We start from the raw sequence: 53,953 nt of genomic DNA on the forward strand, positions 1-53,953 counted from the left end.
CCCGGGCCCACGCCCACCCCCACTTAGTCCTCCCCCGTGGCCCCCGCGGCCCGGCCCGCCACTCCGGCCGCCCCGGTTACCGACGTGGCGGCCGCCGCGGCGCCCCCGCCGGTGGCACTGCCCGGGCCACTGGTGCCGGCACGTCCCACGGCGGCGGATGCGCCCGCACCGGCGCGATCCGAGGCGCCCGCGCCGGCCGCCCGGACCCGGGGCGCCACGCCGGCACCGGCGGCCGCCGCGCCGGCGCCGGACCGCGTGCCCATGCTGTCGGAATTGCCTGCGGCCACGCGCCAGCAGCTGCCTGCCCTGAGCGTCGGCGGCTCGGTGTACTCGGACGACCCGGCCGCGCGCTTCATCCTGCTCAACGGCGAAGTCGCCAGGGAAGGCGCCCAGCCCGCGCCCGGGCTGGTGGTCGAGCGCATCGGGCCGCGCAGCGCCGTGCTGCGCTACCGCGACCAGCGCTTCCGCCTGCCCTACTGAGGCGCCTTCGCGCCCGGCGGCGCCGCCAGCCGGTCGGCCAGGTAGCGCAGCGCGGCCAGGTAGCCCTGCACGCCCAGTCCGGCGATGACCGCGTCGGCCACGCCCGACACATACGAGTGGTGGCGGAACGGCTCCCGGCGGTGCACGTTGCTGATGTGCACCTCCACCACCGGCAGCGCCACCGCGGCCAGCGCGTCACGCAGGCTCACGCTGGTGTGCGTGAGTCCGCCGGGGTTGATGACGATGGCCTGCGTGCCGTCCAGCCGGGCGGCGTGGATGCGGTCGATGAGCGCACCTTCATGGTTGCTCTGGAAGCACTGCGCCACCCGCCCGACGGCGGCGGCCTCCTCGATGAAGCGCCGCTCCACGTCGGCCAGCGTGTCGCTGCCGTACACATGGGGCTCGCGGGTGCCCAACAGGTTCAGGTTCGGGCCATTCAACAGCAGGATGCTCATGGCCGGCATGCTACGCGCAGTGACGCATCTCCGGACGGCGGCGAGTGTTTCGATCAAAGCTGCCGATCAGGCCAGTAAACCCAGCGTGTTAGGCGGTTTTTGTGATCACAAAAAGCAGGTTCGTTACACTCGAACCCATGCACACCCCGCTCGCCGAGTTCCTCGCCACGCACCGCATCCATGAAGTGGAGTGCGTCATCCCCGATATGACGGGCATCGCCCGCGGAAAGATCCTGCCCCGGGACCTGTTCCTGTCGGCCGGCGAAATGCGCATTCCCAAGAGCGTGCTGCTCAACACCGTGAACGGCCAGCAGCCGGACAACGGGCCGTTCGTGGGCGACACCGACCCGGACATGGTGTGCCTGCCCGATCCGGCCACCGTGCGCGTGGTGCCCTGGGCCGCCGAGCCGGTGGCGGTGGTGATCCACGATTGCCAGGAGTGGGACGGCCGCGCGGTGCAGCTGTCGCCGCGCGCGGTCCTGCGCAGGGTGCTGGCGCTGTACGAGCGCCAGGGCTGGAAGCCGGTGGTGGCGCCGGAGATGGAGTTCTACCTCGTGGCCCGGCAGCAGAACCCGCACGAGCCGCTGCAGCCGCCTCTGGGGCGCACCGGCAAGCCCGAGGTGGGGCGCCAGAGCTACTCCATCGACGCGGTGAACGACTTCGACCCGTTCTTCATGGAGCTGTCGCAGTTCTGCGAGCAGCACCAGCTGGGCGTCGAGACGCTCATCCACGAGGCCGGGCCGGGGCAGATGGAGATCAACTTCACCCACGGCGACCCGCTCGACCTGGCCGACCGGGTGTTCCTGTTCAAGCGCACGGTGCGCGAGACCGCGCTGCGCCACGGCGTGTTCGCCACCTTCATGGCCAAGCCCATGGAGCAGGAGCCGGGCAGCGCCATGCACATCCACCAGAGCCTGGTGGACGCCACCACCGGACGCAACCTGTTCAGCCGCGAGGACGGCACGGCCAGCGACCTGTTCATGCAGTACCTGGCCGGCCTGCAGACCTACATCCCGCAGCTGATGCCGATGTTCGCGCCCTACGTGAACTCCTATCGCCGCCTGGCCCCGTACATGTCGGCCCCCATCAACGTGCGCTGGGGCTACGACAACCGCACCTGCGGCCTGCGCATCCCCAAGTCCGGCCCCGAGTCGCGGCGCATCGAGAACCGCGTGCCGGGCGTGGACGTGAACCCCTACCTCGCCATGGCCGCCACGCTGGCGGGCGGCTGGCTGGGCATGCGCGACCAGCTGCAGCCCAGCGAACCCACGTCCGACAGCGCCTGGAACGTCAGCCACGAGCTGCCCCGTCACCTGGAGGACGCCATCGCGGCGATGCGCGCCTGCGAGCCGCTGAAGGAGGTGCTGGGCGAGCTGTTCGTCGACGCCTTTTGCGCCGTGAAGGAGCTCGAGTACGCCACCTACAACCGCGTCATCAGCTCGTGGGAACGCGAGCACCTGCTGCTGCTGGTCTGAAAGGAGACGCCGAGGATGTCCCCCCTGCCCCCCACCGGCGTGGCCCCGGAGCGCATCCGGCGCGTGGCCGAGGCCGAACGCAGCCGCTACGCCAGCGACAACCCGCGCTCGCTGGCCCTGGCCGCCCAGGCGGCCGAGCACCTGATGTTCGGCGTGCCGCTGCACTGGATGAACGACTGGGCCACGCCGTTCCCGCTGCACGTGGCCCAGGCGCGCGGCGCGCGGCTGACCGACGTGGACGGCCATGAGCGGCTGGACTTCTGCCTGGGTGACACGGGCGCGATGTTCGGCCACTCGCCGCCCGCCGTGGCGGCCGCGCTGGCCGCCCAGGCCGGCCGCGGGCTGACGACCATGCTCGCCAGCGAGGACGCGGGCACCGTGGCCGGGCTGCTGGCGGAGCGCTTCGGACTGCCCTTCTGGCAGTTCGCCATGACGGCCACCGACGCCAACCGCTTCGTGCTGCGCTGGTTGCGCGCCGCCACGGGGCGCCGCGTGCTCCTGGTGTTCAATGGCTGCTACCACGGCACCGTCGACGATGTGTTCGTGGACCTGGTCGACGGCCGACCGCAGCAGCGCGACAGCCTGCTGGGCCAGGTGCACGACCTGACCGCCACCACGCGTGTCGTCGAGTTCAACGACCTCCCCGCTTTGGAGGCGGCGCTGGCCCCCGGCGACGTGGCCTGCGTGTTGGCCGAGCCGGTGATGACCAACATCGGCATGGTGCTGCCCGACCCCGGATTCTGGGAGGCGGCCATCCCGCTGATCCACCGCCACGGCGCCCGCCTCGTGATGGACGAGACGCACACCATCAGCAGCGGGCCCGGGGGCTATGCCCGCGCCCACGGCCTGCAGCCCGACGCGGTGGTGCTGGGCAAGCCACTGGGCGGCGGCATGCCGTGCGCAGCCTACGGGTTCAGCGCCGAGCTGGCGCAGGCGGCCCAGGCCGCGAAACGCGCCGCGCCGCCGGGGCATTCCGGCATCGGCACCACGCTCACCGCCAACCTGCTGGCCATGGCCGCGATGCGCGCCACGCTCACCGGGCTGATGACGCCCGAGGTCTACGCGGGGCTGCACGCCCGCTGCACGCGCCTGGCCGGCGGCCTGCGCACGGCCATCGCCCGCCATCGCCTGCCCTGGTGCGTGACGCAGGTGGGTGCGCGCTGCGAGTTCCAGTTCTGCGCCAGCCCGCCGCGCAACGGCACCGAGGCCGGCGCCGCCATGGACGCGGGGCTGGAACACGCCTTGCACCTGGCGATGCTGAACCGCGGCGTGATGATCACGCCGTTCCACAACATGATGCTCGTGTGCCCCGACACCACCGACGCGGACGTCGACCGGCTGCTGGCCACGTTCGACGAGGTGCTCGGCCTCCTGGTGAGCCCGTGAAGCCCACGGATCGACCCGACGACCATGCCGCGCCCACGCAGCAGGACGCCATCTACGCGCGGCTGCGCCAGTGGATCACGGTCGGTCGGTTCCTGCCCGGCGAACGCCTGAAGATCCGGACGGTGGCGGCCGAGATGGGCGTCGGGCAGATGCCGGTGCGGGCCGCCCTGCAGCGCCTGGCGGCCGAAGGCGCGCTGGTCAACGTGCCCAACGCCGGGGTCGCCGTGCCGCGCCTGTCGCTGCCGGAGTTCGACGACCTGCTGCAGATGCGCATGCTGCTGGAGGGAGAGGCGGCCGAACGGGGCGCGGCCCGGCTGGACGCCGCGGGCCTGCAGGCGCTGGCCGCCATGAGCGAGCGCATGGGCCAGGCGCTGGCCGCGGGGGACGCGGACGCCTACCTGGGCGACAACGAGGACTTCCACGTGATGCTGTACCGCGCGGCCGGCTCGCCGCTGCTCTTCCAGCTGATCGACACGCTGTGGCTGAAGGCGGGGCCGGTGTCCAACCAGCTGTTCGAGACCCCGGAGGCGACCGGCGTGCTGAACGACGCGCACACGGACGTGGTCAAGGCGCTGCAACGTCGCGACCCCGCCGGCGTGCGCCGGGCGGTGGAGAAGGACATCTTCGTGGCCGGCCAGTTCCTGCGCCGACGCCTGCAGGCCGCCAGCCGCTGATCAGCGCTCGATGCGCGCCCAGGCCGAGTGGTTGTGGATGGACTCGAAGTTCTCCACGTCCACCACGTAGCGGCCGATGCGATCGTCGGCGTTGAGGGCCAACGCCACGTCGCGGACCAGGTCCTCCACGAACTTCGGGTTCTCGTAGGCCCGCTCGGTCACCCACTTCTCGTCCGCCCGCTTGAGCATGGGCCAGATCTCGCTGGACGCGGCGTCCTCGGCGAAGCGCACCAGCTCGTGCCACTCGATGGGCTGCTGCTCGGGCGACTTCAGCTCCACGCGCAGCGTGACCAGCGAACGCTGGTTGTGGGCGCCGTAGTCCGAGATCTCCTTGGAGCACGGGCACAGGCTCTTCACCGGCACGCCCACCTCCATCCACAGCGACGAACGGCCCGCGCGGCGCTCGGCCACCAGGGCGCCGGCGTAGTCGAGCAGGCTCTGCAGGCCGGACACCGGCGCGCGCTTGCGGATGAAGAAGTGGAAGCGCGCCTCGATGCGGCCCTCGTCGGCGTGCAGCTTGTCCAGCATGCCGCCCAGGCCGGTGGCCAGCGCACCCGGGGTCAGGGCGCCCTCCTGGGCATCCAGCCAGGCCACGAAGCGTGACATGTGGGTGCCCTTCTGCTCGGCGGGCAGCGCCACGTCCAGCGCCCACAGGGCCGAGGTGGCCTGCGCCGCGCCCGCCACCTGCAGCGTGAGCGGGTAGCGCACGTCCTTCACGCCCACGCGCTGGATGGCCAGCCGGCGCCCGTCGCGTTCGCTCTGGGTGTCGGGGATGTGCAGCGCGTCGGTGAGGTTGGTCATGGTCGGGCGGGCAAACAGGGGGGCGGCCGGGTCAGCGGCGGGGCCGGGCCGCGTAGCTTCTCAGTTTTCAGGGGGCGGCGCTGGCGCGCGGTCTTCCCGATCCATGCTAGCCGGCCGGCGCGCTCAGGCCGCCGCCGGCTTCACGAGGGCGAGCGCCGGCCCGAAGCGCTTGCGAATGGCCTGCTCGATGCCGGCGGCATCCAGGCCGCACAACGCCAGCAGGCGCGCCGGGTCGCCATGCTCGATCACCTCGTCGGGCAGGCCCAGCTGCAGGACCGGCACGGTGACGCCGGCGGCCGACAGGGCCTCGAGCACGGCGCTGCCGGCGCCGCCGGCCACACAGCCTTCCTCCAGCGTCACCAGCGCCTCGTGGCGGCGCGCCAGGTCCAGCACCAGCTCAGTGTCCAGCGGCTTGACGAAGCGCATGTTGGCCACCGTGGCGTCCAGCGCCTCCGCCGCGGCGAGCGCGGGGTACAGCAGCGTGCCGAAGGCCAGGATCGCCACGCGCCGGCCTTCACGACGGATCTCGCCCTTGCCCCAGGGCAGGGCCTCGTCCAGGGAGGCCGTGGCGGCGACGCCCACGCCGGCGCCCCGCGGGTAGCGCACGGCAGCCGGGCCGTCGTGGCGGTAGGCGGTGGTCAGCGCCTGCCGGCACTCGTTCTCGTCGGCCGGCGTCAGCAGGGCCAGGTTGGGCACGCAGCGCACGTAGGCGATGTCGTAGGCGCCGATGTGGGTGGCGCCATCCGCCCCCACGATGCCCGCCCGGTCGAGCGCGAACATCACCGGCAGGTTCTGGATGGCGACGTCGTGGATGAGCTGGTCGTAGCCCCGCTGCAGGAAAGTGGAGTAGATGGCCACCACCGGCTTCAGCCCCTCGCAGGCCAGGCCGGCGCCGAAGGTGACGGCGTGCTGCTCGGCGATGCCCACGTCGTGGTAGCGCCGCGGGAAGCGGCGCTCGAACTCCACCATGCCCGAGCCCTCGCGCATGGCGGGCGTGATGCCCACCAGACGCTCGTCGGCCTCGGCCATGTCGCACAGCCACTGCCCGAACACCTGCGTGAAGGTGGTCTTGGGGGCGGTGGCCGGCTTCTGCAGGCCCACCGCCGGGTCGAACTTGCCGGGGCCGTGGTAGTTGATCGGGTCGGCCTCGGCCAGCTTGTAGCCGTAGCCCTTCTTGGTGACGACGTGCAGGAACTGCGGCCCCTTCGCCTGGCGCAGGTTCTCGAGCGTGGGCACCAGTGAGTCCAGGTCGTGGCCGTCGATCGGGCCCACGTAGTTGAAGCCGAACTCCTCGAAGATGGTGCCCGGCACGACCATGCCCTTGGTGTGCTCCTCGAAACGCTTGGCGAACTCGTACAGCGGCGTGTTGCGCAACACGCTCTTGGCACCCTCGCGCGCGGCGGCGTAGAACTTGCCGCTCATCAGGCGCGCCAGGTAGCGGTTCAGTGCCCCCACCGGCGGGCTGATCGACATGTCGTTGTCATTCAGGATGACCAGCATGTCGGGCAGGCCGGCACCGCCGGCGTAACCGCCGTGGTTCAGCGCCTCGAAGGCCATGCCGCCGGTGAGCGCACCGTCGCCGATGATGGCCACGGCCCGGCGGTTCTCGCCCTTGAGCCGCGCGGCGTGGGCCATGCCCAGCGCCGCGGAGATGGAGGTGGACGAATGGCCGGTGCCGAAGGTGTCGTACTCGCTCTCCGCTCGCCGGGGAAAGCCGCTGATGCCGCCCAGCTGCTTGAGCGTGGCCATGGCCTCGCGCCGGCCGGTGAGGATCTTGTGCGGGTAGGACTGGTGACCCACGTCCCACACCAGCCGGTCGTACGGCGTGTCGAACACATGGTGCAGTGCCACCGTGAGTTCCACGGTGCCCAGGTTCGACGACAGGTGGCCGCCGGTGCGGCTGACGGTGTCCAGCAGGAAACCCCGCAGCTCGCCGGCCAGCGCCTTGAGCTGTGCCCGGCTGAGCTGGCGCACGTCGTGCGGGGAGTCGATGGACTGCAGCAGGGTGTAGCTCATGGCGGCAGCGTGAGAGCGTTGTCGGAACAGGTGGTGCGCGGCTCAGTGGTGCCGGTCCACCACCTTGTCGGCCAGCCAGGCCAGGCGGTCGGTGTGCGCCAGCCCGCTGCGCGAGAGCGCGGTCATGGCCTGGTCACGCAAGGCGTCGGCCTGCCGTCGGGCTTCGCCCAGGCCCAGCACGCTCACGTAGGTGGGCTTGTTGCACTCGCTGTCCTTGCCGGCGGTCTTGCCGAGCGTCTCCGACGCCTGCGTGACGTCGAGGATGTCGTCGACGACCTGGAAGGCCAGGCCGAGCGCGTCGCCGTAGGCACGCAGCGCGTCCCAGGAGGAGGCGTCGGTCTGGCCGCACGCCGCGCCCATCAGCACGCTGGCCTGCAGCAGCGCGCCGGTCTTGCGCCGGTGCATGTCGCGCAGGGCCGCCTCGGTCAGCGGCCGGCCCACGCTGGCGAGGTCGATGGCCTGGCCGCCGGCCATGCCGGCGTGGCCGGCGGCACGCGCCAGCAGGGCCACCAGCCGCGCCTGCAGTGCCGGCGCCATGCCGTCGTCCGGCGTCAGCACCTCGAAGGCCAGGGCCTGCATGGCGTCGCCGGCCAGCATGGCCTGGGCTTCGCCGAACTGCACGTGCACCGTGGGCTTGCCGCGGCGAAGCGCATCGTCGTCCATGCACGGCATGTCGTCGTGCACCAGGGAATACGCATGGATGAGCTCCACCGCCACGGCGGCCCGCAGCGCGGCCGGCGTGTCGCCGGCCACCGCCTCGCAGGCGGCCATCACGAGCAGCGGCCGCAGGCGCTTGCCGCCATCCAGCACGGCATAGCGCATGGCGGCGCCCAGGCCGGCCGGCGTGTCGCTGGGAACCAGCCGGTCCAGCGCAGCCTCCACGGCCTGCAGCTGGCGGGACACCCAGCCGTCCATCTTGTCGTCGTTCATCCAGTCGTCGTCCAAGGCTTCTGCAGCCCATCCTCGAGCACCTTCACCTGCGTCTCCACGGCGGCCAGCCGCTCGCGGCAGAAGGCCAGCAGGAAGGCGCCCCGCCGATAGCCCTCCAGCAGGCGATCGAGCGGCATCTGCCCCGCTTCCATGGCCTGCACCAGCGCGTCCAGCTCGAGCAGGGCCGCCTCGTAGCTGGCCGGCTCGTCGGCGTCAGGCAGGGCAGCGGGGGTGGCGCGAGGCATCTTCGGGGGGAGAAGGGTAAACGTGGAATTGTAGTCAGGGTGCCCTGGAGGAGACGCTCCAAACCCCTGCCGACGGCCCCAAAGGACGTAACTGTTGTCCCCGTGTCCGGCGCCCAGGGCCCGGAATTGCCCGCCCGGCTACAATACTTGCCCCCGCTGCGGCTCATTCGGGCCCCAGCGGGTTGTCATCTGTAGCAGTCATGCCCACCCGCGGGGCCACCGGGTGGGGGGTTTACTGACATCCTTTTGGAGATCCTGGGGATCATGTCGGACCTGAGCGTCACGCTGGAAGCTCTGGGGCGCGAAACGCGCTCCCAACTCTCTGTCTCTACCTACTTCGACGAGGACTTGCTCCGCAGGGAGCAGGAACTCATCTTTCAGCACGGACCGCGCTACCTCGCGCACGAGCTGTCCGTGCCCGAGGTGGGCGATTACTACGCGCTGCCCCAGGAGGGCGAGGGCCGGGCGCTGGTGCGCACGCCCAAGGGCGTGGAGCTGGTCTCCAACGTCTGCCGGCATCGCCAGGCGGTGATGCTGCGCGGCCGGGGCCACACGCGCTCGAACATCGTGTGCCCGCTGCACCGCTGGACCTACACGCTGTCCGGCGAGCTGGTGGGCGCGCCCCACTTCGACCACGACCCCTGCCTGCACCTGAACAACTACAAGGTGCGCACCTGGAACGGCATGGTGTTCGAGGACAACGGCCGCGACATCGCCGCGGACCTGGCCGGCCTGGGGCCCCGGGCAGCGCTCGACTTCTCCGGCTACGTGCTGGACCACGTCGAGATGCACGAGTGCCGCTACAACTGGAAGACCTTCATCGAGGTGTACCTCGAGGACTACCACGTGGGGCCGTTCCACCCCGGCCTCGGCAACTTCGTCACCTGCGACGACCTGCGCTGGGAGTTCGGCAAGCACCATTCGGTGCAGACCGTGGGGGTGCTCGACCAGCTGCAGCGTGCCGGCTCACCGGTGTACCGCCGCTTCCGCGACCAGGTGCTCAAGCTCGGTGAGGGCCGGGCGCCGTCCCAGGGCGCGATCTGGCTGACGTACTACCCGAACATCATGATCGAGTGGTACCCGCACGTGCTCACGGTGTCCACGCTCTACCCGCAGGGGCCGCAGAAGACGCTGAACGTCGTCGAGTTCTACTACCCGGAGGAGATCGCCGCCTTCGAGCGCGAGTTCGTGGAGGCCCAGCGTGCGGCCTACATGGAGACCTGCATCGAGGACGACGAGATCGCCGAGCGCATGGACGCGGGCCGCCGCGCCCTGTTCGACCGCGGCGACGACGAGGCCGGCCCCTACCAGAGCCCGATGGAAGACGGCATGCAGCACTTCCACGAGTGGTACCGCCGCGTCATGGGGCTGGGGCGCTCCAACTGGTGACGAACCGGGGCACCCGGCCGCGGGGTACCTCGGCCGGGAACCGCCTTCACTGGTGCAGGCCGGTGAGCTTGCGCCAGGCGCGCACCAGCCAGTGCGGCTGGTGCAGGGTGTAGGCCTTCTTGGCGTGCTGGGGCACGTGCCACACGGCGCGGGTGCCGGCGTGGAAGGTGGCGGTGTCGCCCGGGTGGATGCTGAAGCGACGGCCCATGTACTCCACGTCGACATGGCCTTCCAGCAGGTGCACCGTCTCGTCGTGGCTGAACTGCCACTCGAAGCTCGTGGGGCCGTCGCAGGCCCACAGGCCGCTCACCACGCGGCCGTCGGGCGAGCGCAGCGTCTCGACGCCCTTGAACACGGGCTGGCCCGACCGCACCCAGCTCGGGTCGACCTGGAACTCACCCAGCGGCCGTGACTGCGCCTGTGCCGACGGGGCCGGCGCGGCGTGGTGGTAGCGCACGGCGTCGATGACGCCCACGGCCGCCAGGGCGACGACCGCGCCGCCCAGCGCGGGGAGAAGGTAGCTCTTTCGCATGGCGTGATTCTGGTGCGCCTGCCCGGGTGGCACGTCCGACATCCGAGGGGTGCGCCTCAACAAAATGTGGACTTGGCCCCGGCCCGGCCGCCCCGGGCCGGCGTCGATAGAATCCGCGCCCCGGCCACCCTGGCCGCCGCGGTTTCCTGTGCACGTCCCATGGCCGGCATCCACCTGCATGACATCGAGCTGGCCATCAACTGGTGGCGCGAGCGCGCGCCCTCCCCGGACGGCGTCACCGCCGCGCCGCCCGTGCGGGCCTTGGGCGAGGTGTACGCGCTGATGGTGTACGAACGCCGCCAGGAGGTGGAGGAGAACGCCCTGCCGGCGCCCGCGCGTGACGCCTGGCTCGCCTGGTACGCCAGCACGCCCGATGCGCCCTGCATCGCCATCTGTTCCACCGCGCAGGGCGACGCCATCTGCAAGGGATGCGGGCGCACCGAGGACGAGGTGCAGGACTGGCCCGTGTACACACCCGCGGAAAAGCGGCAGGTCTGGCGGCGCATCACGCTCGAGGGCACGGCCTGGCGCTTCAACCGCTACGCGGAACGGGCGCGCGGCACGGGCCCGTCCGCTTCATGACTCCCGTCGAGGGAGCGGCCGACGCCGGGCGGCACGGCTTCGCCGCGGACGTGGCGCGCATCCTGCCCCTGGCCTGGCCGGTGTTCATCGGCCAGGTGGCGGTGCTGGCCTTCGGCACCATCGACACGGTGCTGGTGGGCCGCCATTCGCCCGAGGAGCTGGCCGCCTTCGCCGTGGGGGCGGCGGCTTACGTCACCATCTTCGTCGGCTTCATGGGGGTGGTGCTGGCGGTGTCGCCCATCGTGGGCCAGCTGTTCGGCGCTCGCCGCCTGTCACAGGCCGGCGCGGAGCTGCACCAGGCCGTGTGGCTGGCCCTGGCGCTGTCGGCGCTGGGCAGCGTGCTGCTGCTGTACCCCCAACCCTTCCTCTGGCTGGCCAAGGCCACCCCGGAGGTGGCCACGCGCGTTCACGGCTACCTGCAGGCGCTGGCGGTGGCCCTGCCCGCCTCGCTGCTGTTCACGGCCTTCCGCGGCTTCAACACGGCCGTCTCGCGGCCCAAGGCGGTGATGGGGCTGCAGCTGGCCGGCCTGGCGCTCAAGCTGCCCTTGTCGGCCGCACTGGTGTTCGGCTGGCCGGCGGCCGGCGTGCCGGAGCTGGGCGTGACAGGCGCAGGCATCGCCACCGCGGTGGCCATGTGGCTGCAGGTGACGCTGGCGTGGGCGCTCATGCGCCGCGACGCCTTCTACGCGCCGTTCGGCATCTGGGGCCGCGGCTGGCCCGCCCCGGACTGGCGGGCACTCAAGGGCCTGCTGCGCCTGGGCGTGCCGATGGGGCTGGCCATCCTGATCGAGGTCACCGGCTTCAGTGCCATGGCCCTGCTCATCTCGCGGCTCGGCACGGTGCCGGTGGCCGGCCACCAGATCGCGGTGAACCTGGTGTCGATGATGTTCATGCTGCCGCTGGCGCTGGCCAACGCCACCAGCACCCTCGTGGCGCAGCGCATCGGTGCGGACGACCTGGCCGACGCGCGCCGCCTGGGCTGGCACGGCCTGTGGCTGGGCGCGGGGCTGGCGGCCACCCTGGGCGCCGCGGTGTTCGCCGGCCGGGCCTGGGTGGTGGGCTGGTACACGGGCGACGCGGCCGTCGCCGCCGCCGCGGTGCCGCTGCTGGCCTGGCTGGTGGTGTTCCACCTGGCCGACGCGGTGCAGACCATCGCGGCGTTCGTGCTGCGCGCCTGGCGCATCGCCACGGTGCCCATGTTCATCTATGCCGGCGCCCTGTGGGGCATCGGGCTGGGCGGCGGCAGCCTGCTGGGCCTGAGCGGTGCGGAGGCGGTGCCGCCCTCGCTGCGCGGCGCGCCCGGGTTCTGGGCCGCCGCCACCACCGGCCTGGTGGCGGCGGCGGTGGCGCTCACCGGGCTGATGCGCTGGGTGCTGCGACCGGCACGCTGAGCACGAAGCAGCTGCCGCCGCCGTCGCGGCTGTCGCAGCGCACCTGCCCCCGGTGCGCCAGCGCGATCTGGCGCACGAGCGCCAGTCCCAGCCCCACCCCGCCTTCCCGCTCGGCATGGCCGGGCAGGCGGTAGAACGGCTCGAAGATGCGCTCGCGCAGGTCCGCCGGCACGCCCGGCCCCCGGTCGCATATGTGCAGCTCGACGCCGCCGCCGGCCGAGCTCTGCAGTCGCACGGTCACCTCCGCGCCGCCATAGCGGCGCGCGTTCTCCAGCAGGTTGCGTGCAGCCCGCCGCAGCAGGCGCTCGCTGCCCGTCACCTGCCAGGGCCCGGGGCCCTCGGTCTGCAGCTCGGCACCGATGCGCGAGGCCTCTTCCGCCACCACACCGGCCCAGTCCACCGTCTCGCCGAGGTCATGCACGGCGCCGGCGTCCAGGCGGCTGGACAGCAGCACCTCTTCCACCAGGGCATCGAGCTCCCCGATGTCAATGTCGATCTCGCGGCGCAACGACGCCTGCAGCGCGGGCGGCGCGTCCTCCATCAGGGCGACGGCCATCTTCAGCCGCGCCAGGGGCGAACGCAGCTCGTGGCTGGCGTTGGCCAGCAGGCTCTGGTGCGAGCGCACCAGCGCCTCCACCTGCGCGGCCGCGCGGTTGAAGCTGGCGGCCACCGCGGCGACCTCGTCGCGGCCGTCATCGGGCACGCGGTGGTGCAGCGCACCGGCACCGAAGGCCTCCACGCCCTGCTTGAGCTGCTCCAGCCGCCAGGTGAGGCGACGCACCACGGGCCAGGCGCCGCCCGCCACGGCCAGGAACAGCAGCGCCAGCAGCGCCACCAGGCCCAGGCTGGTGAGCCAGTCGGACGGGCGCTGCGGCCGCGGCAGGTCGAGCCGCAGGTCCCGCGGACCGAACTCGGGCGGCGGCCCGCCCGCCCCCGCGCCGGCCGGCGCGCGGCCGTCCATCTCGCCGGGCGGCGGCGGCTCGGGCGGTGGCCCGGCGGGTCCGGGCCCGTCGGGGCCGTCCGGCCCGATGCCGCGCTGCAGCCGCCCCAGGTTCGGGCGCATCAGCCACAGCACGCGGCCGTCCTCCAGGCGCACGGAAAACGCCCGTCGCGCGGCGGGGCCGGCTGCCCCGCTCTCCGATTCGCGCCGCAGGTAGGACTCCGACGCCGCGATGCGCACCCCCTGCACGTCGTGCAGCGCCAGCGGCACGCGCAGGCGCCTCGACCAGTCCCGCAGGGCGGCCGCCTGTTCGTCGGCAGGTGCCGCCGGCCCGGGCAGGGACGCCTGGATCATGTCGCCCCAGGCCGCCATGCGCTCGGACAGCACCGACTCGGCGCGCTGGCGCTCGTGCTCCAGGTGGCGGCTGAGCAGCCAGCCGGACACCAGCGCGAACAGCGCCAGCGCGGCCACCACCGTGAGCCAGATGCGGACGTAGAGCGATCTCACGGCGTCGTCGTGCCGTCGGGATCCTGCTTGCGGGCGAACACGTAGCCGGTGCCGCGCACGGTGAGCACGCGCTTGGGGTTCTTGGGGTCGTCCTCGATCACCGCGCGGATGCGCGAGATGTGCACGTCGATCGACCGGTCGAAGGCCTCCAGCGGATGGCCCTTGAGCGTGTCCATGATCTGGTCACGGCTGAGCACCCGGCCGGGGCTGCGCGCCAGCACGGACAGCAGCTCGAACTGGTGGTTCGTCAGGTCGCAGCGGCGGCCGTCGAGGCGGGCCTCGCGCGCGCCGAGGTCGATCTCCAGCCGGCCGAAGCGCAGGATCTCGTCGTTGCCCAGGTCGGGCGCGGCCCGGCGCAGCAGCGCCTTCACGCGCGCCAGCAGCTCGCGTGGTTCGAAGGGCTTGGGCAGGTAGTCGTCGGCGCCGATCTCCAGGCCGAGGATGCGGTCCATCGGCTCGCCACGCGCGGTGAGCATCAGCAGGGGCAGCCGACGGGTGCGCGCGTCCGACCGCAGCTCGCGCGTCATGTCCAGGCCGTCGCCGTCCGGCAGCATCAGGTCCAGCAGCAGGGCGTCGTAGCCGCCCATCCGCAGGCGCTCCCGGCCGGCCGCCAGGGAACCGGCCGCGTCCACCTCGAAGCCGTGCGCCCGCAGGTAGTCGCCGACCATCTGGGTCAGGCGCGCGTCGTCGTCGATGAGCAGCAGCTTGGAGGCGGTCATGGCAGTGGCGGGCTGACCGGTGACCCCGGACATCGCGTGCGGGCGCAGCGGCGCCCACACGCCAGCATACGCCATGCTCACAGCAGGCCCGCGGTGGCGGCGGTGGCGGCGGGCGCCGAGGCGGCCGGCGCCGGCCCGGCCCCGTGCCGGTGGCCACGCGGGCCGTCACCGTGGCGGCCGGCCGGGCCACGCACCGGCATCTGCGCCAGGCGCGCGGCCACCTGCTGGCGCTGGGCGGGGCTGAGCACCTGCGCCGCCTCCAGCAAGGCCTGGGTGATGCGCTGGCTCGTCACCTGGCCGTCGGCCTCGCGGCGTGCCAGGGCATCGCGCCGCAGGCGCTCGACGGCCGCGGCGTCCACGTCGGCCGCGGCGAACAGGGCGGCCAGGCGCGCATGCTCGGCCTGCGCCGCGTCGCGGCCCCGGTCGTGGGCGGCGGCGAGGTCCTGGCGCAGGCCGTCAGCAATCTGCTGCAGGCGCGCGCGCTGGTCGGCGGTGGCGCCGATCTCGTCGAACAGGTGCTCGGCCATCGGGCCGCCGAGCGGCAGGCCCGCGGGCGGCAGCGCGGCCGGCGCCATGGCGTGGAACGCCCTGCCGTGGGGCGCGTCGTGCGCCTTCGCCAGCTGGATCAGGCCGAAGGCGCCGACGCCGCACACGGCCAGCGCGACGGCCACTGCGCGCATGGGGCGCCGGGTCCACAGACGGTTCATGGTGTTGCCCTCCAATCGGTTCATGGGCCCCATGCTCGGCCCGTGCCGTCTCCCTGGCATTCCGCGTGCGTAAAGATCGGTGAACCGGCAACGCGCCGCCCGGCGCAGCACCCAGCGTAGAGTGCACCCATGTGCGCGAACTACATCCCGGTGACGAGCCAGGACCGCCTGCTGAGCTTCTTCGGCGTGGACAAGCCGGTGGGGCGCGACGCACCCGCCGTGGACGTGTACCCCCTGGGGACGGCGCCCTTCATCCGCCTCGCCGAGGCCGGCTCGGGCCACCGCGTGCTCGAGGCCGGGATGTTCGGCCTGCTGCCCGGCTTCGCCAAGGAGCTGGCCTTCGGCCGCAAGACCTACAACGCCCGCAGCGAGACGGTGGACCGGCTCGCGAGCTTCCGCACCGCCTGGGCGCGCGGGCAGCGCTGCATCGTCCCGGTGGAAGCCATCTTCGAGTACTGCCACGAGACCGGCTCGGCGCAGCGCTGGTGCATCGCGCAGCCGCTGTCCCGCCCGTTCGGCATCGGCGGGCTGTACAGCGTGTGGACCGCGCCCGACGGCACGCGCACCTTCAGCTTCACGATGGTCACCGTGAACGCCGACGGCCACCCGGTGTTCGGCCGCATGCACCCGCCCGGCGACGAGAAGCGCATGCCGCTGATCCTGGACCCGGCCGACCACGACCGCTGGCTGGGCGGCAGCCCCGAGGAGGCGCGGTCGCTCTTCCGGCCGTTCATGGGGCCGCTGGAATGCTGGCCGATGGCGGCGCCGGGGCGCACGCCGCGGGCGGCCGCACCGCGCGCGCCGCGGCGCGCCGCACCCGCACCCCGCCCGGCGCCACCGCCCGACAGCCCCGCCGCCGGCCCCCAGGACGACCCGCAGGCACCGCTGTTCTGAGCGGCCGGCGCCGCCCGGTCAGCCGGGCACGGCGCGGCCTGCGTCGGTGGACAGGGCCTCCTCGCCGTGCACCGGCCAGCCCAGGCCACGCGCGGGGTCGACCACGGCCACGGCGCTCACGCGCGGTGCCGCACTGGACTCGACCGCACCGAAGATGGTCGCGAAGGCCACGTCGGCGGCGTCGCGCCCCGTGCCGATGCGCACGAAGCCCATGGGAATGCCCGTGCCCGAGGGATCGACGATGTACCAGCGGTCGCCGAGGTAGACCTCGACATAGGCATGGAAGTCCGGCGGGCCGATCGCCGGGTCGGCGCCGTAGTCGGTGCCGGTGGCGAAGCGGGCGGGGATGTTCACCGCCCGGCACAGCGCGATCATCAGGTGCGCGAAATCGCGGCACACGCCGACCTGGTCGATCAGCGTCTCCACGGCCGTGGTGCGGGAGCTGGAGGTGTTGGAGGTGTAGGTCACCTGCTGGCGCACCCACTGCATGATCGCCTGCACCCGCCGGTAGCCCGGCGCCAGGCTGCCGAACTGCTTGGTGGCCATGGCCACCAGCCGGTCCGACTCGCAGTAGCGGCTGGGGTAGATGTAGCCGATGGCCTCCAGCGGCAGGCGGTGGATGGGCAGCTCCGTCAGCGCGTCGGGCGGGGCGCGGTGGTGGTGCAGGTCCACCGTGGCGGAATAGGCCACGAAGAGGTCACCGGGCTCGGCGCGCAGGCGCAGGTAGCGGTTGCCCGTGGCCGGCTCGGTCTGGATGTCGGCCGCCACCGGCTGGCTGATGCGCAGCTGCTCGGCCGAGACCGATTGGCAGGCCGTGTGGGCCGGGTGGATGTTGAAGACGAAATCCGCACCACCGGCGCCGACGCGGTAGGCCAGCTGCGCGCTGAGGGCGATGCGCACGCCGGGCGCAGGAGCCGCCCGGCTCATGCCGCCCCCCGTGCCGTCGCCTCGGCCGCCCGCGGCGGCGCCACCCCGGTGACCAGGCAATGGATGACGTGCAGCTTGGCCACCGCCGCGCGGGGCAGCACGAACGGATAGAAGTCGTGCTGGCCCATCGCGCTGGACATCTCGTTCATCACGCGGGTCATGCGCATCCAGGCGTTGAGCATGTCGAGAAAGGCCAGTCGCGTCGGGTCATGTCGGCTCCACAGGGCGTCCTCGCCCCAGGGGGCGGTCTCGATGTCCACCCGGCCAGGGTCGATGCCGAAGCTGGCCGCGGTGTCGATCGTGTCGTGCAGGTGCAGGTAGTGGGCGAAGCTCTCGGCCCAGTCCTCCCACGGGTGCATGCTGGCGTACGGGCTCACGAAACGCTGCGGCCAGTCCGCGGGCGGCCCTTTGGCGTAGTGCGCGCGCAGGGCGGCGGCGTAGTCGCTGCGCTCGTCGCCGAAGACCTCCCGGCAGGGCGCATGCCAGGCGGTGCCGCGCACCAGGCGGTCCCAGTAGTAGTGGCCGATCTCGTGTCGGAAGTGGCCAAGCAGGGTGCGGTAGGGCTCGCCCATCTGCACGCGCATGCGCTCGCGCACCGCGTCGTCCGCCTCCTCCAGCTGGATGGTGATGATGCCGTTGTGGTGCCCGGTCATCACGGGCGGGCGCCCCGGCACGGAGCGCAGGAAGTCGTAGGCCAGCCCCTGCTGGGGGTCCTCCGTCACCCTCGACGCCACCGGCAACCCCAGCCCGATGAGCTGCGACACCAGCCGGCGCTTGGCCCGCTCCATGCGCAGCCACAGCGTGGCATTGCCGGCGACGGACAGGTCGGGGATGGTGCGGTTGAGTCGGCACGCACGGCACAGCCGCACGCCCGGCCGGTCACCCGGCTCGATGAGCCAGTTGCAGGCCGCCGGGCTGGCGAAGTTGTCGCAGCGCCGCAGCGCCGGGCCGTCCGGCTGCTCGGCCAGGCGCCAGCTCGTCGCCGTGGACGAGCCCCCGGCGTCCGGGCCGCTCAGCGCCTGCAACGCCAGGCGGGAGGGCACGTAGCCGAGCTCGGCACGGCAGCCGAGGCAGCGGCTGTTGCGGAAGAAGACCTGGCGCCCGCAGCAGCAGCGGTACGCGCGCGGGGTACGTGGGGCGCCAAGCGGGCGCGCCATGGGCGTCTCGGCGTGGGCGCCGATCTCAGGCCACCCTGGCCGGGGCCACGAGGCACATCTGCTCGCCGAGCGCCGTGAGCTTGAGCCCGCCGCCGTCCCAGCGCAGCCAATGCAGGCGCACGTAGTCGTCGATGTCGGTCTCGGGGATCTGGCTCGCGCGCCGGCGGTGCAGCAGGGCCACCGCGGCGGCCAGGGCGTCATGCAGGACACGCTGGCGCTGCGTGGACATGGCGCCGTGCGGTGTGCGGACGGTATCGGGGGTCATGGGCAGTGTCCTCGGCTCGAAGAGGCGCGCGACGACATGCCTCGCACCGCAGAACGCGGGGCCATCAATGACGGGGGTTTCGACCGAGCCGCCGCGCCGGGCGCGACGGCAGAAGGAGGACCGACGGGACCGACCGCTTGCGCGGGTCTGCCGAGCCATCGTACGCCCTTTGGCCCGCACGCGCCGGCCATGCCCCGTGCAGGGGCTTGCCGGAAAAGCCAACGGGCCCCGAAGGGCCCGTCGTGGCGTCGTTGGCGGAGAGGGAGGGATTCGAACCCTCGGTACTGGAGAACCAGTACGCCGGATTTCGAATCCGGTGCATTCGACCACTCTGCCACCTCTCCTGCTTGCGGCTCACCCGTGGTCTGCTGAGGTGAAGCCGCGCATTCTAGCCATAAAACACGCGGTCACTCGTAGCGGCGCGCGGTGTCGTCGTCTTCACGCATCAGCGCCACCAGTTCCTCGGCGGGCGGCAGGCGCGCCGAGCCGTCGGTGCCGTCGAGCAGGCGCTCGGCCAGCTCGCGCTTGTCCCGGTGCAGGGTGAGGATCTTCTCCTCCAGGCTCTGTGCGTTGACCAGCCGGTACACGGTCACGGGCCGCCGCTGGCCGATGCGGTGGGCGCGGCCGCTGGCCTGGTCCTCGGCGGCCGGGTTCCACCAGGGGTCGGCGATCACCACGTAGTCCGCCACCGTGAGGTTCAGGCCGAAGCCGCCCGCCTTCAGGCTGATGAGGAACAGGTCGCCCTGGCCCGCCTGGAAGGCGTCCACGCGCTGCATTCGCTCGGCCGCGGGCGTGCTGCCGTCGAGGTACTGGTAGGCGATGCCGGCCCGGTCCAGCGGCTCGCGCAGCAGGGTGAGGAAATCGACGAACTGGCTGAACACCAGCGCCTTGTGGCCGTTGGCCACCAGCTCCTGGGCCAGCTCGGCGAAGGCCTGCACCTTGGCGCCCCGCACGCTGAGGTGCGGGCTCACCAGGCGTGGGTCGCAGGCCGCGCGCCGCAGCCGCGTGAGCCCGGCCAGCACGTTCAGCTGCGCCTGGCCCGGTGCATCGCCGCCCAGGCTGCGCTCGGCGGCGATCAGTGCATCCCGGCGCAACGCCTCGTAGTGGGCCGCCTCCGCCTCGTCCGGCTGCACGCGCAGCACGAGCTCGGTGCGCGGCGGCAGGTCGTCCAGCACCTGCGCCTTCGTCCGCCGCAGCACGAAGGGGGCGATGAGCCGACGCAGGGTCTGCTGCGCGTGCTTGTCGTGCTGGCGCTCGATGGGCCCGGCGAAGCGCTCGGCGAAGCGGGCGGCGCTGCCCAGCAGCCCGGGGTTCACCGCCCGCATCACCGACCACAGCTCCGCCAGCCGGTTCTCCACCGGGGTGCCCGAGAGCGCGAGGCGAAAGGCCGCATCGAGCGCGAACACCGCCTGGCTGCGCTTGGCGGCCGCGTTCTTGATGGCCTGCGCCTCGTCCAGCACCAGGGTGGCCCAGGAGCGCGCCGCGAAGGCGGCCGCGTCGATCTGCAGCAGCGGGTAGGACACGAGCAGCAGCGTGCCCGGGCCCGCCGCCTCGATGAGCCGCTCGCGCTCGCCGGGCGGGCCGCCCTCGGCGTACACCTGCACCTGCAGCGTGGGCGCGAAGCGCAGCGCTTCCGCGCGCCAGTTGCCCACCAGCGAGGTGGGGGCCACCACCAGGGCCGGCCCCTGCGCGGCCCGTGCCAGCAGCACCGCCAGGGCCTGCAGCGTCTTGCCCAGGCCCATGTCGTCGGCCAGGCAGGCGCCCAGGCCGGCATGGGCCAGGCGCATGGCCCACTCGAAGCCCTCCTCCTGGTACGGGCGCAGCTGCGCCTGCAGCGTGGCCGGCAGGCGCGGCACCAGCCGACGGGCCTCGTCGAGCCGCGTCAGGCGCGCGGCAAAGGCCGGGTCCACGTCCACCTGCGCGCCGGTGGCGTCGTCCAGCACCTGCTGCAGCCAGGGCGCGGCGACGGTGGGGATGCGCAGCGTGGCCAGGTCCGCCCCGGCCCGCGATTCGGCCACGGCAGCCAGGTCACGCAGCCGGTCGCGCAGCTCGCGCGTGAGGGCCAGGAAACGCCCCTCGCCCAGGGGGACGAACCGGCTGCCCGAGACAGCCGCGCCCATGAGCTGCTGCATGCCCAGCACCAGCCCGTCGTCGACGCGCAGCTCGCCTTCCAGTGCCAGCCACTGCTGCCGCGTGTGCACGCGCACCGCCAGCTGCGAGAAGCCGGCCGTGTCCACGGTGAGCGTGCGGCCCTGCGGCCACTCCAGCGTCACGGCGCCGGCCAGCCGGTTCAGGGCCTCCACCGTGGCGAGTGCATCCTGCGGATCGTCCAGCTGCCATTCGCAGGGCGCATCGGCCGTGGCGGGCAGGGCCAGCTGGGGACAGGCGTCCAGCACGGCGTCGCGGAAGCCCCGCTCGGCGGGCAGGTCGCGCGTGACGGCGAGCGCCTCGCCACCGAGCGTGGCGACGACGCGGGTGCGCCCGGCGCCGGGCACCAGCCGGGGGCCGTCGCGGTGCGCGGGGCCGAACGGTGCGGCCACCAGGCGCAGCCGCAGGCCGTGGCCCACCGGGGTGAGCTCGGCACGCAGGCGCGCGGTGGCCGGCAGCTCGCGGGCCGTGGGCGACGCCACGGCGGCCTCGTCGGCATGGATGCGGAAGTGCGCACCCAGGCCGGTGAGCACCTGCTGCAGCTGCGCCGCGCCCTCACGGGGGATCTCCAGCCCCTGCGGCCCGAGCAGCTGCGCCACGCGCTTCTGCGCGGCGTTCAGCCGCACGAGCCGCGCCTCGGTGGGCGTGTCACGCACCACGCAGACCAGGCGCAGGGCATCCAGCTCCTGCTGCTCCTCGGCGCTGGCGGCCCAGCGCGGTGCGGCCGCGTCGTGGCCCACCGCCATGGCGGGCCACATGCGCACGCGCAGCAGCGGCCCGTCGTCCTGCACGTCCAGCTCGGGCGCCGCCTCGGACAGCCGCACCAGCCGCTCGGGCGCGTCGCCAAAGGCCACCACGGGATGGTCCACCAGCGCCGCCAGGGCGGCCGCGCGGTCCAGCCGGTGCGCGGCGCCGTAGCGCGCCTGGCGGATCGCCCTCGCCACGGCGGCATCGTGCGGCGGCAGCGCGTCCGCCTCGCGCTGCAGACGCGACAGCGGCACCGGCCGGGGCTTGCCCCAGCCCCGGGTGCCCTGGCGCTGCTCGTGGGGCAGCACATCGGCCACCCGGCCATCGGCCTCCACCTCCAGCACCCACACCAGGCGGGTCGGTGCGGCCGCCGCCGGCCCGGGCGCCGGGGCAGCCGCGGGTTGCACCGCCGCGCCCAGGGCCGCGAGCGCCGCCTGCCAGGGCGCCGCGGGGCCGGGCACGACGTACCAGGCCGGCGCGGACTCACCCGCCAGCACCTGCATGGCGGCCTCGAACTCGGCGAGCCGCCGGGCCAGGCCCGCCTCGCGCAGGCGCTCGGCCAGCCGCCCTGCCGCCTCGGCCTCCGCGGCCGACAGGGGCTCGGGCACGGCGCCCTGCTTCAGCCAGGCGCGCATCTGCCACCGCCAGAAGTCCAGCGGGGAGACGTAGGCCGAGCCACCGCTGCGGGCGGGCAGGAAGGGACCCAGCTGGCGCGCTCGCTCGCCCTGCTGGATCAGGATCGCCAGGGCAATGAAACCGAAGGGGCTGTCCAGCTGCGGCTCGCGCTTGCCGCCCTCGCCCAGCGCGAACTTCAGGGCCTGCTCGTCGGCCGCGGGCGTGCGGCGGCCCAGCAGCGCCACCACGTACGCCAGCGACAGTGGCACCGGCAGCAGGCCGCGCCGGCGGCCCGTGGCCTGGCGCAGCGCCGCCAGCGCCGCCTCGAACCCGGCCACCGCCTCGTCCCACCGGCCCGCCTGCGCCGCCACGGCCGCCCGGTAGGCAGCGCGCACCGCGCGGGCCTCGTCGTCCAGTGCAGGCTCGTGCGACGGCGGCAGCAGCGCCTCGAGCGCCGCCGCCTGCCCGCTGGCCAGGAGGTGGTCGGCACGTGCCCAGCGCAGCGGCTCGAGCGCCGCGACGCCCAGCCCGGTCCCCTGCCCCGCTGCCGGCGCCAGGAGGCGGTCGGTGGCCGGGCCGGGCTGCCAGCCCGGAGGCGGCTGCCACACCTCGGCCCAGGTGCGCCAGGCACGTTCCAGTTCGGCCGCCTGCCAGGCCGGGTGCAGGCGGGCGAACAGCGCATCGTCCAGCCCGTCGGCCAGCGCCGGCTCCACCAGCGCGTCGGCCCGCAGGCCCCAGGGCAGCCGGTCATCCAGGGCCCGCAGTTCGGCCGCAGAGGCGCCCGCCAGCAGCTCCAGCCGCACCAGCGCGACGGCCGCCTCGCCGTGCGGCACCCTGGGCGCGCCGAAGCGTGCGGCCGGGGCGAGCCCGGCATACCCGTCGGCGGCGGCCAGCGCGTCGCGCAGGCGCTCCGGCGGCACGCGGTCCAGCAGCTGGCGCGTCACCCAGGCCAGCGCCCCGGGCGCCACGGCCCAGAAGCCGGGCCGCCGCGGGCAGCTGGCCCAGCCGGCCTGCTGCAGCCGGGCGAGGGCGCCGCGCACCTCATCCAGGCTGGCCCGCACGGTGGCCGCTTCGCGCAGCGCCGGCATGGCGAGCAGCGCCGCCACGGTGTCGCGTGCGCGGGGCTGGAAGGCCAGGGCCAGCGCGCCCAGCACGTCACGCTCGATGGGCGCGAGCGCCGCCCAGGCCGCCGCCAGGGCGGCGGGGTCGTCGGTCAGGGCAGGCGCGGGACGCATGGCCACCGGACGCGCGGGCGGACGCGGTGGCCGGGTGCGGCCGGTGTCAGGCCGACAGGACGGACTGGCCGCCGAGGTAGGGCCGCAGTGCCTCCGGCACCTCGATGCTGCCGTCGGCGCGCTGGCAGTTCTCCAGCACCGCCACCAGGGTGCGGCCCACGGCCAGGCCGGAGCCATTGAGCGTGTGCACCAGCTCCGTCTTGCCCTGGGCGTTCTTGAAGCGGGCCTGCATGCGGCGCGCCTGGAAGGCCTCGCAGTTGGAGCACGAGCTGATCTCGCGGTAGGTGCCCTGGGCCGGCAGCCACACCTCGAGGTCGTAGGTCTTGGTGGCACCGAAACCCATGTCGCCGGTGCACAGCAGCATGACGCGGTACGGCAGGCCCAGCTTCTGCAGGATGGCCTCGGCATGGCCGGTCATCTGCTCGAGCGCCTCGTAGCTCCTCTCCGGGTGGACCACCTGCACCATCTCGACCTTGTCGAACTGGTGCTGCCGGATCATGCCGCGCGTGTCGCGGCCGGCCGAGCCGGCTTCCGAGCGGAAGCAGGGGCTGTGGGCGGTGAGCTTGATCGGCAGCGCGTCGGCCGCGAGGATCTCGCCGCGCACGGTGTTGGTCAGCGAGATCTCCGAGGTGGAGATGAGGTACTGCTCGGCCTGCTGCTCGTCTCCGCCCCGCAGCACCCAGAACATGTCCTCCTTGAACTTGGGCAGCTGCCCGGTGCCCTCGAGCACTTCGCGGTTGACGATGTAGGGCGTGTAGCACTCGGTGTAGCCGTGCTCCTGGGTCTGCACGTCCAACATGAACTGGGCGAGCGCGCGGTGCAGGCGGGCCACCGGCCCTTTCAGGAAGGTGAAGCGCGAGCCGCTGAGCTTCGCGCCCGTCTCGAAATCGAGCCCCAGGGGGGCGCCCAGGTCCACATGGTCCTTGACGGCGAAGTCGAAGGCGCGCGGCTGGCCCCAGCGGCGCACCTCCACGTTGCCGGTCTCGTCGGCGCCCACCGGCACGCTGTCGTGCGGCAGGTTGGGAATGCCCATGAGCAGGGCCGACAGTTCGGCCTGCAGCGCATCGAGCCGCTCGGCCCCGCTCTTGAGCTCGTCGGCGATGCCGGCCACCTGGGCCATCAGCGGCGCGGCGTCCTCGCCCTTGGCCTTCGCCTGACCCACGGCCTTGGACACGCGGTTGCGCTCGGCCTGCAGTTCCTCGGTGCGCACCTGCAGCCGCTTGCGTTCGGCCTCCAGGGCGGTGAAGGCCGCCACGTCCAGGAAGGGTTGGGGGGTCTTGCGCGCGGCCAGGCGGGCCACCACGGCGTCCAGGTCCTTGCGCAGCAGGGTGATGTCGAGCATGGGATGGGTCTTTCGGGGTTCGGGCGATTGTAGGAAGGCAACAAAAAGGCGCCGCATGCGGACATGGGCGCCTGACCGTGAGGGGCGCTTCGTCAGGATCGGGACGCGGCCACCTCGGCCATGGACTTGTCGCCCAGCCCCTTGGGCAGCGGGAAGTGCACGGTCTCCTCCACGCCGGACAGCTTGCGCACCGACACGGCGCCCAGCGCACGCAGGCGGTCCACCACCTGGTTGACCAGCACCTCGGGCGCCGAGGCCCCCGCCGTCAGCCCCACGCGCGGCCGCCCGTCCAGCCAGGCTTCCTGCAGGTCCTCGGCGGCGTCCACCATGTAGGCCGGCGTGCCCAGGCGCTCGGCCAGCTCACGCAGGCGGTTGCTGTTGCTGCTGGTGGGGCTGCCCACCACCACCACCACGTCGACCTGCGGCGCCATCACCTTCACCGCATCCTGGCGGTTCTGGGTGGCGTAGCAGATGTCCTGCTTCTTGGGCTCGCGCACCTGCGGGAAGCGCGCCTTCACGGCGGCCAGGATCTCGGCCGCGTCGTCCACGCTCAGCGTGGTCTGCGTCACCACGGCCAGGCGGTCCGGCCGGGTGACGGGCGCCTTCGCCACGTCGGCCACGTCCTCCACGAGGTAGATGCCCTCGTGCAGCTGGCCCATCGTGCCCTCCACCTCGGGGTGCCCCTTGTGGCCGATCATGATGAACTCGTAGCCTTCCTTGGCCAGCTTGGCCACCTCCACGTGCACCTTGGTGACCAGCGGGCAGGTGGCATCGAAGACCTGGAAGCCGCGCTGCGCGGCCTCGACCCGCACGGCCTTGGCCACGCCGTGCGCCGAGAAGACCAGCGTCGCACCGGGCGGCACGTCGGCCAGGTCCTCGATGAAGATGGCGCCCTTGGCCTTGAGGTCGTTCACCACGTAGGTGTTGTGCACGATCTCGTGGCGCACGTAGATGGGCGCGCCGAAGCGCGCCAGCGCGCGCTCGACGATCTCGATGGCGCGGTCCACGCCGGCACAGAAGCCGCGCGGCTCGGCCAGCAGCACCTCATGCGGTTGCACGGCCATGCGTTCGCCCGTCAGAGCACGCCGATCAGCCGGACCTGGAAGGTCACGGCCTGGCCGGCGAGCGGGTGGTTGAAGTCGAACAGCAGCCAGTCGTCGCCCAGCTCACGCACCACGCCGGCGAAGCGGCCGGTGCCATCGGGCGTGGGGAACTCCACCACGTCGCCCAGCGTGTACTCGGCTTCCGGGTCGCCGTGCTGGGCCAGCAGCGCACGGCTCACGCGCTGCATCATCTCGGGGTTGCGCTCGCCGAAGGCCTCGCCCGGGGCCAGCGCGAAGGTGGCCTCGGCGCCCTCCTCCAGCCCGATCAGGTGGCGCTCGATGGCCGGCGCCAGTTGCCCGGATCCCACGGTGAGCGTGGCCGGCTGGTCGTTGAAGGTGCTGACCACGTCGCCGCCGTCGGGGCCGGCCAGGCGGTAGTGGAGGGTCAGGAACGACCCGGGCTGAACGGCGGTCACGGGCAGGGCTTTCACGACAGGCAGGCGCCGAACCGGGCGCCGCGGGCAAACCCCGATTCTACCGGCGCCCCCCGCGCCACGCCCCCGCTCCCCTCTTGGGGTGATGGGCGCGCGGCGGGCCGCTGCGTATCGTGTGCCAGCCGCCCCCGACACCGCCCCCGACACCGCCCCACCGTGGAGAGCCCACCGATGAAGGACCTGCCCGCGGCCCTGCGCCCGCGCGAGAAGCTGCTGGCCCATGGGGCGGCCGCCCTGGCCGATGCCGAGCTGGTGGCGCTGCTGCTGCGCACCGGCATGAAGGGCAAGGGCGTGCTCGCCCTGGCCGACGAGCTGGTCACGCACTTTCGTGGCGTGGCGGGGCTGTTGCACAGCCAGGCGGACGACTTCCGCCGCATCAAGGGCCTGGGCCCCGCCAAGCGCGCCGAGCTCGCCGCGGTCATGGAGCTGGCGCGCCGCGCCCTGGCCCAGCAGTTGCGCCACGCACCGGCATTCGACAGCCCCGCGAAGGTGAAGGACTTCGTCGGCCTGCAGCTGGGCCAGCTCGGGCACGAGGTGTTCGCGGTGCTCTTTCTCGATGCGCAGCACCGGCTCATCGAGTGGCGTGAGCTGTTCCAGGGCACGCTCACCCAGACCAGCGTGTACCCGCGCGAGGTGGTGCGCCAGGCCCTGGCCCTGAACGCGGGCGCCGTGATCCTGGCCCACAACCACCCCTCGGGGCTGGCCGAGCCGTCGCGGGCGGACGAGTACCTCACCCAGTCGCTCAAGGCCGCGTTGCAGATGGTGGACGTGCGCGTGCTGGACCACCTCGTCGTGGGCACCGGCCACGTGGTCAGCTTTGCGGAGCGCGGCCTGCTCTGATCGGCCGAAGCCGGGACAATCCGGCCATCGTGAAGTCGAACAGCCTGAAAGACCTCGGCGCCCTGCGCGACGCCATGCGGCGTGCCCAGGCCGAAGCGGCGGCCCTGCGGGCCCGCGAGGCAGCCGACGCGGCGCGCCGCGAGCGGGAGCGCCATGCCTTCGTGCACGCCGTAGGCCCGGTGCAGCCGCTGCGCGTCCCGGCCAAGGCGCCGCTCGTCCGGGCCCTGCCCGCCCCCGTGCCGCGCCAGCGTGAGCTCGACGAGCAGGCCGCGCTGCGCGAGGCGCTGTCGGACGAGGTGGACGTGGAATCCCTGCTGCTCACGGACGACGGGCTGAGCTTCCGGCGGCCGGACATCGGCCAGGACGTGCTCACCCGCCTGCGCAAGGGCCAATGGGCCATCCAGGGCCAGATCGACCTGCATGGCATGCGCCGGGAGGAAGCCCGCGAGGCGCTGGCGGGCTTCATCCGCCAGGCCCACCAGCAGGGGCGGCGCTGCGTGCGCGTGGTGCACGGCAAGGGCCACGGGTCGCCGGGCAAGACGCCCGTGCTCAAGGGCAAGGTGCAGCGCTGGCTGGCGCAGCGCCGCGAGGTGATTGCGTTCGCCCAGGCGCCGGGCCCCCAGGGAGGCGCCGGCGCGCTGGTGGTGTTGCTCGGTTCGCGCTAGCCGCGGGCGGCGTCAGCGCACGGCGGCGCCGGCGGCGAACTCCTCGGCGCTCAGGGCGCCGTCCTTGTCCTTGTCCAGCATGTCGAACTTCTCGGCGATGGCCGGCAGGGTCTTCACCTCGTCGCGCGAGAGCTTGCCGTCGCGGTTGGCGTCGGCCTTCACGAACATGTCGGCCGTGGGGTTGGCGGTGGCCGACATGGCGGCAGGCGCCTGGCCCTGGGCACGGGCGGCCGTGGCCACCAGGCCGCCGAGGGCGACGGCCATGCCCACGAGGGCGGCGGCACGCGAGACGGACACGCGACGGGCGGGGGCGAGGCGGATGCGTTGCTGCATGGGTAAGGCTCCTTGCGTGATGCAGTTGAGGGAGCCGCCAATCTAGCCAGCGGCCCCCGCCTCACCCAGCACTCTTTCCGGGCGTTGCGCGCCTTACGTCAGCGGACGGTGGCTTGCCTTCGCTTCCCGATGGACACTGGCGGTTGCTCACCATGGTCACCGCCGCTCACGGCCGCTCACCGCCGCCCGAGCCCGCTCATGCGGCAGACGGCGACAAGGGCGCTGCGGCGGGGCGCACCGCGTTGATGGCCTGCACGCTGGCCCGCCAGGTGCGCGCCGGCTGGCCCGGCCAGCGCGTGCAACGCAGCCGCCGCTCGGCGCCGGGCGCGAGGTCGAAGTACTCGTCCTCGGCCAGCCACCCCTCCGCCTCCAGGTGCACGCCGCGGGCGGCGGCTCGGGTGCGCACGCTCAACACCACGGTGTCGTCGTCCACCGCCCAGGCCCGGGCCTCCAGGCCGATGTCGGCCTGGACCAGGCGCTCGCCCAGGAACAGCACGCGCTCCACGGCCGGCCCGTCCTCGCCGGCCCAGCGCAGCACCAGGGTGTCCGCCGGCCGCGGCCCGAAGCGGTAGGCCCAGCTGGCGTCGAAGAAGCCGGGCAATGCATCGGTGAGGGCCAGGGCGCGCGACGATCGGGGGGCCAGCACCAGGCCCAGCTGGCCCTCGGCAACCGGCCATTCGCCCTCGCGCAGCAGCACGGCCCGCAGCTGGCCGGGCACGGCCCGGTCCTGCTCGTTCACCGCATGCAGCGTGATGCCGTTCAGCCCGTCGTCCAGCGCCGCCCAGTGCAGAGGCTGGCACACGCGCGCCAGGGCATGGAACGCGGCCTTGGGCAGGCCCTCGTCATCGAGCAGGCCCCAACCCGGCCCCGCCCAGAGGTCGCGCAGGAACCACACCAGGGCCCCGCGGCAGGCCGAGCCGGCCGCACGCCAGCGGTCGAAGGCGCCGGCCGTGGCCTCGGCCGCCGCCGCCCGGCCCAGCACCAGGTGGCGCTGCGGGTCGGTCTGCCGCAGCACGGCCGGGTCCTCCCCGAACAGGCGCTGCACGTAGTGGTCGCGCACGTCGTCGAAATCCCAGCCGGCCCCCAGGTCGCGGCAGGCACGGGCCTTCCACAGCGGGTGCGTGGCACGCAGCGGCAAGCCGTCGTTGAGCCCGCGCAGGCGCGCCAGGGCGGCGTCCGTGGGCACCTGGGCGAAGGCGAGGCACTCGGCGGCGAATCGCAGGCCGCTGTGGCGCGCGTCGTCCAGCGGGCGGCGGTAGGCGCCCACGCCGTAGTACGAGGTGGTGCCGTGCCGCGGCTCGAACGGGAATGCGCCCCCATGTGCACTGGACGGCCACCACACGCAGCCGGGCAGCGCCGCGGCCACCGCCGAGGCGATGTGCACGTGGAACAGGGGCGGCTGCCAGTGCTCGCGTGCCGCGCCCCACATGGCCGCCTGCTGTGCCACCTCGGAGTTGCCGCAGACGACCACCACGCTCGCGTGCCGGGCCCACAGGCCGAGTTGCGCCTCCAGCTCGGCATCCACGTCGTCGAGGAAGTCGGGGTCCTCGCCCGGGTAGTCCATGCTGGCGAACATCAGGTCGTGCCAGACCATGAGGCCCAGCTCGTCGCACAGGGCGAGGAAAGCCTCGGACTCGTAGGCCATGGTGCCCGGCACGCGCACCAGGTTCAGCCCCGCATCGCGCAGGCGCTGCAGCACCGGGCGCAGCCCCTCGGCCGGCGCCTGCAGGCGCAGCGTGTCGAGCGGCGTCCAGCACACGCCACGGGCGAACACCGGCACGCCATTGACGACCAGGCCGAAGCCACCGGCCGAGGTGTCGGCCTGCACCGCGCGGAAGCCCACCGGGCCGAGCGGCAGCGTGTGCTCCCGGCCACCGGAGGTGTACACCAGCCAGGCGGCGTGGCGCCGCGGCTCGCCGTGGGTGTGCGGCCACCAGCGCAGGGGCTGCTCGACGCGCAGCGTGCCACGCCAGGCATGGAGAGCGTCGACGGGCTGCAGCGCCTGTTCGTGCAGGGTGCCGCCGTGGTCGAGCCGCACGCGCACCGCGTGCACGTCGGCCCCCACCGGCCAGCTCACCTGGACGGCCAGCTCGCCGGCATCGCCCACGACCTGGGCCTGGTGGTGCAGGTCGGCCGGCGCGCCGGTGTCGCCGCAGTCCAGCCAGACCGGACGCCACGGCCCCACCACGGCCGCGGGCGGCGACCAGCCCGGGGTGCGTCCCAGCAGCGTGGTGCGGAACCAGCGCAGCTGCTGCTGCGCCACCATGGGCGTGCGCCAGCGCGGCCGCGTCCGGCGTGCGCCGAGCGCCTCGGACAGCGGGTCGAAGCGCAGCCACAGCTCATTGCTGCCGGGGCGCAGCCGCCGCCCCACGTCCAGCTGGTGCGGTCGGAACATGGACCGGCTGGCCAGCAGGGGCTCGCCATTGAGCCAGGCCCGGGCCAGCGTGGCCAGCCCGTCGAAGCCCAGGACCGCCGCATCCAGAGGGCGGCCGGCCGGCGCCTCGAAGCGGCACCGGTACCACCAGCACTCGCGGTCGAAATCGCGCGCCGGGCCGTCCAGCGTCCACTCGCCCGCCTCGGCCAGGGCGGCCGCCACCGGCATGGGACCGGGGATGCGGCGCCAGGGTGCGTTGGCCGGTGGCGCAGCCTGTGCCGGCAGGCCGGGAGCGATGTCCCACTCGCCCTGCAGCGGCAGGCGGCCGGCCGGCGCGTGGCTCATGCCTGCGCGGTCAGTTCCTCGACCGCGGAGCGGATGGCGTTCACGCTCGAGAACACGCTGCGCGTGAGCATGTGGTCGGGGAACTCGATGTCGAAGGCGCCCTCGAGGGCCAGCATCACGTTCACGCTGGCGTGCGAGCTCATGCCGGCCTGGTACAGGTCGGCGTCCTCCGGCAGCGTGGCGGCGTCCTTGGCGAGGCGGGCGTGCTGGGCCAGGATGGCGCGGATACGGGTGACGGTGTCGGTCATGGTCGCAGTCGTGAAGAAGTGGAAGCGAAGGATTCGGTGGCGCAAGGCATCAGGCGAGCCTGGCCGGGGTGTCGGGGCTGGACCCGCTGGCGATCACCAGGGCGCAGGCCTGGCCGGCGGTGTGGCCGAGCGACAGGGCCCAATGCCGCACCCCAGCGCCCGCCGCCAGCGCAGCGGCGCGGCCGTGCAGGGCCAGCGCCTGGCGGCCGTCGGGCGCCCGCACCACCTCGATGTCGCGCCAGGACACGCCGGCCTCGGCCCAGCCCATGGCCTTGATGACGGCCTCCTTGGCGGCGAAGCGGGCAGCCAGGCGCTCGCAGCGTGCCGCGTGGCCGGCCACCGCCCGGCAGTCGGCCGCTTCCTGCGCGGTGAACAGGCGCTGCACGAAGCGCTCGCCCAGGCGTTCCAGCGATTCGGCGATGCGCGGCACGGCCACCAGGTCGATGCCTGTGCGCAGGCCGGCGGGCCGGGTCGGCAGCGGGGGCAGGGGCGGCGGGGCGGGCGATCGGGCGCTCGTCATGGGCGGGCAAGGCGGGACGCCACCGGTGGCGCCCGGGGGCCGGAAGTCAGCGCGGATGATACCGGCGGGTCCGGCCGCCGGGCCCCGGCGTGCGGGCAGGCTTCACGCCGCGCCGGCGGGGCTCCCCCTAGCTTCGCCGGCCAGCCGGGCCAGCACGAAACGCCGCAGCGCCCGCCACACCACCAGCGGCATCTCGTGGCCGCCGTCGAAGGGCAGCCAGGTGACGCAGGCGCCGGCCTCCTGCAGCAGGTCGCGCAGGCGCTCGCCGGCGCTGAAGGCGAGGTCGCCGTCCTGGCGCCCGTGGGCGACGAGCGCCGGCAGGCCCTGCAGCCGCGACAGGTGGGGCCGCCACTCGTCCAGGGCGATGCAGGTGGACGACAGCAGCACGATGGCGTCCACATCGGGCTCGCCCTGCAGCAGCAGGTGGTCCATCAGCAGCATGCCGCCCTGCGAATAGCCGGCGAGGACGAAGCGGCAGCCCGGGTGCTGCCGTCGCGCGTCGGCCAGGGCGTCGGCGAGCACCGCCCGGGCGGCCGGGCGCGCCACGGGGTGGCGGTCGAACAGGTCGCTCGGGCCCGCGGCCAGCCGGGCCGCCCGGTGCGCCGGGTCCACGGCCCACCAGGAGTGCGTGCCATCGGGGTGCCGCACCGGCCCGGCGGGGATGACGGCGGGCACGGGCAGCGCCAGCGCGTCCACCATCGGCCCCAGCACGGCCGGGTCCATGGTCAGACCGTGGAGAAAGATCAAGACATGGGATTCTGGGGGGGTTGACACGGCGGGGTTTCCAGGGGTGCCTGTGAGACACTTTTTCACGTTCGGCGCGGGCGACGATAACGCCTGCCCGGACGGCCCCGGCCTGCCCGGCCTTCACGCTGTCACACCTGCCATGAGCCACACCGCCCCGAGCTTCCCCGAACTGCACGATGCCGTGCGCCGCATCACCCAGGACGTCGCCGCCGCGCACGCCGACGACGTGGACGCCAAGGCGCGCTTTCCCCACGAGGTGGTGGCTGCCCTGCGCGAGGCGCAGGCGATGTCCGCCCTGGTGCCGCGCGAGTACGGCGGCAGCGGCCTGACGATGCGCGAGCTGGGCACGCTGGTGTCCACGCTGGCCCAGGTGTGTGGCTCCAGCGCGATGGTGCTGGCCATGCACTACAACCAGCTGTGCTGCGTGGCCCGGCACCACGCCGGCAGCGCCTTCTTCCAGCAGTTCCTGCGCGACATGGTGCAGCGCCAGTGGCTGATGGCGTCGATCACGTCCGAGGTCGGCACCTGGGGCAACACGCGCACCAGCATCTGCGCGGTGCAGCGCCAGGGCGAGCGTTTCTCGCTCACCAAGGAAGCCACCACGGGCTCCTACTGCGCGCACGCGGACATCATCGTGGTGACCGCGCGGCGCGACGCCGAGGCCGGCGAGAGCGACCAGGTGCTGGTGCTGCTGCGCGAGGGCGACTACACGCTGGAGCAGACCACCAGCTGGGACACGATGGGCATGCGCGGCACGGTGAGCCCGGGCTTCAAGCTCGTCTCGGGCGCCCCGGCGGAGCAGATCTTCCCCGTGCCCTATGGCGACATCGCGGCGCAGTCCATGGTGCCGTTCTCGCACATCCTGTGGTCGGCCCTGTGGTACGGCATCGCCGCCGGGGCCCACGGCAAGGCCGCGCAGTACGTGCGGGGCGTGGCCCGCAAGAACCCCGGCACCACGCCACCCACCGCCGTGGCGCTCGCCGAGCTGACGGTGGAGCTGCAGACCATGCGCCACCATTGGCAGTCCATCGCCGACGAGTTCGACGCCATCGCAGGGCGCGGCACCGATGCCGACGAGCTGTCGAAGATCGGCTGGGCCCTGAAGATGAACAGCCTGAAGACCGCCTGCTCGAACGCCGCGCCGCGCATCGTGCACGGCGCCCTGCAGATCGTGGGCATCCTCGGCTACAAGAACGACAGCCCCTTCAGCATGGGCCGCGCCTACCGCGACGCGCTGTCGGCCTCGCTGATGATCTCCAACGACCGCATCGCCGCCAAGAGCGCCGCCATGCTGTTGGTGTTCAAGGACGAATGAGCCCCCGCGTGACCGCCATGCCCCCCACCCACTACGACCCCGCCCTCTTCCACGCCGAGCTGGTGGAGGCCGGGCTGATCCTGCCGACCACGGTCAAGGGCGGCTACGGCCGCGGCGCGGTGTTCGAGGACATCCTCGAGCACTTCGATACGCTGGTCATGCGCGAGGCCGCCGACGATGGCGCCGAGCCGCTGACCTTCCCGCCCATCGTGGCGCGGCAGATGATCGAGCAGCTCGGCTACCTGGACAACTTCCCCCAGCTGGCCGGCAGCGTGCACAGCTTCTTCGGCAACGAGCTGCAGGCGCGCGAGCTGTCCGAGCGGGTGAAGAACGGCGAACGCTGGGAAGACCTGCTCGACATCACCGAGGTGATGCTGCTGCCCGCCGCGTGCTACCCCGTCTACCCGGTGTTCAGCGGCCTGCTGCCGCAGGGCGGGCGGCTGGTCACGGTGAAGAACTGGTGCTACCGCCATGAGCCGTCCGACGAGCCCACGCGGCTGCAGTCGTTCCGCATGCGCGAGTTCATCCGCGTGGGCGCGCCCGACGCGGTGGAGGCCTGGCGCGACGGCTGGCGCGACCGCGCCATGGCGCTGCTGCAGCGCCTGGGCCTGCCGGTGGTGACCGACGTGGCCAACGACCCCTTCTTCGGCCGCGCCGGCCGCATGATGGCCACCAGCCAGCGCGAGCAGCGCCTGAAGTTCGAGATCATGGTGCCGGTGATCTCCGAGCAGAACCCCACCGCCATCTGCTCCTTCAACTGGCACCAGGAGCACTTCACCGGCACCTTCGGCATCCGCCAGGCGGGCGGCGAGGTCGCGCACACCGCCTGCCTGGGCTTTGGCCTGGAGCGCTGCACGCTGGCCCTGCTGAAGACCCACGGCCTGCGGCCCGAGGCCTGGCCGGCCGAGGTGCGCGCGCTGCTCTGGCCCTGACGACCGACGAGAACCGCCCGCCTCCCATGCCCTTGTCCGACACCCGCCGCCGCGCGGCGGCCCTGCCCGGGCTGGACCCGGCCAGCTACCGCCGCCACGCCCTGCACGACGACGCCGCCGGCCCGCTGCACTGGCCCGAGAAGAACTGCTACATCGACCTGTGGATCGAGCTGGTGCATGCCGTGGGCGGCGACCCGCACGCCATGCTGGGCCACACCCTGCCCATCGATTTCGAGGGCGACCAGTGGACCTTCTTCAAGCCCTCGCACGACCAGCTGCGGCGCCTGTACGGCATCGACGTGCAGGAGCTGACCATCTGGCGCCCGCTGGCCGAGCATGCGCTGGAGCACCTGGCCGCCGGGAAGCTGGTGAGCGTGGAGGCTGACGCCTGGTGGCTGCCCGACACCGCCGGCACCGACTACCGCTGCAAGCACACCAAGACCACCATCGTGCTCGCCGAGATCGACCTCGACACACGCCGGCTGGTGTACTTCCACAACGCCGGCTGCTTCGCGCTGGAGGGCGACGACTTCGACCGCACCTTCCGTCTTGGCGAGCCGCACGACCCGGCCTACCTGCCGCTGTTCGCCGAGTTCATCCGCCTGGACCGCCGTGTGCAGCGCCCCCTGGCCGAGCTGCGCGCCGCCGCCCGGGCCGAGCTGCCCGAGCTCTACGCCCGCCGCCCGGCGACCAACCCGGTGCGCCGCTTCGCTGACGCCGTGGAGGCCGACCTGCCGCTGCTGCGCGAGCGCGGGCTGGACCACTACCACGCCTGGGCCTTCGCCGGCACCCGGCAGCTGGGCGCCGCCGCCGAGCTCACCGCGCGCTGGCTGGCCTGGATGGACGACACGCCCTCGCCCGAGGCGCAGCGCGCCATCGCCGCCTTCGACCGCCTCTCGGCCGGGGCGAAGGCCTTCATCCTCAAGGGCGCGCGGCTGGTGTCGTCGTCGCGCCCCGCCGACGTGCCCGCCCTCTTTGCCCCGATGGCCGAGGCCTGGGACGAGGGCATGGCGGCGGTGGGCGAGCTGCTCGCGCGGCCGGCGGGCTGACGCCGCCCTCAGGCCGACACGGGCAGCCCGGCGACCGCGGCGGTGAGCTCCACCGAGCGCAGCCGCGCCGCCGGGTCGAACACCGGCGACACCACCATCAGCTCGTCGGCCTGGGTGCGCTGCACCAGGTCGTGCAGGCCCTGGCGCACGGTGTCGGGCGAGCCCACCACCGAGCAGGCCAGCATGCCGCTGGCGTGGTGCTTCTCGGAGGCCGTCCAGTAGCTGTCGATTTGGGGGATGGGCGGCGGGAACAGGCCGCGGCGGTTGCGCACCATGTTCGTGAAGGCCTGCTGCAGCGAGGTGAACAGCCGCGTGGCCTCGTCGTCGGTGTCGGCGGCGACCACGTTCACGCCCACCATGGCATGCGGGCGGGGATGGCGCGCCGAGGGCCGGTAGTTCTCGCGGTACACGCGCAGCGCCGCCTCCAGCGCGGGCGGCGCGAAGTGCGAGGCGAAGGCATAGGGCAGGCCCAGCGCCGCGGCCACCTGGGCGCCGAACAGGCTGGAGCCCAGGATCCACACCGGCACCTGCAGCCCGGCGCCCGGCACGGCGCGGATCGTCTGGCCCTCGCGCACCGGCTCGAACAGGGCCTGCAGCTCCTGCACGTCCTCCACGAAACGGTCGGCCGCGTGCGGGTCGCGCCGCAGCGCGCGCCAGGTGGCGCCGTCGGTGCCCGGGGCCCGGCCCAGGCCCAGGTCGATGCGGCCCGGGTACAGCGATTCCAGCGTGCCGAACTGCTCCGCAATGACCAGCGGCGAGTGGTTGGGCAGCATCACCCCACCGGCGCCGACGCGGATGCGCTGCGTGCCGCCGGCGAGAAAGCCGATCACCACCGAGGTGGCCGCGCTGGCGATACCCACCATGTTGTGGTGCTCGGCCACCCAGTAGCGGGTGTAGCCCAGGCGGTCGGCCGCCTGGCACAGCGCCAGGCTGCGCTGCAAGGCCTCGGCCGGCGTGCTGCCTTCGATGACGGGCACCAGGTCGAGCAGGGACAGGGGCGGCAGGGGCGAAGAAATCGAAGCGGTCGTCATCGCCGACAATGTAGGCCTGACACGCCATCCTTTGCCTGCACGTGGACTCGACGACCCCCTCCCCTGACGCCTCCGACGCCTCTGCCGCCCCCGCCGACCGCCCCGCCCTGCCCGACCGGCTCTCGGTGGACCCGCGCAGCCCGCACCATGTGGCCGCGGTGTTCCAGCACGACGTGGGCATCCGCTTCAACGGCAAGGACCGCTTCGACGTGGAGGAGTACTGCCTCAGCGAAGGCTGGATCCGCGTGCCGGCCGGCAAGACGCTGGACCGCAAGGGCCGGCCGCTGACCATCAAGCTCAAGGGCCAGGTCGAGGCCTTCTACCGCTGAGCCTCACCGGGCCCGCCCGCTGCCTGTTGCACGGGCCTCAGCCCAGCACCAGCGACTGGTGGGCTGCGATGCCCGCCAGCGCCCCCTCCCCCACCGCCAGCGCCACGCTGCCTGAGGCGCGCGCCACGTCCCCGCAGGCCCACACGCCCGGCACCGAGGTGGCCTGGGCCGCGTCCACATGGATGTGCACGCCCGTGGGGCATGCCGACATCTCGCAGCCGAGCGCCTCGGGGATGGGGCTGGCCACCCGGGTGCGCGTCTGGGTGAACAGGCCGGCGAAGTCCAGCCGCCGGCCGTCGGCCAGCTCCACGGTGGATTCGCGCAGCAGGCGGTCGGCCGGCACGGACTCGACCGCCACGTCCCGGGTCTTCAGCAGCGCCTGCTGGTCCGCATCGGGCTGCCAGCCCGCGCAGGGCAGCAGCGTGACACGGCCCCAGTCGGTGAGCAGCAGCGCCTGGTGCACGGCGGTGTCGCCCGCGGCCAGCACGCCGATGGCCGGCTCCGCGTCGGGCCGGCGCGCCAGCTCGTGGCCATGACAGTACGGGCAGTGGAACACGCGGCGGCCCCAGCGCTCGTCGACGCCGTCCAGCGCGGGCAGCTCGTCCACCACGCCCAGCGCCAGCACCAGCCGGGCGGCGCTCACGCGGCCCTGGTTGGTGTCCACGACAAAGCCGTTGTCGCTGCGCTCCGCCGCGGTGGCGCGGCCTTCCACCCATTGCACGCCCGGGTAGGCCAGCAGCTGCTCGCGGCCCTCGCGCGCGATGTCGCCGGGTGAATCGCCGTCGCGCCCCAGGAAGCCGTGGGCGTGGCGCGCCATGCGGTTGCGCCGCTCGCCCGCGTCCACCACGGCCACCGCCCGCCGGGCCCGCGCCAGCTGCAGCGCGGCGGACAGGCCGGCATAGCCGCCGCCGAGCACGGCGACGTCGAAGTGGCTGCCTGCGGCGAGGGCCATGGGGGTTCCTTGGGCAATGGGGCCGGCCGTGCCGGCGACGACCTGAACCCGGCCTTTGGCAATCGGCGTGCGCCGATCAGGTCGCGGCAGCGTGCGCCGCGGCCACCTCGTCGCGCAGCGCCTGCTCCTGCCCGCGGTAGCGCGGCGAGAAGTGAAAGGGCACCACCCGCCGCGCTCCCACGGCCCGTGCGACCTGCCCCGCCTGGCGCGCCGTGAGGTGGTTCTTGCGCGCGGCCTGCGCCGCGTCCGCATGCAGGAACACCGACTCGATGTAGAGCACGTCCACGCCCGCCTCGCCGGCCTCCCCCTGCGCCATCAACGCCTGCAGCCGCTGCACATTGGCCGGCGTGAAGCGCAGGTCGGTCACGTAGCCGATGCGGCGGCCGGGCACGGCGTCGAGCACCAGCTCGCGCAGCTCACCCAGCGGACGGCGGGCGAGGTGGTCGCCGTGGGCGTCACGCCAGGCCAGGTCGATCGGCGTCTCGTCCGCCAGGCCCTGGCGCACGGCCGCCTTCAGCGAGGCCAGCCAGGGCCCCGTGCCCGCGCCCAGCGCCGCCAGCCGGTCGGGCCGCACGCGCAGCTGCGCCTTCTCCTCCAGCAGCAGGGCCATCACCGGCATCTCGTGGTCCACCAGGGTGGCACGCACGGGGAACAGCGGCTCGTCCAGCAGCACCTCCCCACCGGCGCCGTCCGCCTGGTGCTCGCGCACGAAGCCGCGGCGGCTGTCGAACGCCGCCCGCACATGGCGACCGTCCTCTTCCAGGGCGCAGGCCCGCAGGCACAGCGGCACCTCGTAGCGGTGCACCACGTTTCAGGTGTAGGCGCGCAGCTTGTGCTCCACCTGGTCCACGAAGCCCGGGCCGCCCCACACCGTCCACGCCCGCATGCGGCCCAGCCCCAGGGCCAGCAGGTGGTCGAAGCCCGCGAAGTGGTCCATGTGGGTGTGCGTCACGAACGCATGGGACACGCGCAGCAGCGTGCGCGGCGACAGCCGCTCGATCTCGCCCAGGTCCACCAGCAACGCCCGCGCCTCGTCGCGCACGTCCACCACCAGGCCGGGCGCATGGCCATCGGGCTCCAGCAGGCGGACGTCCAGCACGGTGCGCATCGTGGCGGGGTGGGGCAAGGCGCGGGCCGGTGGATGCCGGACGGTCATCGCGGCGCCGTCGGACGTGGGGGCCCTCCGGGCCGTCCCGCCATCCGGGCCACGCCCATGGCCATCAACCGGGCGGCTCCGCCAGGTGCTCCGCCATCACGCCAGCCACCCAGTCCATGAACACACGCACCCGCAGCGGCAGGTGGCGCCGGTGGGGGTAGAGCAGGGTCACGGGCATGGGGGCGGCGCGGTGGGACGGCATCACTTCCACCAGGCGGCCGGCGTCGAGCAGGGCCTCCACGCCGGGCCCCGGCACCTGGATGAGGCCCAGGCCGGCCAGGCAGGCCGCCAGGTAGGCCTCGGAGTTGTTCACCACCAGCGCCACCGGCATGCGCACGAATCGCGGCGGGGCGCCGGCCGGGTCGTCGTCGTCGGCGATCTCGAAGCCGGGCGAGCGGCCGCCCAGCGTCTGCACATAGTCCACCAGCCGGTGCTGCGCCAGGTCCTCCGGCCGCTGGGGCACGCCGTGGCGCGCCAGGTAGCCGGGGCTGGCGCAGTTGATGACGCGGTAGCGCCCCAGCGGCCGGGCGACGAGCGATGAGTCGTCCACCCGGCCCACGCGCAGCACGCAGTCGAAGCCCTCGCGCACCACGTCCACGCGGCGGTCGGTGCTGCTGAGCTCCAGCTCCAGCTGCGGGTGCGCCTGCAGGAACTCGGGCAGCCGCGGCACCAGCAGGTGGCGCGCCGCCCCCATGGGCATGTCCACCCGCAGCCGGCCCGACAGCGCGCCGTCGCCGGGGGCGCGGAACAGCGTGCGCAGCTCCTCCAGGTCGGCCAGCAGGTCGCGGCAGCGCTCGTGGAAGACGCGGCCGTCCTGCGTCAGCTCCACGCGCCGCGTCGTGCGGTGCAGCAGGCGGGTGCCGAGCGCGGCCTCCAGCCGCTGCACCGCGGCCGTGGCGGTGGCCTTGGACACGCCCATGTGCGCCGCGGCCTGGGTGAAGCTGCCCAGCTCGGCCACGCGCGCGAACAGGGCCATCGCCTCGATGTCGGCCGCGCCGACGCGGGCGCTGATCTGTTCATTCATGCCGAACAGTGTAGCCAGAGTGCGGCTGTTTATCTGTTGTGAAGCGATCAATAGACTGCCGGCCATCGACACCCCTTTCTTGCACAGGAGAGACCCCATGACCCGACCGATCGCCCTCATCACCGGTGCCAGCCGCGGCCTGGGCCGCGACGCTGCCCTGGCGCTGGCCGCACGCGGCAGCGACCTCATCCTCACCTACCGCCAGCGCGCCGACGAGGCGCAGGCGGTGGTGGAGGCCGCGCAGCGCCTGGGTGCACGTGCCGTGGCGCTGCCGCTGGACGTGGGCCGCAGCGACACGTTCGCCGCCTTCACGGCCGCGGTGCAGGCCGCGCTGCGCGACACCTGGGGCCGCGCGCACGTCGACCACCTGGTGAACAACGCCGGCATGGGCGTGCACGCGGCGTTCGCCGAGACCACCGAGGCGCAGTTCGACGAGCTGATGAACGTGCACTTCAAGGGCCCGTTCTTCCTCACCCAGGCCCTGCTGCCGCTCATGGCCGATGGCGGCAGGATCCTCAACGTGTCGTCCGGGCTGGCCCGCTTCGCGCTGCCCGGCTACGCGGCCTACGCGGCCATGAAGGGCGCGATGGAGGTGCTCACGCGCTACCAGGCCAAGGAGCTGGGCGCGCGCCGCATCGCGGTGAACATCCTGGCGCCCGGCGCCATCGAGACCGACTTCGGTGGCGGCGCCGTGCGCGACAACCGCGAGCTCAACGCCTTCATCGCCTCGCAGACCGCGCTCGGCCGCGTGGGCCTGCCGCAGGACATCGGCCGCGCCGTGGCGGCGCTGCTGTCCGACGACCTGGGCTGGGTCACGGGCCAGCGGGTGGAGGCGTCGGGGGGCATGTTCCTCTGAGTGCCGTGCCGGCCAGCCGCGGCACCAGCTCCTGCTGGCCGCGCACGGTGAGCTCCACCGCCCGGCCCTCGGCCCGCCGCACCCAGCCCATGCGGGTGAAGTGCGCGTACAGCTCGTCCGCCAGCTGCCCGGCGAGGTGGTCGCGGCGTTCGGACCAGTCCAGGCAGGGGTAGGCGTAGCGGCGCAGGCCGCTGGGCGTGCTGGGCGGCATGCCCAGCGTCTGCAGCCAGCGCTGGCCGGCCTCGGTGAGCGCATAGCCGCCCGGGGCGGGCTGCAGCCGGTGGTCGGCCTGCAGCGCGTCGAACAGGGCCACGCCCAGCTGGCCGGCCAGGTGGCCGTAGCAGCAGCGCGCCTGCCGCAGGCGCACGCGCTCGGGGTGGGCCCAGCCGCGCTCGTGCGTGTCACGCTCGGCCACCAGGGCCAGGGCTTCCAGGGCGTGCGCCACGTCCGCATCCGCCAGGCGGTAGTAGCGGTGGCGGCCCCGCGGCTCACAGACCACGAAGCCGGCATCGAGCAGCCTGGCCAGGTGGCCGCTGGCGGTGGCCGGGGTGACGGACGCGGCCTGCGCCAGCTCGCTGGCACTGGCGCGGTCGCCCGCCAGCAGGTAGGCCAGCATGCGCGAGCGGGCCGTGTCGGCCACCAGGGCGGCCGCGCGGGCCAGGCGGGGTTCGTGGGGCGCGTTCACGGCGCTCAGGTTAGCGCGTCGCGGGAGTCCCCTGGCGCCTGTGCGCGCTCGTGCAGGCCGTAGTCGCGGATGACGGTGGCCACCCGCAGGCGATAGCCCGCCAGCACGGTGCGGCGGCCCGCCTGCTGCGCCTCGCGGTGCATCGCGTGGCAGCGCCACTGCCGCACCGCGGCCTCGTCGCGCCACATGCTGAGGGACAGGTAATGCCCGGGGCGCGTCAGGCTCTCGAAGCGCTCCACGGAGATGAAGCCGTCGATGGCCTCCAGCTCGGGCTTCAGCGTGGCGGCCAGGTCCAGGTAGCGCGCCGTGGCGCCGGGTTGCGGCTGCAGCTCGAAGATCACGGCGATCATGGCGTCACCTGTCGGGGCAGGTCGCGGGTGCCGGCCACGTCCTCGAGCCAGCTGCGCTGCTCGCGCAGGATGAAGCGCTGGCGCTGCGCCCATTCGAAGTTGGCGCGGCCCTCGGGGTCGCTCTTCAGCGTGGCGCGGTAGCGCTCGTAGGCCGCCAGGTCGTCGAAGCCGATCAGGCCCCACGCCTCGTCGTTGCTGCCCTCATGCGGCAGGAAGTAGCCGATGAGGTGGCCTCCGCAGCGGGGAATGATGCGGCCCCAGGCCTCGGCGTACTGCCGGAAGGCGTCCTTCTGGAAGGGGTCGATCTGGTAGCGGATGAAGCAGGTGATGGTCACGTGGGGCACTCAGGAGGGGTGGGCTGAGCGCCACTGTGCGACGGAAGACGTGCGGGATGCTTCGGCCGCGGTCGAAGGATGGTGGGGCCCGTCGCCGATGCGCGCCTGCGGCCCTACTGCAGGAACTGCCCGTCGCGTGAGACGATGGCCAGGTCCACGAAGGACGAGCCAGCGTGGTCGCCGGGTCGGTAGGTCAGCGTCACACCGCCCAGGTCCATGGGCGGTGCCGCTTCCAGCGCACGCACGAAGCCGTCGCGGCTGGGGTCGGGGCCGGCCTGGGTGAGCGCCAGCACCAGCGCCTTGGCGGTGAGGTAGCCCTCCATGCTGCCGTATGACAAGGCCCGGCCGCGGTGCACCTGCGTGAATGCGTCCTGGTACTCGCGTGCGATGGCGGTCTTGCGCGACCATGGGCTGGGCACCACCTGGGCGAACACCATGCCTTCGGCCAGCGGCCCCAGTGCCGCGGCCAGCTGGGTGGAGCCCGAGTTGACCCCCAGCAGCGTGATGCGCAGGCCGGCCGCCCGCACCCGGCGGATGAGCCTCTCGTAGACCGACGACATGCCATGGTTGAGCAGCATGTCGGCCCGCGCCTCGCGCAGCTGCACGACGAAGCCGTCGAGCTGGGCATCGCTCACCTCGCCGGCCAGCGGCAAGGCCGCCGCCACCGCCACGCCGGCGTCGCTGCATGCGCGGCGCAGGTTGTCCAGGTGCTGACGCCCCACCTCGGTGTCGGCGTGCAGGAACGCCACCCGGCCCAGGCCGATGCTGCTGCCGTAGCCCACCAGGCGGCGGAACTCGTCGCGGTGCTCGGCGCGCACGGGAAACACCAGCCGCTGGTGCGGGCGGCGCAGCGTGGGCGAGCCCGCCATGGGGCCGAAGAACGGCACCGCCAGCTCGTCGGCGGCCTTCATGACGGCGGTGGAGGGACCGCCCTCGATGGAGCCGAAGAGCAGGAAGACGTTGTCCTTCACCAGCGCGCGGGCGTTGGCTTCGGCGCGCTCGGCCTTGTTGTCGTCGTCCAGCGTGCGCAGCACGAGCTGGCGACGGTGCACGCCGCCGGCCGCATTGACGCGGCTGAACAGGGCCTGGATGCCGGCGAGCACTTCCGCCCCGTAGGGATTGCGGCCACCTTGCAGCGCGATGCTCTGACCGATCAGGACGCTGCCCGGGGCCACCCCGGGGCCGGCGGCCCATGCACCGGGCAGAGCGCCGGCCCATGCCGCGGACACGACCAGCGCGCGGCGCGCCAGGTCAGGCTGGCGCCCGCGCAGGGCGCGGGGGGACTCGGTGGAGGGAGCGGCGGGTGCGGGCGAAGGCGGCGTCATGCGCAGACGTTAGCCTGCCGGCCGCCGGGCAGCCGTTGACGATCGTCAAGCCGCGGGATGCCCCCCGCCCCCGACGGCGATCACCCGCCGAAGATGAAGTAGGCGATGACGAGCAGGACGGCTGGCACGCCCAGCAGCCAGGCGATGAAGTATTTGCCCATGGTGCACTCCTTTGTCGTGAAGGAAAGAGAGAAGGAAGTGCCCACAGCGTAGGCGGCCGCCCGGGGCGCGTCAGGCAGCCGAGCGCCTTCTCGCGCGTAGGACGGCCGCTCACCAGGTCGTCGGCGTGGGCGTGCCGCGGCCGGTCCAGCGCTCGATCACCGCGGCCAGCAGTGCCATCGAGATCGGCTTGGTGGCGAAGTCGTCCATGCCGGCCTCCAGGCAGCGCTCGCGGTCGCCGGCCAGGGCATCGGCCGTCAGGGCCACGATGGGCGTGTGGCGACCCGCCTCGCGCTCGTGGGCGCGGATGCGGCAGGCTGCCTCGTAGCCGTCCATGCCCGGCATGTGCAGGTCCATGAGCACCAGGTCGAAGCGCCCGCCAGCGGCGGCCTGGCACGCGGCCCGGCCGTCCGCCGCCACGTGCACCGTGCAACCGAGCTTGCGCAGCATGGTCTCCACCACGAGCTGGTTCACCGCATCGTCCTCGGCCAGCAGCACATGGGCCGGCCGGCCGCGCGCCTCGGCGGCTGGCTCGGTGTCCTCGGCGGCGGGCGCCTCGTAAGCCGGGCGCGCGGCGGCGTGGCTCACCGGCAGCTGCAGGTCGAACCAGAACACCGAGCCGGCGCCCGGCCGGCTGCGCACGCCCACCGTGCCGCCCATCAGCTCCACCAGCTGGCGCACGATGGCCAGGCCCAGGCCCGATCCACCATGCCGGCGCGTGCTGGAGTTGTCGGCCTGGGTGAAGGATTCGAACACCCGCTCCAGCTGGTCCGCCGCGATGCCGATGCCGCTGTCCTGCACGGAGAAGCGCAGCCGCACCTGGCCGTCGGGCGCCGGCCCGGCCAGGTGCGCGATGCGCAGCACCACCTGCCCCCGCTCGGTGAACTTCACCGCGTTGTGCAGCAGGTTCACCAGCAGCTGGCGCAGGCGGTTGGGATCGGCCTCCACCCGGGCCGGCAGGTCGGGGGCGAACTCGCCGCGCAGCTGCACCGGCTTCTCGCGCGCGGCCACGGCCATCAACTCCACGGCCTCGCTGGCCAGGGCGCGCAGGTCCACGGGCGCGGGGTGCAGCGCGAGCTTGCGCGCCTCGATGCGCGACAGGTCGAGCACGTCGTCGATGAGCGCCAGCAGCGCGCTGGCCGAGCGGTGGGCGGTGCGGGCATAACGGCGCTGCTCGGGCGCCAGCGGCGAGCCCATGAGCAGCTCGGTGGTGCCCAGGATGCCGTTCATGGGCGTGCGGATCTCATGGCTCACCATGGCCAGGAACTGCGACTTGGCCTCGCTGGCCTGCTCGGCCTGGCGACGGGCCTGCTCCAGTTCCACCGCCTGCGCCTCCAGCGCACGCGTCTCCTGCTCCAGCTGCACCACCAGGTCGCGTGCGGCGTGCACGGCCGCACGCAGCCGCTCGCGCAGGCGCTGGATGACCAGGCCGGTGAGGGCCAGGTAGGCCCCGAGCGCCACCATCGCACCGGCGATGCCCAGCCGCGCCGGCCAGCCCAGCGGCCGGCTGCCCAGCGTCTCGGCCCACGCGCCGTAGGCCAGGTAGGTGGCGCACACGACCGCCGCGAAATACAGCGCGCGCCGGAAGCCGAAGCCCACCTGGTCGGCCACGCGCACCAGCAGGAAGAAGGCGAAGAAGGGATTGGCCGGCTCCAGCGCATGCAGCGTGGGCAGCCACACCAGCAGGTCCACATGGAACAGCAGCCAGCCCACCGCCGCGCCGTCCCAGCCGCCCCAGCCACGGCGCAGCCAGGCCCAGGCGGCCACCGCATAGCCCAGGTTCAGCGCCACCAGGGCCGCCAGGCGGGCGGAGTCGAGCAGTGGCGGCGCGCGCAGGTGCGCCCAGAGCAGCATGGCGCACACCACCACGAAGCCCGCTGCCCGCACCACCGGAATGTGCACCGCATGCAGCCGGCGTGCGCTGGCCGCCTTCTGGTCGGCCAGCTGGCTGGGGTCGAGCGTGAAGGTGGACTCGTCCGGAGTCGTCACACGGTCGTGCACGGGTGTCGGCGGGGGCGGCCGCCGGGTTCGCGCGAGGAGAACCATCCTACGCCCCGCCACGGCTCGCGGCCCGCGCGCCGTCCCGCGAACAGGGGAAACCCCGCGCTTGCGCCACACCCGGGCGCTGGCCCATATTGGCGACATTGTCGACAAGGAGCTCGCCATGGCGGAACCGACCGCGAACCCGTCCCCTGCCTCTGCGGCCCGGCCGCGGCGCCCGGCCTTGCGCCACCCGGTCATCGCCGGCGTGATCGCGGTGGTGGCCGGGATGCTGGTCATCATGCTGGTCGAGTGGGTGGGGCACCGGCTGCTCGGTGCGCCGTCCGCGGACGCCGTCACCTCGTCGGGCATGTTTGCCGCGGTGCTGGTGGCCTGGCTGGCCGGCTCGGCCGCGGCCGGCGCCGCCGGAGCCGGCTGGGCCGGCGGTGGCTCCTGGCTGGCGGGGGCGGTGGCCGGGGCCGTGCTGCTGGCGGGCGCCGTGGCCACCATGGCGATGTTCCCGCACCCCGGCTGGGTGATGGTGGTGGCCGTGCTGGGCATGCCCGCGCTGGCCGTCTCGGCCGCGCGCCGTGTCGCGCGCACCACCCGGCCGGCCTGAGCGTCCCGTCGGGAGCGCTGCATGGGGTCCACAGGCCTGGGTGAACTGGAGTTGCGCGTGCTGCTGGCGGTGGTGCGCCTGGGCGACGGCGCCTATGCCGTGTCGGTGCGCGACGAAATCGCCGCACGCGCCGGCCACGACGTCTCGCGCGGGACCATCTACGTCACGCTGGACCGGATGGCGCGCAAGGGGCTGCTGCAGGACCGCCTGGGCGAGCCGACCGCCGAGCGCGGTGGCAAGGCCAGGCGGCTGTTCACCGCGACGGCCGCGGGTGCCCAGGCGCTGCGCCAGTCACTCGCCGGCACGCGCGCCCTGCTGCAGGGGCTGCCGGCGGACATCGAAGGCGCGCCATGAGCGCCGCGCCCCCCGCCGGACGCCCGCGCGGGCCGGGTTGGGCGCGGCTGGCCGGCTACTGCGTTCCCCCGGCCTGGCGGGACGATGTGGTGGCCGATGTGCTCGAACAGCGGGGCACGCGCTCGCTCGCCTGGGTGGCCTGGCAGCTGGCCTGCATCGGGACGCGGTGGCGCGGCGCCCTGGCGGCCGAGCCCGACCACCGTGCCGGCGTGCTGGCCTGGGGCGCGGCCACGGCCGCCGTGCTGCTCGCCATGCCCTTGGCCGCCGGCTTCGCGCAGGCCGGGGCGGTGGTGTTCACGGGCACACCGTGGGCGCCGTGGTCCGCCTGGCCGGATGCGCCGGCGGCCAGCGGGGCGGTCGCCGCCGGGCTGGTGCTGGGCTGGGCACCGGGCCTGGACCCCGCCGCCCGGGCCGCACGGCCGCTGCTGGCCGCACCGGCCGGCGTGGGGGCCGCCGCGCTGGCGGGCAACGTCCCGGCGGGCGTGGCCTGCGGGCTCGCGCTCTGGCTGTGTGCGGCGGCTGCCGCGCGGGTGCGCGACACACCCGACGCCAATCGACACAGCCCGTAACCCGGGGCCGTGGGCCTCCGCGGCGGCCGCCGTACCCGACATGCCCGCAGGGGCGGAACTCCACCGGGGTTTGGGGGATCACTCCGCCGTTCATCCTTCGACTGCCGTCGGGGCCGGCCGGCCACACTGTCGGCACCTCCCCGCCCAGCGCCCGCCCGGTCGCTGCCCTGCCGCCCCGCCCGCCCGCCGCCGCATGAGTTCCTGGAAGAAGCTGTTGTCCCTCGGTCGTGCCCATCCCCGGGCGACCGGCGCCGTCCTGGCCGTGCTGGTCGCGCTGGCGGGTGTGCTGCTGCTTGGCCAGCATGCGCGCCAGGAGGCCGACTCCCGCAAGGACCCGGCCGCGCTCGCGTTCGAGCAGGACGCCGACGCCTGGCTCGCCTCACCCAGCTCCGTGTCGGACTTCGTGCGTGCGGCCGACAGCGGCCAGCTCGCCGCGGTGGGGGTGGCCAATGGCCAGCCCGGCCTGGTGCTCTACACCCTCAAGGACGGCCGCAAGGCCAGCGTGCAGGTGCCGGGCTGCACCTCGCTGGGCTGCGCGGGCACCGCCCTGGACCGGTTGGGCGAGAAGAGCGCCGCGGCGGGCTTCACCCTGGTGGGCGTGGACGTGGACAGCCGCACGCCCAGCCAGCGCGTGCTGGCCGCCGTGGAGACCGCCCTGCCCATCGTGCTGCTCGCGGTGGCCCTGGGCGGCGGGCTGCTGCTGCTGGGCCGGCTGCAGATGGCCTCGGGCCAGAACGCCACCACGCTGGCCACCAAGCCCGACACCACCTTCGCCGACGCCATCGGCAACGACGAGGCCAAGGCCGCGCTGCAGCGCGTGAAGGCCTTCCTCAGCGACCCGGCGCAGTACGTGCGCATGGGTGCCGCGGCGCCGCGCGGCGTGCTGCTGGTGGGCCCGCCGGGCACGGGCAAGACGCTGCTTGCCAAGGCGCTGGCCGGCGAGTGCGGCGCCAACTTCATCGCCGTGGACGGCTCCTACTTCACCGCCAGCTACTACGGCGCCGGCGTGGCGAAGGTGCGTGCCCTGTTCAAGCTGGCCCGCAAGCAGGCGCCCTGCGTGCTGTTCATCGACGAGGTCGATGGCATCGGCAAGCGCGCCAGCGGCGGCCAGGGCGGCGGCGCCGAGTCGGAGATGAACCGCATCATCAACCGCGTGCTGGTGGAGATGGACGGCTTCGACGCCATGGACAACGTGGTGGTGGTGGCCGCCACCAACCACGAGGACAACATCGACGAGGCCCTGCGCCGGCCCGGCCGCTTCGACCTGCTGGTGCGCCTGAACAAGCCCACCCTGCCCGAGCGGCAGCAGCTGTTCGACCTGTACCTCGGCAAGGTGCGCCACGACGGCCGGGCTGACACCGGCGCCCTGGCGCGCATGGCCACCGGCATGTCGCCGGCCGAGATCGCCAACGTGGTGAACAAGGCGGCCTCCACCGCCGCGGAACAAGGCGCCGACGCCGTGACCCCGGACCACCTGGTGCGTGCCGTGGAGGCCCAGCTGCTGGGCGGCGAGGTGTCGCCCATCAAGGACCTGCTGACGGCGGGCACGCGCGACCGCCTGGCCTTCCATGAGGCCGGCCACGCGCTGGTGGGGCACTGGACGGGCGCGGGCCGCATCGAGCGCGTGACCATCGAGCCGCGCGGCCCCGGACTCGGCGTGACCTACATGACCCGCGAGACCGAGGACCCGCTGTACGCCCAGGGCGAGCTGGTGAGCCGGCTGGCCATGATGCTGGGCGGCCGCGAGGCCGAGCTGCTGGTGCTGGGCAGCGTGTCCTCCGGCGCGTCGGACGACCTCAAGCGCGCCTCCGAGCTCGCCATCCAGATGGTGGGGCAGCTCGGCTTCTCGGAGACCTTCGGCCTGCTCAGCATTGCCGGCATACCCAAGGAGCTGATGGGCCCGGAACTGCAGTCCGCCGTGCTGACCGAGGCGCGCACCCTGCTGGAGACCGCCCAGGCCACCTGCCGCCACATCCTCACCCGCCAGCGCCACCGGCTGGACGCCCTCGCCGCCGAACTGCTGACCACCGAGGTGCTCTCGGGGCCGTTGCTGGTCGACCTGCTGGGTGACCCGGCCGCCGATGCGGCCCCTGCCGAGCCGGCCGTGGGCCCGCGACGCGCGGTGCCGGCCGCGCTGCGCGGCCGCATCGAGGCGGCCGACGAAGCCATCGCCTGAGCGGCCGGCGCTCAGCCGGCCGGGAACAGCGCCGCCAGCCGCGCCACCGCGGCCTCCGAGGCGGCGCGGTCCGGTGTGGTGCCCGCGTCGCCGAAGTCGTGGTCGCCTTGCGCCTGCACCAGCAGGCCGTCGCGCCGTGGCACCACCGAGAGGTTGTGGCCACGCCAGTACAGGCCGTAGTCCACCTCCGGCTGGGGCACCAGGCGCGCCGTCTGGCCGCGCACCGGAATGACCGATTCGTCACCGAACAGCGCCCGGGCGCCATAGCCCGTGGCATGCACCAGCGTGCGCTCGCGCAGGCGGCCGAGCTCGCGCGGGTGCACGAACTCCTCGGTGACCAGCTCGCCACCCTCGCGCAGGAAATCGTCCATCAGCAGCCGCTGGTAGCTGGCCAGGTGGAACACCAGCTGGGTGTAGCGCCGTGCATGGGGCACCGGGAACGGATGCTCGGCCGGCGAGAGCACGCGAGAGCGCGGCCGGAGGTCGCCGAGCGCCGCCTCCAGCGGCGGGTACGGCGGCTCCAGTGCCTCGCCGCCCGCCGGCGGCACCGGCTGGTCGAAGGGCACGTCGGACAGCACGTAGCCGGCATGCCAGGCCACCGGCTCGCCGGGCAGGCCCAGCAGGGACTGGTAGGTGCGGAAGGCGTCGCGCGCCATGGTCTCCCAGCGGGCGGCGAAGGCCGGCGTGGCATGCTCGGCCGTGCAGATGCGCGACTCGGGCGACCACACACCCGTGGCCGCGGACGAGCGCACCTCCGGCGGCCGCTCGCGCGCATAGATGCGCACCTTCAGGCCGGCGCGCTGCGCCACCCGCGCGGTGGTCAGGCCGATGGCGCCGCAGCCGATCACGCCGATGCGCTGCTCGCCGCCGGCCAGGATCAGCGGCAGCGCCTGCCGTGCCGAACCCCACGACAGCGACCAGCCGGCGCCGCCGTGCCCATAGTGGTGGACGATGTGCCGCCCGAAGCGGCGCTCCACTTCCAGCCGCGGGCCCTGGGCACGGAACGGCCGCGTGCACACCGAGATGTCGATGATCCGGTCGGGCCGGGCCTGGATGGGCGACAGCGGGGTGGCGGGTGCGAAGCGGCCCAGGGCACCGGACTCGTCGGCGCCGAGGGCCCGTGCGGTGGCCAGAGGCAGCGCCGCGGCGGCCAGGCCGCGGGCAAGCAGATGACGACGGTGCATGGGGCGGCGATGATAGGCCGCCCGGCTCGTGCTCACGCCGTGGCCAGCGGCACCTTCTGCTGCACCGCCCGCAGGTCGTCCAGCCAGCGCTCGAAGGCCATGGCCCGCTCGCCGCCGCGCAATCGCAGCAGGGCCGAGGGGTGCAGGGTCACCAGCACCGGCAGCCCGTCCCCGCGGGCCAGCCACTGGCCGCGGTGGGCCATCACCGGCACCGCGCGGTGCATCAGCGAGCGCGCCGCCGTGGCCCCCAGCGCCACCGCCGCCTGTGGCCGCAGCGTTGCCAGCTCCTGCTCCAGCCAGTGCAGGCAGGCCTCGGCTTCGCGCTGGGCGGGCGTCTTGTGCCGCCGGCGGGTGCCCCGCCATTCGAACTTGAAGTGCTTCACCGCGTTGGTGATGTACAGCGCGTCGCGCGGCCAGCCCAGGCGCTGCAGGGCCTTGTCGAGCAGCTGGCCTGCCGGGCCCACGAACGGCCGGCCGGCCAGGTCCTCCTTGTCGCCCGGCTGTTCGCCCACGAGCACCAGCGCCGCGCCGGCGGCGCCCTGCCCCCACACCGTCTGCGTGGCCGGCTGCCAGAGCGGGCAACGCCGGCAGCCGGCCGCCTCGTCGGCCAGGGCCTGCAGGCGGGCGGCGGGCGAACGCAGCGGATCACGCATGCCCCGCACGCAGCAAGGCGCGTGCGCGCGCGGTGCCCGCGCGTCGGCGCCGGTCAGGACCGGGGCAGCGCCGCCCGGGCCGCCCGCGCGTCGCGCACGGCCTGCTCGAAGGCGCGCAGCTCGAAGGGCTTCTGCAGGAAGCCGTCGAAACCCGCCTCGCGGGCCTGCGCCCGCATGGCCTCGTCGCCGTAGGCGGTGAGCGCCAGCATGACGGGCGTGCGGGTGGGAAGCCGCCGGGCCACCTCCAGGCCATTGAGGCCGGGCAGACCCACGTCCACCAGCGCCACGTCGGGCGGGTCGTCGGTGAGCAGCTGCAGGCCGCTGTGGCCGTCGAAGGCCGTGCGGACCTGGTGCCCGGCCGTCTGCAGCAGGGTGGCGGTGGCGTTGCTCACGTCGGCGTGGTCCTCCACCAGGGCCACGCGCAACGGCGGCAGGGGCTCGGGCGCCGCCGGCTCCTCGGCCGGCGCGGCACCGCTGGCCTCGCTGAGCACCGGCAGCCGCACGGTGAAGCGGGCGCCACGGCCCACGCCCGGGCTGCTGGCCTCGATGGTGCCGCCGTGCAGCTCCACCAGGCCACGCACCACGTGCAGGCCCAGGCCCAGGCCACCGCGCGCCCGGTCCAGGCCGGTTTCCGCCTGGGTGAAGGGGTCGAACAGGGTGCGCAGCAGCGGCGGGTCGATGCCTGCGCCGGTGTCGGCCACGGTCAGCACCGCGTGGCCGTCGTTGCGCGCCAGCACGATGTGCACGTCGCCTCCCGCCGGGGTGAACTTGGCCGCGTTGTCCAGCAGGTTGGCGACGATCTGCTCCAGCCGCATGGCGTCGCCCCGCACCATCACCGGCTGCAGCGAGGTGTGCACCGCCAGGTGGCGCGTGCGGCCCGCATTGCGGAAGGCCTGCACCACCGAGCCCACGAGCTGCGACAGCTCGACGTCCGCCTCCCGCAGCGACAGCTTGCCGCTGCTGGCGCGGGCGGCGTCCAGCAGGTCGTTGACCAGCATGGACATCTGGCGCACCTGGCGCTTGAGCACCTCCTGCGCATGCTGGTTGGTCTGCGGCGTGGCGTTCTTCGCCTCCAGCAGCGCCACCGAGGCGGACATGGCGCTCAGCGGGTTGCGCAGCTCGTGCGCGAGCATCGCCAGGAACTCGTCCTTGCCCTTGTTGGCGCGCACCGCCTGCTCGCGGGCCAGCTCGGCCTCGGTGCGGGCGTTGAGCAGGTCGGCCAGGGCGTCCAGCAGCTTGCGGCGCACCGTCTCGGCCTCGTCGATGGCCAGCGGCTTCTGCGCCGGCCCGTCCGGGTCGGCCGCGGTGACGCGCGACACCTCGGCCAGGGCGTCGAGTGCGCGCACGATGCGCCGGCCCATGAAGGCGGCCCCGCCCGCGGCCACCCCGGCAGCCAGCAGCAGGCCGCCCACCATCAGCAGCGTCTGGTCACGCAGGTCGGCGCGCAGCGATTCGGACGGCACGCCGGTGGCCAGTGTCCACGGCGCTACGTTGAGCCGGCTGAACGCGCTGTGGAAGGGCTGCCCCTCCAGCCCGACCCCCATGAAACTGCCCTCCCGGCTGCCAGCCGCCTCCTGCCGCAGCCGGGGGCTGGCCGGACGCCCCACCCAGCGCTCGTTGTTGAGCGTGCGGGCGATGATCATGCCGTTGGTGTCCAGCAGCGTCAGCGTGGCGTCGTCCGCGATGGGATAGCTGCGCAGGAAGCCCAGCCAGTCCTGCTGCTCGATGCCCACGACGACGAGCCGGGCCACCTGCTCGCCCACCAGCTCGGGCACGGCGACGAAGGTGTAGAAGTGCACCCCGTCGCCCGAGGGCACGAGGCCGGAGACGACGGGCAGGCGCCCGCCCAGCACCAGCAGCCGCGTCGCCTCGTCCAGCGTGGGCGCCGGCCCGGACCCGGGCCGCTGCTGCAGCGCCACGCGCTCACCGGTGGCGGTGACGACCGACAGCGACGACCACCTGGGATGCTGCGCCAGCACCCGCCCCAGGCGGTTGTCCAGCTCGGTCTCGCCGGCCAGGCGGGCCTCGCCCGGCGTCGTGGGCTCGGTGAGCGTGCGCAGCAGCCGGATCGTCGCGTCCAGCTCGGTGTCCAGCGCCAGGCGCAGTGCCCGCACCCGTTCCAGGTGCCGCTCCGTGTGCACCTGCCGCTGCGTCTGCAGCAGCAGCGCCACGGACAGCCCGGCCACGAGCGCCAGCGGCGCCACGACGGCGACCATCATCCAGGCCAGTTGGACGCGGATGCGCATGGCAGGCAGGGCCGGTGGCGGGCGTGGCCGGGCGCTCAGCGCGCCGCGGACGGTTCGCCGAAGACCTCGATTTCGCGGTACGGCGCGGGCGCGTCGATGCCGATGAACCCGTACTGGCGCGCCGGCGGTTCGGCGAAGCGGAACTGCACGCGTGCCACGCCGGTGGCGAGCGGCTGGCCGTCCGGCCGCCGCATCGTCAGCACCGAGCCGGTCTCGGCCGCATCCACCACCACGTGGTGGGCGCCGGCCAGGCGCTGGTAGGCGTCCGGCGCCTGCGCGGCGGACCACCAGACCTCGTAGGCCTGGTGGCTGCGCTCGTCGCCGTTGCCCGCCGCCGCGCGGCCGGCGTGGGTGCGGATGGCCGAGAGCGTATAGCCCGAGGGCGCGGCCGCCGTGTCCAGCGTGAAGGTGGTGGTGAAGGTCTCGTCGGCGTCGTCGGTGAAGCGGGCCAGGCTGCCGTCGTTCAACACGCGCGTCGAGCGGCTGCCACCGTAGCCGCTGCTGCG

The 53,953-nt window shown here is 73.7% G+C and carries 55 protein-coding genes and 1 tRNA gene (1 of these 56 cut by a window edge); 19 read left to right on the forward strand and 37 right to left on the reverse strand.

The features are described from left to right. Positions 1-261: 261 nt before the first annotated feature. Positions 262-480, forward strand: coding sequence for a general secretion pathway protein GspB (locus tag ACE3UN_RS11210; protein ID WP_374675031.1), 219 nt, complete (start codon positions 262-264; stop codon positions 478-480). On the opposite strand, the gene aroQ is transcribed toward ACE3UN_RS11210, so the two are convergent. Beyond that, the gene (gene aroQ / locus ACE3UN_RS11215) at positions 474-944 is read right to left on the reverse strand and encodes a type II 3-dehydroquinate dehydratase (RefSeq protein WP_374675032.1); all 471 of its coding nucleotides are present in this window, start codon (positions 942-944) and stop codon (positions 474-476) included. The genes ACE3UN_RS11210 and aroQ overlap by 7 nt on opposite strands. Positions 945-1,072: 128 nt before the next feature. Here aroQ and ACE3UN_RS11220 point away from each other — a divergent pair, with 128 nt between their 5' ends. The 3 genes from ACE3UN_RS11220 to ACE3UN_RS11230 are packed head-to-tail and all read left to right on the forward strand — an operon-like array spanning position 1,073 to position 4,470. Continuing rightward, complete coding sequence (locus ACE3UN_RS11220; RefSeq protein ID WP_374675033.1) at positions 1,073-2,410, forward strand: glutamine synthetase family protein; 1,338 nt, start codon at positions 1,073-1,075, stop codon at positions 2,408-2,410. Positions 2,411-2,425: 15 nt separating this feature from the next. After that, entirely contained in the window at positions 2,426-3,796 is a 1,371-nt protein-coding gene (locus ACE3UN_RS11225; protein WP_374675034.1) for an aspartate aminotransferase family protein, read from the forward strand. Then, the gene (locus ACE3UN_RS11230) at positions 3,793-4,470 is read left to right on the forward strand and encodes a GntR family transcriptional regulator (RefSeq protein WP_374675035.1); all 678 of its coding nucleotides are present in this window, start codon (positions 3,793-3,795) and stop codon (positions 4,468-4,470) included. Before ACE3UN_RS11225 ends, ACE3UN_RS11230 begins: the two co-directional genes overlap by 4 nt. On the opposite strand, the gene folE2 is transcribed toward ACE3UN_RS11230, so the two are convergent. The 4 genes from folE2 to xseB form a co-directional block, all read right to left on the reverse strand. Then, positions 4,471-5,271 (reverse strand): GTP cyclohydrolase FolE2, encoded by an 801-nt coding sequence (gene folE2, locus ACE3UN_RS11235; protein ID WP_374675036.1) that lies wholly within the window; start codon positions 5,269-5,271, stop codon positions 4,471-4,473. A gap of 123 nt (positions 5,272-5,394) precedes the next feature. Further along, on the reverse strand, positions 5,395-7,287 hold the full coding sequence (dxs, locus tag ACE3UN_RS11240; protein WP_374675037.1) for a 1-deoxy-D-xylulose-5-phosphate synthase: 1,893 nt from the start codon (positions 7,285-7,287) through the stop codon (positions 5,395-5,397). 42 nt (positions 7,288-7,329) lie between these two features. After that, complete coding sequence (locus tag ACE3UN_RS11245; RefSeq protein WP_374675180.1) at positions 7,330-8,217, reverse strand: polyprenyl synthetase family protein; 888 nt, start codon at positions 8,215-8,217, stop codon at positions 7,330-7,332. Next, a complete protein-coding gene (xseB, locus tag ACE3UN_RS11250) occupies positions 8,214-8,462 on the reverse strand; it encodes an exodeoxyribonuclease VII small subunit (RefSeq protein WP_374675038.1) in 249 nt (82 codons plus the stop codon). Before xseB ends, ACE3UN_RS11245 begins: the two co-directional genes overlap by 4 nt. A 264-nt stretch (positions 8,463-8,726) precedes the next feature. Between xseB and ACE3UN_RS11255 the strand changes: the two genes are divergently transcribed. Continuing rightward, complete coding sequence (locus ACE3UN_RS11255) at positions 8,727-9,851, forward strand: aromatic ring-hydroxylating dioxygenase subunit alpha (protein ID WP_374675039.1); 1,125 nt, start codon at positions 8,727-8,729, stop codon at positions 9,849-9,851. A 46-nt stretch (positions 9,852-9,897) separates the two neighbouring features. On the opposite strand, the gene ACE3UN_RS11260 is transcribed toward ACE3UN_RS11255, so the two are convergent. Beyond that, on the reverse strand, positions 9,898-10,383 hold the full coding sequence (locus ACE3UN_RS11260) for a cupin domain-containing protein (protein WP_374675040.1): 486 nt from the start codon (positions 10,381-10,383) through the stop codon (positions 9,898-9,900). Between the two features lie 159 nt (positions 10,384-10,542). Here ACE3UN_RS11260 and ACE3UN_RS11265 point away from each other — a divergent pair, with 159 nt between their 5' ends. Continuing rightward, a complete protein-coding gene (locus ACE3UN_RS11265; RefSeq protein WP_374675041.1) occupies positions 10,543-10,965 on the forward strand; it encodes a DUF3717 domain-containing protein in 423 nt (140 codons plus the stop codon). Continuing rightward, on the forward strand, positions 10,962-12,356 hold the full coding sequence (locus tag ACE3UN_RS11270) for an MATE family efflux transporter (protein ID WP_374675042.1): 1,395 nt from the start codon (positions 10,962-10,964) through the stop codon (positions 12,354-12,356). Before ACE3UN_RS11265 ends, ACE3UN_RS11270 begins: the two co-directional genes overlap by 4 nt. Here ACE3UN_RS11270 and ACE3UN_RS11275 read toward each other — a convergent pair. The 3 genes from ACE3UN_RS11275 to ACE3UN_RS11285 form a co-directional block, all read right to left on the reverse strand. Beyond that, complete coding sequence (locus ACE3UN_RS11275; RefSeq protein ID WP_374675043.1) at positions 12,316-13,803, reverse strand: ATP-binding protein; 1,488 nt, start codon at positions 13,801-13,803, stop codon at positions 12,316-12,318. The two genes, ACE3UN_RS11270 and ACE3UN_RS11275, sit on opposite strands and share 41 nt — an antisense overlap. Beyond that, a complete protein-coding gene (locus ACE3UN_RS11280; RefSeq protein WP_374675044.1) occupies positions 13,800-14,522 on the reverse strand; it encodes a response regulator in 723 nt (240 codons plus the stop codon). Before ACE3UN_RS11280 ends, ACE3UN_RS11275 begins: the two co-directional genes overlap by 4 nt. 77 nt (positions 14,523-14,599) lie before the next feature. Further along, positions 14,600-15,229 (reverse strand): Spy/CpxP family protein refolding chaperone, encoded by a 630-nt coding sequence (locus tag ACE3UN_RS11285; RefSeq protein ID WP_374675045.1) that lies wholly within the window; start codon positions 15,227-15,229, stop codon positions 14,600-14,602. Positions 15,230-15,358: 129 nt separating this feature from the next. Between ACE3UN_RS11285 and ACE3UN_RS11290 the strand changes: the two genes are divergently transcribed. Continuing rightward, positions 15,359-16,123, forward strand: coding sequence for an SOS response-associated peptidase (locus ACE3UN_RS11290; protein ID WP_374675046.1), 765 nt, complete (start codon positions 15,359-15,361; stop codon positions 16,121-16,123). 18 nt (positions 16,124-16,141) lie between these two features. On the opposite strand, the gene ACE3UN_RS11295 is transcribed toward ACE3UN_RS11290, so the two are convergent. The 8 genes from ACE3UN_RS11295 to ACE3UN_RS11330 form a co-directional block, all read right to left on the reverse strand. Further along, positions 16,142-17,050 (reverse strand): transglutaminase family protein, encoded by a 909-nt coding sequence (locus ACE3UN_RS11295; protein WP_374675047.1) that lies wholly within the window; start codon positions 17,048-17,050, stop codon positions 16,142-16,144. Continuing rightward, positions 17,047-18,207 carry a putative zinc-binding metallopeptidase gene (locus tag ACE3UN_RS11300; protein WP_374675048.1) on the reverse strand — a complete coding sequence of 387 codons (1,161 nt, stop codon included), beginning with the start codon at positions 18,205-18,207 and terminating at the stop codon, positions 17,047-17,049. The genes ACE3UN_RS11295 and ACE3UN_RS11300 overlap by 4 nt, the downstream gene beginning before the upstream one ends. Positions 18,208-18,232: 25 nt before the next feature. Next, complete coding sequence (locus tag ACE3UN_RS11305) at positions 18,233-18,472, reverse strand: hypothetical protein (protein ID WP_374675049.1); 240 nt, start codon at positions 18,470-18,472, stop codon at positions 18,233-18,235. A 252-nt stretch (positions 18,473-18,724) separates the two neighbouring features. Further along, positions 18,725-18,816: transfer RNA gene (locus tag ACE3UN_RS11310), tRNA-Ser, on the reverse strand. 63 nt (positions 18,817-18,879) lie between these two features. Then, positions 18,880-23,217: an SNF2-related protein gene (locus ACE3UN_RS11315; RefSeq protein WP_374675050.1), complete on the reverse strand. Its 4,338-nt coding sequence runs from the start codon at positions 23,215-23,217 to the stop codon at positions 18,880-18,882. Positions 23,218-23,263: 46 nt separating this feature from the next. After that, positions 23,264-24,559, reverse strand: coding sequence for a serine--tRNA ligase (gene serS / locus ACE3UN_RS11320; RefSeq protein ID WP_374675051.1), 1,296 nt, complete (start codon positions 24,557-24,559; stop codon positions 23,264-23,266). 92 nt (positions 24,560-24,651) lie between these two features. Then, a complete protein-coding gene (ispH, locus tag ACE3UN_RS11325) occupies positions 24,652-25,623 on the reverse strand; it encodes a 4-hydroxy-3-methylbut-2-enyl diphosphate reductase (protein ID WP_374675052.1) in 972 nt (323 codons plus the stop codon). Between the two features lie 11 nt (positions 25,624-25,634). Beyond that, positions 25,635-26,078, reverse strand: a complete 444-nt coding sequence (locus tag ACE3UN_RS11330) for a peptidylprolyl isomerase (protein ID WP_374675053.1) — start codon at positions 26,076-26,078, stop codon at positions 25,635-25,637. A gap of 189 nt (positions 26,079-26,267) precedes the next feature. Between ACE3UN_RS11330 and radC the strand changes: the two genes are divergently transcribed. Beyond that, entirely contained in the window at positions 26,268-26,936 is a 669-nt protein-coding gene (radC, locus tag ACE3UN_RS11335; RefSeq protein WP_374675054.1) for a DNA repair protein RadC, read from the forward strand. A 29-nt stretch (positions 26,937-26,965) separates the two neighbouring features. Further along, the gene (locus tag ACE3UN_RS11340) at positions 26,966-27,601 is read left to right on the forward strand and encodes a Smr/MutS family protein (RefSeq protein ID WP_374675055.1); all 636 of its coding nucleotides are present in this window, start codon (positions 26,966-26,968) and stop codon (positions 27,599-27,601) included. A gap of 12 nt (positions 27,602-27,613) precedes the next feature. Here the strand turns inward: ACE3UN_RS11340 and ACE3UN_RS11345 are convergent, their stop codons facing one another. From ACE3UN_RS11345 to ACE3UN_RS11365, 5 genes are all read right to left on the reverse strand, one after another. After that, positions 27,614-27,934, reverse strand: coding sequence for an EF-hand domain-containing protein (locus tag ACE3UN_RS11345; RefSeq protein ID WP_374675056.1), 321 nt, complete (start codon positions 27,932-27,934; stop codon positions 27,614-27,616). 196 nt (positions 27,935-28,130) lie between these two features. Continuing rightward, a complete protein-coding gene (locus ACE3UN_RS11350; RefSeq protein ID WP_374675057.1) occupies positions 28,131-30,653 on the reverse strand; it encodes a glycoside hydrolase family 2 protein in 2,523 nt (840 codons plus the stop codon). Next, positions 30,650-30,901, reverse strand: a complete 252-nt coding sequence (locus ACE3UN_RS11355) for an acyl carrier protein (RefSeq protein ID WP_374675058.1) — start codon at positions 30,899-30,901, stop codon at positions 30,650-30,652. The genes ACE3UN_RS11350 and ACE3UN_RS11355 overlap by 4 nt, the downstream gene beginning before the upstream one ends. A gap of 49 nt (positions 30,902-30,950) precedes the next feature. Continuing rightward, positions 30,951-31,421 carry a holo-ACP synthase gene (gene acpS / locus ACE3UN_RS11360; protein WP_374675059.1) on the reverse strand — a complete coding sequence of 157 codons (471 nt, stop codon included), beginning with the start codon at positions 31,419-31,421 and terminating at the stop codon, positions 30,951-30,953. Between the two features lie 102 nt (positions 31,422-31,523). Then, positions 31,524-32,168 (reverse strand): alpha/beta hydrolase, encoded by a 645-nt coding sequence (locus tag ACE3UN_RS11365; protein ID WP_374675060.1) that lies wholly within the window; start codon positions 32,166-32,168, stop codon positions 31,524-31,526. Between the two features lie 139 nt (positions 32,169-32,307). Here ACE3UN_RS11365 and ACE3UN_RS11370 point away from each other — a divergent pair, with 139 nt between their 5' ends. The 3 genes from ACE3UN_RS11370 to ACE3UN_RS11380 are packed head-to-tail and all read left to right on the forward strand — an operon-like array spanning position 32,308 to position 35,464. After that, complete coding sequence (locus ACE3UN_RS11370) at positions 32,308-33,483, forward strand: acyl-CoA dehydrogenase family protein (RefSeq protein WP_374675061.1); 1,176 nt, start codon at positions 32,308-32,310, stop codon at positions 33,481-33,483. A gap of 17 nt (positions 33,484-33,500) precedes the next feature. Next, positions 33,501-34,415, forward strand: a complete 915-nt coding sequence (locus tag ACE3UN_RS11375; protein ID WP_374675181.1) for an amino acid--[acyl-carrier-protein] ligase — start codon at positions 33,501-33,503, stop codon at positions 34,413-34,415. 26 nt (positions 34,416-34,441) lie between these two features. Then, the gene (locus ACE3UN_RS11380; protein ID WP_374675062.1) at positions 34,442-35,464 is read left to right on the forward strand and encodes a DUF1839 family protein; all 1,023 of its coding nucleotides are present in this window, start codon (positions 34,442-34,444) and stop codon (positions 35,462-35,464) included. A gap of 8 nt (positions 35,465-35,472) precedes the next feature. On the opposite strand, the gene ACE3UN_RS11385 is transcribed toward ACE3UN_RS11380, so the two are convergent. Further along, a complete protein-coding gene (locus ACE3UN_RS11385; RefSeq protein WP_374675063.1) occupies positions 35,473-36,495 on the reverse strand; it encodes an LLM class flavin-dependent oxidoreductase in 1,023 nt (340 codons plus the stop codon). 41 nt (positions 36,496-36,536) lie between these two features. On the opposite strand from ACE3UN_RS11385, the gene ACE3UN_RS11390 reads away from it, so the two are divergent. Next, a complete protein-coding gene (locus ACE3UN_RS11390) occupies positions 36,537-36,824 on the forward strand; it encodes a DUF3297 family protein (RefSeq protein ID WP_374675064.1) in 288 nt (95 codons plus the stop codon). Between the two features lie 37 nt (positions 36,825-36,861). Here the strand turns inward: ACE3UN_RS11390 and ACE3UN_RS11395 are convergent, their stop codons facing one another. The 4 genes from ACE3UN_RS11395 to ACE3UN_RS11410 all read right to left on the reverse strand — a co-directional run bounded on the left by ACE3UN_RS11395 (position 36,862) and on the right by ACE3UN_RS11410 (position 39,956). After that, positions 36,862-37,776, reverse strand: coding sequence for an NAD(P)/FAD-dependent oxidoreductase (locus ACE3UN_RS11395; RefSeq protein WP_374675065.1), 915 nt, complete (start codon positions 37,774-37,776; stop codon positions 36,862-36,864). 76 nt (positions 37,777-37,852) lie between these two features. Next, on the reverse strand, positions 37,853-38,584 hold the full coding sequence (locus ACE3UN_RS11400) for a hypothetical protein (protein WP_374675066.1): 732 nt from the start codon (positions 38,582-38,584) through the stop codon (positions 37,853-37,855). A gap of 3 nt (positions 38,585-38,587) precedes the next feature. Further along, positions 38,588-38,902, reverse strand: coding sequence for a hypothetical protein (locus ACE3UN_RS11405; protein ID WP_374675067.1), 315 nt, complete (start codon positions 38,900-38,902; stop codon positions 38,588-38,590). A gap of 94 nt (positions 38,903-38,996) precedes the next feature. Next, a complete protein-coding gene (locus ACE3UN_RS11410) occupies positions 38,997-39,956 on the reverse strand; it encodes a LysR family transcriptional regulator (RefSeq protein WP_374675068.1) in 960 nt (319 codons plus the stop codon). 97 nt (positions 39,957-40,053) lie between these two features. Here ACE3UN_RS11410 and ACE3UN_RS11415 point away from each other — a divergent pair, with 97 nt between their 5' ends. Then, complete coding sequence (locus tag ACE3UN_RS11415; protein WP_374675069.1) at positions 40,054-40,812, forward strand: SDR family NAD(P)-dependent oxidoreductase; 759 nt, start codon at positions 40,054-40,056, stop codon at positions 40,810-40,812. On the opposite strand, the gene ACE3UN_RS11420 is transcribed toward ACE3UN_RS11415, so the two are convergent. From ACE3UN_RS11420 to ACE3UN_RS11445, 6 genes are all read right to left on the reverse strand, one after another. Next, the gene (locus ACE3UN_RS11420; protein WP_374675070.1) at positions 40,769-41,497 is read right to left on the reverse strand and encodes an ArsR/SmtB family transcription factor; all 729 of its coding nucleotides are present in this window, start codon (positions 41,495-41,497) and stop codon (positions 40,769-40,771) included. The two genes, ACE3UN_RS11415 and ACE3UN_RS11420, sit on opposite strands and share 44 nt — an antisense overlap. A 5-nt stretch (positions 41,498-41,502) precedes the next feature. Further along, entirely contained in the window at positions 41,503-41,847 is a 345-nt protein-coding gene (locus ACE3UN_RS11425) for an antibiotic biosynthesis monooxygenase (RefSeq protein WP_374675071.1), read from the reverse strand. Then, positions 41,844-42,182: an NIPSNAP family protein gene (locus ACE3UN_RS11430; protein WP_374675072.1), complete on the reverse strand. Its 339-nt coding sequence runs from the start codon at positions 42,180-42,182 to the stop codon at positions 41,844-41,846. Before ACE3UN_RS11430 ends, ACE3UN_RS11425 begins: the two co-directional genes overlap by 4 nt. Before the next feature lie 113 nt (positions 42,183-42,295). Beyond that, a complete protein-coding gene (locus tag ACE3UN_RS11435) occupies positions 42,296-43,507 on the reverse strand; it encodes an ABC transporter substrate-binding protein (RefSeq protein WP_374675073.1) in 1,212 nt (403 codons plus the stop codon). 80 nt (positions 43,508-43,587) lie between these two features. After that, complete coding sequence (locus ACE3UN_RS11440) at positions 43,588-43,713, reverse strand: hypothetical protein (RefSeq protein ID WP_374675074.1); 126 nt, start codon at positions 43,711-43,713, stop codon at positions 43,588-43,590. A 64-nt stretch (positions 43,714-43,777) separates the two neighbouring features. After that, the gene (locus tag ACE3UN_RS11445) at positions 43,778-45,667 is read right to left on the reverse strand and encodes an ATP-binding protein (protein ID WP_374675075.1); all 1,890 of its coding nucleotides are present in this window, start codon (positions 45,665-45,667) and stop codon (positions 43,778-43,780) included. Between the two features lie 163 nt (positions 45,668-45,830). On the opposite strand from ACE3UN_RS11445, the gene ACE3UN_RS11450 reads away from it, so the two are divergent. The 4 genes from ACE3UN_RS11450 to ACE3UN_RS11465 all read left to right on the forward strand — a co-directional run bounded on the left by ACE3UN_RS11450 (position 45,831) and on the right by ACE3UN_RS11465 (position 49,364). Then, positions 45,831-46,265, forward strand: coding sequence for a hypothetical protein (locus ACE3UN_RS11450; RefSeq protein WP_374675076.1), 435 nt, complete (start codon positions 45,831-45,833; stop codon positions 46,263-46,265). A 21-nt stretch (positions 46,266-46,286) separates the two neighbouring features. Further along, positions 46,287-46,619, forward strand: coding sequence for a PadR family transcriptional regulator (locus ACE3UN_RS11455; RefSeq protein ID WP_374675077.1), 333 nt, complete (start codon positions 46,287-46,289; stop codon positions 46,617-46,619). After that, the gene (locus ACE3UN_RS11460; protein WP_374675078.1) at positions 46,616-47,188 is read left to right on the forward strand and encodes a hypothetical protein; all 573 of its coding nucleotides are present in this window, start codon (positions 46,616-46,618) and stop codon (positions 47,186-47,188) included. Before ACE3UN_RS11455 ends, ACE3UN_RS11460 begins: the two co-directional genes overlap by 4 nt. Before the next feature lie 193 nt (positions 47,189-47,381). After that, positions 47,382-49,364, forward strand: a complete 1,983-nt coding sequence (locus tag ACE3UN_RS11465; RefSeq protein ID WP_374675079.1) for an AAA family ATPase — start codon at positions 47,382-47,384, stop codon at positions 49,362-49,364. Positions 49,365-49,375: 11 nt separating this feature from the next. Here the strand turns inward: ACE3UN_RS11465 and ACE3UN_RS11470 are convergent, their stop codons facing one another. The 4 genes in view from ACE3UN_RS11470 to ACE3UN_RS11485 are tightly spaced (at most 53 nt apart) and all read right to left on the reverse strand, a layout consistent with a single transcriptional unit that may run on beyond the window. Continuing rightward, positions 49,376-50,548 carry an FAD-dependent oxidoreductase gene (locus ACE3UN_RS11470; protein ID WP_374675080.1) on the reverse strand — a complete coding sequence of 391 codons (1,173 nt, stop codon included), beginning with the start codon at positions 50,546-50,548 and terminating at the stop codon, positions 49,376-49,378. Between the two features lie 32 nt (positions 50,549-50,580). Further along, entirely contained in the window at positions 50,581-51,201 is a 621-nt protein-coding gene (locus tag ACE3UN_RS11475; protein ID WP_374675081.1) for a UdgX family uracil-DNA binding protein, read from the reverse strand. 53 nt (positions 51,202-51,254) lie between these two features. Further along, positions 51,255-53,447: an ATP-binding protein gene (locus ACE3UN_RS11480; RefSeq protein ID WP_374675082.1), complete on the reverse strand. Its 2,193-nt coding sequence runs from the start codon at positions 53,445-53,447 to the stop codon at positions 51,255-51,257. Positions 53,448-53,482: 35 nt separating this feature from the next. Further along, positions 53,483-53,953, reverse strand: partial view of an SGNH/GDSL hydrolase family protein gene (locus ACE3UN_RS11485; RefSeq protein ID WP_374675083.1) — the 3' portion only. Its footprint extends 870 nt past the window's final position; the window shows 471 of its 1,341 coding nt (coding positions 871-1,341); its start codon lies off the right edge, out of view — the gene reads right to left on this strand; it ends in the stop codon at positions 53,483-53,485.

Source organism: Ideonella sp. (assembly GCF_041918995.1).
Taxonomy (GTDB): Bacteria; Pseudomonadota; Gammaproteobacteria; order Burkholderiales; family Burkholderiaceae_C; genus Ideonella.

What these genes read in the sequence shown, in the direction of transcription:
- ACE3UN_RS11415 (WP_374675069.1), top strand. Translation starts at nt 40,054, where the DNA reads ATGACCCGACCGATCGCCCTCATCACCGGTGCCAGCCGCGGCCTGGGC.
- dxs (WP_374675037.1), bottom strand. Translation starts at nt 7,287, where the DNA reads ATGAGCTACACCCTGCTGCAGTCCATCGACTCCCCGCACGACGTGCGC.
- ACE3UN_RS11410 (WP_374675068.1), bottom strand. Translation starts at nt 39,956, where the DNA reads ATGAATGAACAGATCAGCGCCCGCGTCGGCGCGGCCGACATCGAGGCG.
- ACE3UN_RS11450 (WP_374675076.1), top strand. Translation starts at nt 45,831, where the DNA reads ATGGCGGAACCGACCGCGAACCCGTCCCCTGCCTCTGCGGCCCGGCCG.
- ACE3UN_RS11245 (WP_374675180.1), bottom strand. Translation starts at nt 8,217, where the DNA reads ATGAACGACGACAAGATGGACGGCTGGGTGTCCCGCCAGCTGCAGGCC.
- aroQ (WP_374675032.1), bottom strand. Translation starts at nt 944, where the DNA reads ATGCCGGCCATGAGCATCCTGCTGTTGAATGGCCCGAACCTGAACCTG.
- folE2 (WP_374675036.1), bottom strand. Translation starts at nt 5,271, where the DNA reads ATGACCAACCTCACCGACGCGCTGCACATCCCCGACACCCAGAGCGAA.
- ACE3UN_RS11305 (WP_374675049.1), bottom strand. Translation starts at nt 18,472, where the DNA reads ATGACCCCCGATACCGTCCGCACACCGCACGGCGCCATGTCCACGCAG.
- ACE3UN_RS11475 (WP_374675081.1), bottom strand. Translation starts at nt 51,201, where the DNA reads ATGCGTGATCCGCTGCGTTCGCCCGCCGCCCGCCTGCAGGCCCTGGCC.
- ACE3UN_RS11280 (WP_374675044.1), bottom strand. Translation starts at nt 14,522, where the DNA reads ATGACCGCCTCCAAGCTGCTGCTCATCGACGACGACGCGCGCCTGACC.
- ACE3UN_RS11255 (WP_374675039.1), top strand. Translation starts at nt 8,727, where the DNA reads ATGTCGGACCTGAGCGTCACGCTGGAAGCTCTGGGGCGCGAAACGCGC.
- ACE3UN_RS11315 (WP_374675050.1), bottom strand. Translation starts at nt 23,217, where the DNA reads ATGCGTCCCGCGCCTGCCCTGACCGACGACCCCGCCGCCCTGGCGGCG.
- ACE3UN_RS11260 (WP_374675040.1), bottom strand. Translation starts at nt 10,383, where the DNA reads ATGCGAAAGAGCTACCTTCTCCCCGCGCTGGGCGGCGCGGTCGTCGCC.
- ACE3UN_RS11375 (WP_374675181.1), top strand. Translation starts at nt 33,501, where the DNA reads ATGCCCCCCACCCACTACGACCCCGCCCTCTTCCACGCCGAGCTGGTG.
- radC (WP_374675054.1), top strand. Translation starts at nt 26,268, where the DNA reads ATGAAGGACCTGCCCGCGGCCCTGCGCCCGCGCGAGAAGCTGCTGGCC.
- ACE3UN_RS11380 (WP_374675062.1), top strand. Translation starts at nt 34,442, where the DNA reads ATGCCCTTGTCCGACACCCGCCGCCGCGCGGCGGCCCTGCCCGGGCTG.
- ACE3UN_RS11300 (WP_374675048.1), bottom strand. Translation starts at nt 18,207, where the DNA reads ATGGCGCGCCCGCTTGGCGCCCCACGTACCCCGCGCGCGTACCGCTGC.
- ACE3UN_RS11370 (WP_374675061.1), top strand. Translation starts at nt 32,308, where the DNA reads ATGAGCCACACCGCCCCGAGCTTCCCCGAACTGCACGATGCCGTGCGC.
- ACE3UN_RS11465 (WP_374675079.1), top strand. Translation starts at nt 47,382, where the DNA reads ATGAGTTCCTGGAAGAAGCTGTTGTCCCTCGGTCGTGCCCATCCCCGG.
- ACE3UN_RS11425 (WP_374675071.1), bottom strand. Translation starts at nt 41,847, where the DNA reads ATGATCGCCGTGATCTTCGAGCTGCAGCCGCAACCCGGCGCCACGGCG.
- ACE3UN_RS11395 (WP_374675065.1), bottom strand. Translation starts at nt 37,776, where the DNA reads ATGGCCCTCGCCGCAGGCAGCCACTTCGACGTCGCCGTGCTCGGCGGC.
- ACE3UN_RS11350 (WP_374675057.1), bottom strand. Translation starts at nt 30,653, where the DNA reads ATGAGCCACGCGCCGGCCGGCCGCCTGCCGCTGCAGGGCGAGTGGGAC.
- acpS (WP_374675059.1), bottom strand. Translation starts at nt 31,421, where the DNA reads ATGACGAGCGCCCGATCGCCCGCCCCGCCGCCCCTGCCCCCGCTGCCG.
- ACE3UN_RS11345 (WP_374675056.1), bottom strand. Translation starts at nt 27,934, where the DNA reads ATGCAGCAACGCATCCGCCTCGCCCCCGCCCGTCGCGTGTCCGTCTCG.
- ACE3UN_RS11270 (WP_374675042.1), top strand. Translation starts at nt 10,962, where the DNA reads ATGACTCCCGTCGAGGGAGCGGCCGACGCCGGGCGGCACGGCTTCGCC.
- ACE3UN_RS11265 (WP_374675041.1), top strand. Translation starts at nt 10,543, where the DNA reads ATGGCCGGCATCCACCTGCATGACATCGAGCTGGCCATCAACTGGTGG.
- ACE3UN_RS11210 (WP_374675031.1), top strand. Translation starts at nt 262, where the DNA reads ATGCTGTCGGAATTGCCTGCGGCCACGCGCCAGCAGCTGCCTGCCCTG.
- ACE3UN_RS11480 (WP_374675082.1), bottom strand. Translation starts at nt 53,447, where the DNA reads ATGCGCATCCGCGTCCAACTGGCCTGGATGATGGTCGCCGTCGTGGCG.
- ACE3UN_RS11295 (WP_374675047.1), bottom strand. Translation starts at nt 17,050, where the DNA reads ATGAGCCGGGCGGCTCCTGCGCCCGGCGTGCGCATCGCCCTCAGCGCG.
- serS (WP_374675051.1), bottom strand. Translation starts at nt 24,559, where the DNA reads ATGCTCGACATCACCCTGCTGCGCAAGGACCTGGACGCCGTGGTGGCC.
- ACE3UN_RS11220 (WP_374675033.1), top strand. Translation starts at nt 1,073, where the DNA reads ATGCACACCCCGCTCGCCGAGTTCCTCGCCACGCACCGCATCCATGAA.
- ACE3UN_RS11435 (WP_374675073.1), bottom strand. Translation starts at nt 43,507, where the DNA reads ATGACGCCGCCTTCGCCCGCACCCGCCGCTCCCTCCACCGAGTCCCCC.
- ACE3UN_RS11225 (WP_374675034.1), top strand. Translation starts at nt 2,426, where the DNA reads ATGTCCCCCCTGCCCCCCACCGGCGTGGCCCCGGAGCGCATCCGGCGC.
- ACE3UN_RS11285 (WP_374675045.1), bottom strand. Translation starts at nt 15,229, where the DNA reads ATGAACCGTCTGTGGACCCGGCGCCCCATGCGCGCAGTGGCCGTCGCG.
- ispH (WP_374675052.1), bottom strand. Translation starts at nt 25,623, where the DNA reads ATGGCCGTGCAACCGCATGAGGTGCTGCTGGCCGAGCCGCGCGGCTTC.
- xseB (WP_374675038.1), bottom strand. Translation starts at nt 8,462, where the DNA reads ATGCCTCGCGCCACCCCCGCTGCCCTGCCTGACGCCGACGAGCCGGCC.
- ACE3UN_RS11290 (WP_374675046.1), top strand. Translation starts at nt 15,359, where the DNA reads ATGTGCGCGAACTACATCCCGGTGACGAGCCAGGACCGCCTGCTGAGC.
- ACE3UN_RS11470 (WP_374675080.1), bottom strand. Translation starts at nt 50,548, where the DNA reads ATGCACCGTCGTCATCTGCTTGCCCGCGGCCTGGCCGCCGCGGCGCTG.
- ACE3UN_RS11460 (WP_374675078.1), top strand. Translation starts at nt 46,616, where the DNA reads ATGAGCGCCGCGCCCCCCGCCGGACGCCCGCGCGGGCCGGGTTGGGCG.
- ACE3UN_RS11385 (WP_374675063.1), bottom strand. Translation starts at nt 36,495, where the DNA reads ATGACGACCGCTTCGATTTCTTCGCCCCTGCCGCCCCTGTCCCTGCTC.
- ACE3UN_RS11355 (WP_374675058.1), bottom strand. Translation starts at nt 30,901, where the DNA reads ATGACCGACACCGTCACCCGTATCCGCGCCATCCTGGCCCAGCACGCC.
- ACE3UN_RS11455 (WP_374675077.1), top strand. Translation starts at nt 46,287, where the DNA reads ATGGGGTCCACAGGCCTGGGTGAACTGGAGTTGCGCGTGCTGCTGGCG.